The 57671-nt window shown below is 72.7% G+C and carries 52 protein-coding genes, 1 pseudogene and 1 riboswitch (2 of these 54 running past the window's edge); of the genes and pseudogenes, 17 read left to right on the top strand and 36 right to left on the bottom strand.

From position 1 onward, the window contains the following. A protein-coding gene (locus JHAT_RS09690; protein WP_077797662.1) for an alkaline phosphatase crosses the window boundary here: on the top strand, window positions 1-957 show its 3' portion. 729 nt of this gene lie to the left of the window's left edge; only the last 957 of its 1686 coding nucleotides appear in the window; the start codon falls outside the window, past its left edge; the stop codon is at window positions 955-957. On the opposite strand, the gene JHAT_RS09685 is transcribed toward JHAT_RS09690, so the two are convergent. Then, entirely contained in the window at window positions 942-1541 is a 600-nt protein-coding gene (locus JHAT_RS09685; protein ID WP_077797661.1) for a dienelactone hydrolase family protein, read from the bottom strand. The genes JHAT_RS09690 and JHAT_RS09685 overlap by 16 nt on opposite strands. A 104-nt stretch (window positions 1542-1645) precedes the next feature. Between JHAT_RS09685 and JHAT_RS09680 the strand changes: the two genes are divergently transcribed. Next, the gene (locus JHAT_RS09680; RefSeq protein ID WP_077797660.1) at window positions 1646-2770 is read left to right on the top strand and encodes a mechanosensitive ion channel family protein; all 1125 of its coding nucleotides are present in this window, start codon (window positions 1646-1648) and stop codon (window positions 2768-2770) included. Between the two features lie 27 nt (window positions 2771-2797). Here the strand turns inward: JHAT_RS09680 and JHAT_RS09675 are convergent, their stop codons facing one another. The 5 genes from JHAT_RS09675 to JHAT_RS09655 form a co-directional block, all read right to left on the bottom strand. Continuing rightward, a complete protein-coding gene (locus JHAT_RS09675; RefSeq protein ID WP_077797706.1) occupies window positions 2798-4384 on the bottom strand; it encodes a Na+/H+ antiporter in 1587 nt (528 codons plus the stop codon). 89 nt (window positions 4385-4473) lie between these two features. Beyond that, a complete protein-coding gene (locus JHAT_RS09670; RefSeq protein WP_077797659.1) occupies window positions 4474-4947 on the bottom strand; it encodes a GNAT family N-acetyltransferase in 474 nt (157 codons plus the stop codon). Then, entirely contained in the window at window positions 4944-5888 is a 945-nt protein-coding gene (locus tag JHAT_RS09665; protein WP_077797658.1) for an RluA family pseudouridine synthase, read from the bottom strand. Before JHAT_RS09665 ends, JHAT_RS09670 begins: the two co-directional genes overlap by 4 nt. 69 nt (window positions 5889-5957) lie before the next feature. Continuing rightward, complete coding sequence (gene lspA, locus JHAT_RS09660) at window positions 5958-6551, bottom strand: signal peptidase II (RefSeq protein ID WP_077797657.1); 594 nt, start codon at window positions 6549-6551, stop codon at window positions 5958-5960. 120 nt (window positions 6552-6671) lie between these two features. Continuing rightward, the gene (locus JHAT_RS09655; RefSeq protein ID WP_077797656.1) at window positions 6672-7457 is read right to left on the bottom strand and encodes a TraR/DksA family transcriptional regulator; all 786 of its coding nucleotides are present in this window, start codon (window positions 7455-7457) and stop codon (window positions 6672-6674) included. A 609-nt stretch (window positions 7458-8066) separates the two neighbouring features. Here JHAT_RS09655 and ileS point away from each other — a divergent pair. Beyond that, entirely contained in the window at window positions 8067-11213 is a 3147-nt protein-coding gene (gene ileS, locus JHAT_RS09650) for an isoleucine--tRNA ligase (protein ID WP_077797655.1), read from the top strand. A 196-nt stretch (window positions 11214-11409) separates the two neighbouring features. Here ileS and divIVA read toward each other — a convergent pair whose 3' ends face one another. The 16 genes from divIVA to rsmH form a co-directional block, all read right to left on the bottom strand. Further along, window positions 11410-12582, bottom strand: coding sequence for an apical growth/hyphal branching protein DivIVA (gene divIVA / locus JHAT_RS09645; RefSeq protein ID WP_077797654.1), 1173 nt, complete (start codon window positions 12580-12582; stop codon window positions 11410-11412). A gap of 55 nt (window positions 12583-12637) precedes the next feature. Further along, entirely contained in the window at window positions 12638-12922 is a 285-nt protein-coding gene (locus JHAT_RS09640) for a YggT family protein (RefSeq protein ID WP_007448661.1), read from the bottom strand. An 80-nt stretch (window positions 12923-13002) separates the two neighbouring features. Next, window positions 13003-13644: a cell division protein SepF gene (gene sepF / locus JHAT_RS09635; protein ID WP_077797653.1), complete on the bottom strand. Its 642-nt coding sequence runs from the start codon at window positions 13642-13644 to the stop codon at window positions 13003-13005. 129 nt (window positions 13645-13773) lie between these two features. Then, window positions 13774-14493 carry a YggS family pyridoxal phosphate-dependent enzyme gene (locus JHAT_RS09630; protein WP_077797652.1) on the bottom strand — a complete coding sequence of 240 codons (720 nt, stop codon included), beginning with the start codon at window positions 14491-14493 and terminating at the stop codon, window positions 13774-13776. A gap of 6 nt (window positions 14494-14499) precedes the next feature. Then, window positions 14500-15228 carry a peptidoglycan editing factor PgeF gene (gene pgeF / locus JHAT_RS09625; protein ID WP_077797651.1) on the bottom strand — a complete coding sequence of 243 codons (729 nt, stop codon included), beginning with the start codon at window positions 15226-15228 and terminating at the stop codon, window positions 14500-14502. After that, on the bottom strand, window positions 15225-16427 hold the full coding sequence (ftsZ, locus tag JHAT_RS09620; protein WP_077797650.1) for a cell division protein FtsZ: 1203 nt from the start codon (window positions 16425-16427) through the stop codon (window positions 15225-15227). Before ftsZ ends, pgeF begins: the two co-directional genes overlap by 4 nt. Window positions 16428-16714: 287 nt before the next feature. Next, window positions 16715-17509: a cell division protein FtsQ gene (gene ftsQ / locus JHAT_RS09610; protein WP_077797705.1), complete on the bottom strand. Its 795-nt coding sequence runs from the start codon at window positions 17507-17509 to the stop codon at window positions 16715-16717. A gap of 100 nt (window positions 17510-17609) precedes the next feature. Then, on the bottom strand, window positions 17610-18704 hold the full coding sequence (gene murG / locus JHAT_RS09605) for an undecaprenyldiphospho-muramoylpentapeptide beta-N-acetylglucosaminyltransferase (RefSeq protein WP_077797648.1): 1095 nt from the start codon (window positions 18702-18704) through the stop codon (window positions 17610-17612). Between the two features lie 6 nt (window positions 18705-18710). Then, entirely contained in the window at window positions 18711-20081 is a 1371-nt protein-coding gene (gene ftsW / locus JHAT_RS09600; RefSeq protein ID WP_077797647.1) for a putative lipid II flippase FtsW, read from the bottom strand. A 75-nt stretch (window positions 20082-20156) separates the two neighbouring features. Continuing rightward, on the bottom strand, window positions 20157-21563 hold the full coding sequence (murD, locus tag JHAT_RS09595) for a UDP-N-acetylmuramoyl-L-alanine--D-glutamate ligase (RefSeq protein ID WP_077797704.1): 1407 nt from the start codon (window positions 21561-21563) through the stop codon (window positions 20157-20159). Window positions 21564-21571: 8 nt separating this feature from the next. After that, window positions 21572-22663, bottom strand: coding sequence for a phospho-N-acetylmuramoyl-pentapeptide-transferase (mraY, locus tag JHAT_RS09590; RefSeq protein ID WP_077797703.1), 1092 nt, complete (start codon window positions 22661-22663; stop codon window positions 21572-21574). Next, on the bottom strand, window positions 22663-24078 hold the full coding sequence (gene murF / locus JHAT_RS09585) for a UDP-N-acetylmuramoyl-tripeptide--D-alanyl-D-alanine ligase (RefSeq protein WP_077797646.1): 1416 nt from the start codon (window positions 24076-24078) through the stop codon (window positions 22663-22665). Before murF ends, mraY begins: the two co-directional genes overlap by 1 nt. Before the next feature lie 28 nt (window positions 24079-24106). Continuing rightward, a complete protein-coding gene (locus JHAT_RS09580) occupies window positions 24107-25627 on the bottom strand; it encodes a UDP-N-acetylmuramoyl-L-alanyl-D-glutamate--2,6-diaminopimelate ligase (protein WP_077797645.1) in 1521 nt (506 codons plus the stop codon). A gap of 274 nt (window positions 25628-25901) precedes the next feature. Continuing rightward, window positions 25902-27869, bottom strand: a complete 1968-nt coding sequence (locus JHAT_RS09575) for a penicillin-binding protein 2 (protein WP_077797644.1) — start codon at window positions 27867-27869, stop codon at window positions 25902-25904. After that, window positions 27866-28321: a hypothetical protein gene (locus JHAT_RS09570; protein WP_077797643.1), complete on the bottom strand. Its 456-nt coding sequence runs from the start codon at window positions 28319-28321 to the stop codon at window positions 27866-27868. Before JHAT_RS09570 ends, JHAT_RS09575 begins: the two co-directional genes overlap by 4 nt. 58 nt (window positions 28322-28379) lie before the next feature. Then, window positions 28380-29336: a 16S rRNA (cytosine(1402)-N(4))-methyltransferase RsmH gene (gene rsmH, locus JHAT_RS09565; protein WP_077797642.1), complete on the bottom strand. Its 957-nt coding sequence runs from the start codon at window positions 29334-29336 to the stop codon at window positions 28380-28382. Between the two features lie 427 nt (window positions 29337-29763). Between rsmH and JHAT_RS09560 the strand changes: the two genes are divergently transcribed. From JHAT_RS09560 to JHAT_RS09545, 4 genes are all read left to right on the top strand, one after another. Continuing rightward, window positions 29764-30312 carry a carbonic anhydrase gene (locus tag JHAT_RS09560; RefSeq protein ID WP_077797641.1) on the top strand — a complete coding sequence of 183 codons (549 nt, stop codon included), beginning with the start codon at window positions 29764-29766 and terminating at the stop codon, window positions 30310-30312. 271 nt (window positions 30313-30583) lie between these two features. Beyond that, window positions 30584-31654 (top strand): AAA family ATPase, encoded by a 1071-nt coding sequence (locus JHAT_RS09555; RefSeq protein WP_375603557.1) that lies wholly within the window; start codon window positions 30584-30586, stop codon window positions 31652-31654. Next, entirely contained in the window at window positions 31654-33021 is a 1368-nt protein-coding gene (locus JHAT_RS09550) for a DUF58 domain-containing protein (protein WP_171990819.1), read from the top strand. The genes JHAT_RS09555 and JHAT_RS09550 overlap by 1 nt, the downstream gene beginning before the upstream one ends. An 82-nt stretch (window positions 33022-33103) precedes the next feature. Continuing rightward, the gene (locus tag JHAT_RS09545) at window positions 33104-35494 is read left to right on the top strand and encodes a DUF3488 and transglutaminase-like domain-containing protein (protein ID WP_077797638.1); all 2391 of its coding nucleotides are present in this window, start codon (window positions 33104-33106) and stop codon (window positions 35492-35494) included. 243 nt (window positions 35495-35737) lie between these two features. Here the strand turns inward: JHAT_RS09545 and JHAT_RS09540 are convergent, their stop codons facing one another. The 3 genes from JHAT_RS09540 to JHAT_RS09530 form a co-directional block, all read right to left on the bottom strand. Continuing rightward, entirely contained in the window at window positions 35738-36139 is a 402-nt protein-coding gene (locus tag JHAT_RS09540; RefSeq protein ID WP_077797637.1) for a spore wall synthesis complex protein, read from the bottom strand. Between the two features lie 279 nt (window positions 36140-36418). Continuing rightward, window positions 36419-37246, bottom strand: coding sequence for a methyltransferase (locus tag JHAT_RS09535; RefSeq protein WP_171990818.1), 828 nt, complete (start codon window positions 37244-37246; stop codon window positions 36419-36421). Between the two features lie 182 nt (window positions 37247-37428). Continuing rightward, a complete protein-coding gene (locus JHAT_RS09530) occupies window positions 37429-38022 on the bottom strand; it encodes an SAV_6107 family HEPN domain-containing protein (RefSeq protein WP_077797636.1) in 594 nt (197 codons plus the stop codon). A 186-nt stretch (window positions 38023-38208) separates the two neighbouring features. On the opposite strand from JHAT_RS09530, the gene JHAT_RS09525 reads away from it, so the two are divergent. Together JHAT_RS09525 and JHAT_RS09520 are read left to right on the top strand one after the other, a co-directional pair. Beyond that, window positions 38209-38838 (top strand): TetR/AcrR family transcriptional regulator, encoded by a 630-nt coding sequence (locus tag JHAT_RS09525; protein ID WP_077797635.1) that lies wholly within the window; start codon window positions 38209-38211, stop codon window positions 38836-38838. Between the two features lie 484 nt (window positions 38839-39322). After that, window positions 39323-40812 (top strand): annotated as a pseudogene (locus tag JHAT_RS09520) (phytoene desaturase family protein). A gap of 31 nt (window positions 40813-40843) precedes the next feature. On the opposite strand, the gene JHAT_RS09515 reads toward JHAT_RS09520, so the two are convergent. From JHAT_RS09515 to JHAT_RS09490, 6 genes are all read right to left on the bottom strand, one after another. Next, a complete protein-coding gene (locus tag JHAT_RS09515) occupies window positions 40844-41815 on the bottom strand; it encodes a hypothetical protein (RefSeq protein WP_077797634.1) in 972 nt (323 codons plus the stop codon). A 56-nt stretch (window positions 41816-41871) separates the two neighbouring features. Beyond that, a complete protein-coding gene (metF, locus tag JHAT_RS09510; RefSeq protein ID WP_077797633.1) occupies window positions 41872-42795 on the bottom strand; it encodes a methylenetetrahydrofolate reductase [NAD(P)H] in 924 nt (307 codons plus the stop codon). A gap of 124 nt (window positions 42796-42919) precedes the next feature. Then, window positions 42920-43576: a thiamine phosphate synthase gene (thiE, locus tag JHAT_RS09505; protein WP_077797632.1), complete on the bottom strand. Its 657-nt coding sequence runs from the start codon at window positions 43574-43576 to the stop codon at window positions 42920-42922. An 86-nt stretch (window positions 43577-43662) separates the two neighbouring features. Further along, the gene (locus JHAT_RS09500) at window positions 43663-44028 is read right to left on the bottom strand and encodes an Rv2175c family DNA-binding protein (RefSeq protein ID WP_077797631.1); all 366 of its coding nucleotides are present in this window, start codon (window positions 44026-44028) and stop codon (window positions 43663-43665) included. Window positions 44029-44094: 66 nt separating this feature from the next. Then, window positions 44095-45345: an NAD(P)/FAD-dependent oxidoreductase gene (locus JHAT_RS09495; protein WP_171990817.1), complete on the bottom strand. Its 1251-nt coding sequence runs from the start codon at window positions 45343-45345 to the stop codon at window positions 44095-44097. 32 nt (window positions 45346-45377) lie between these two features. Further along, window positions 45378-45728: a hypothetical protein gene (locus JHAT_RS09490; protein ID WP_077797629.1), complete on the bottom strand. Its 351-nt coding sequence runs from the start codon at window positions 45726-45728 to the stop codon at window positions 45378-45380. A 51-nt stretch (window positions 45729-45779) separates the two neighbouring features. Further along, window positions 45780-45891, top strand: a riboswitch (TPP riboswitch). On the opposite strand from JHAT_RS09490, the gene thiO reads away from it, so the two are divergent. From thiO to JHAT_RS09465, 5 genes are all read left to right on the top strand, one after another. Continuing rightward, the gene (gene thiO, locus JHAT_RS09485) at window positions 45889-47118 is read left to right on the top strand and encodes a glycine oxidase ThiO (RefSeq protein WP_077797701.1); all 1230 of its coding nucleotides are present in this window, start codon (window positions 45889-45891) and stop codon (window positions 47116-47118) included. Its footprint overlaps the riboswitch before it by 3 nt. Further along, window positions 47115-47315: a sulfur carrier protein ThiS gene (gene thiS, locus JHAT_RS09480; protein WP_077797628.1), complete on the top strand. Its 201-nt coding sequence runs from the start codon at window positions 47115-47117 to the stop codon at window positions 47313-47315. Before thiO ends, thiS begins: the two co-directional genes overlap by 4 nt. Window positions 47316-47318: 3 nt before the next feature. Further along, a complete protein-coding gene (locus JHAT_RS09475; RefSeq protein ID WP_077797627.1) occupies window positions 47319-48116 on the top strand; it encodes a thiazole synthase in 798 nt (265 codons plus the stop codon). Between the two features lie 231 nt (window positions 48117-48347). Next, entirely contained in the window at window positions 48348-50300 is a 1953-nt protein-coding gene (pknB, locus tag JHAT_RS09470) for a Stk1 family PASTA domain-containing Ser/Thr kinase (RefSeq protein ID WP_171990816.1), read from the top strand. Between the two features lie 47 nt (window positions 50301-50347). Continuing rightward, window positions 50348-51226: a deoxyribonuclease IV gene (locus tag JHAT_RS09465; protein WP_077797625.1), complete on the top strand. Its 879-nt coding sequence runs from the start codon at window positions 50348-50350 to the stop codon at window positions 51224-51226. A 23-nt stretch (window positions 51227-51249) separates the two neighbouring features. On the opposite strand, the gene JHAT_RS09460 is transcribed toward JHAT_RS09465, so the two are convergent. Continuing rightward, complete coding sequence (locus tag JHAT_RS09460) at window positions 51250-51897, bottom strand: sulfite oxidase-like oxidoreductase (protein ID WP_077797624.1); 648 nt, start codon at window positions 51895-51897, stop codon at window positions 51250-51252. Window positions 51898-52079: 182 nt separating this feature from the next. Here JHAT_RS09460 and bfr point away from each other — a divergent pair, with 182 nt between their 5' ends. Continuing rightward, window positions 52080-52589 (top strand): bacterioferritin, encoded by a 510-nt coding sequence (gene bfr / locus JHAT_RS09455; RefSeq protein ID WP_077797623.1) that lies wholly within the window; start codon window positions 52080-52082, stop codon window positions 52587-52589. On the opposite strand, the gene JHAT_RS09450 is transcribed toward bfr, so the two are convergent. Continuing rightward, complete coding sequence (locus JHAT_RS09450) at window positions 52586-52819, bottom strand: bacterioferritin-associated ferredoxin (protein ID WP_171990815.1); 234 nt, start codon at window positions 52817-52819, stop codon at window positions 52586-52588. The genes bfr and JHAT_RS09450 overlap by 4 nt on opposite strands. Window positions 52820-52992: 173 nt before the next feature. Continuing rightward, window positions 52993-54348 carry a class II 3-deoxy-7-phosphoheptulonate synthase gene (locus tag JHAT_RS09445; RefSeq protein ID WP_077797621.1) on the bottom strand — a complete coding sequence of 452 codons (1356 nt, stop codon included), beginning with the start codon at window positions 54346-54348 and terminating at the stop codon, window positions 52993-52995. Between the two features lie 179 nt (window positions 54349-54527). On the opposite strand from JHAT_RS09445, the gene JHAT_RS35920 reads away from it, so the two are divergent. Continuing rightward, on the top strand, window positions 54528-54584 hold the full coding sequence (locus JHAT_RS35920) for a trp operon leader peptide (RefSeq protein ID WP_361948863.1): 57 nt from the start codon (window positions 54528-54530) through the stop codon (window positions 54582-54584). Window positions 54585-54689: 105 nt separating this feature from the next. Next, a complete protein-coding gene (locus JHAT_RS09440) occupies window positions 54690-56579 on the top strand; it encodes an anthranilate synthase family protein (RefSeq protein WP_077797620.1) in 1890 nt (629 codons plus the stop codon). A gap of 94 nt (window positions 56580-56673) precedes the next feature. Here the strand turns inward: JHAT_RS09440 and JHAT_RS09435 are convergent, their stop codons facing one another. Both JHAT_RS09435 and macS read right to left on the bottom strand, forming a co-directional pair. Further along, entirely contained in the window at window positions 56674-57357 is a 684-nt protein-coding gene (locus JHAT_RS09435; protein WP_171990814.1) for a response regulator transcription factor, read from the bottom strand. Next, window positions 57354-57671, bottom strand: the 3' portion of a protein-coding gene (gene macS / locus JHAT_RS09430; protein ID WP_077797619.1) for a MacS family sensor histidine kinase. Its footprint extends 921 nt past the window's final position; 318 of the gene's 1239 nt are visible here — the last part of the coding sequence; the start codon falls outside the window, past its right edge — the gene reads right to left on this strand; its stop codon occupies window positions 57354-57356. Before macS ends, JHAT_RS09435 begins: the two co-directional genes overlap by 4 nt.

Genomic DNA, 57671 nt, shown 5'->3' with positions numbered 1-57671 from the left:
GACCCCGACCTGAGGGCGCTGCACGCGGTGGCGCCCGTCGTCGCCATCTGGGACGACCACGAGTTCGCCGACAACACCTGGTCGGGCGGCGCCGAGAACCACACCGAGGGCGCGGAGGGCGCCTGGACGGCGCGTCAGGCCGCCGCGAAGCAGGCCTACTTCGAGTGGATGCCGGTACGCCCGGCGATCGCCGGCACCACCTACCGCCGACTGCGCTTCGGCAAGCTCGTCGACCTGTCGCTCCTGGACCTGCGCTCGTTCCGCTCGCAGCAGGTGGCCCTCGGCGACGGCGACGTCGACGACCCGGACCGCACCGTCACCGGCCGCGCCCAGCTCGACTGGCTCAAGTCCAACCTGCGGTCCTCCGACGCCGTGTGGCGGCTGGTCGGCAACCCGGTGATGATGTCGCCGTTCGCGGTCGGTTCGCTCCCCGCCGAGCTGCTGAGGCCGCTCGCCGAACTCCTCGGCCTGCCGAAGGAGGGGCTCGCCCTCAACACCGACCAGTGGGACGGCTACACCGACGACCGCCGCGAACTGCTGGCCCACCTGCGCGCCCACGCCGTCCGCAACACCGTGTTCCTGACCGGCGACATCCACATGGCGTGGGCCAACGACGTGCCGTACAACGCCGCCACGTACCCGCTGTCCGGCTCGGCGGCCACGGAGTTCGTGGTCACCTCGGTGACCTCCGACAACCTGGACGACCTCGTGAAGGTCCCCGAGGGCGCGGTGTCCGCGGTCGCCGCGCCGGTCATCCGGGCGGCCAACCGGCACGTCCACTGGGTCGACACCGACCGGCACGGCTACGGCGTGCTGGACGTCACCGCCGAGCGGGCGCAGATGGACTACTACGTCGTCTCCGACCGCACCGACCCGGACGCCCGCTCCACGTGGGCGCGCTCCTACCGCACGCGCAGCGGCACGCAGCGCGTCGAGCGGGTCTACTCCCCCGTCTGAGGCGCGTCCCCGCCCCGCAGCGAGTCGAGGAAGCCGAGCGCCACCCGCCAGGTGGCCTCGGCCGCCTCCTCGTCGTAGTCCGGCAGCCCGGGATCGGTGTAGAGGTGACCCGCCCCGGCGTACCGGTACACCTCCACGTCGGCGCCGGCCCGGCCCATCTGGAGGTACCAGGCGCTGAGCCAGTCGTCCGTCTCGAACGGGTCGGGCTCGGCGACGTGCAGCTGCACCGGCAGGTCGTCCACCGAGGCGTTGGCGGCGATGTCCGAGGTGCCGTGCAGGAGCAGCAGCCCGCGCGCCCGGTGGTCACCGAGGGCGAGGGTCTGGGCGATGGAGGCGCCGAGCGAGAACCCGGCGTACACCAGCCCGCGCTCGGAATAGGGCGCGGCGGCCAGCACGGCCCGCTTCAGCAGTTCCTCCCTGCCGATCTCGTCCTGGTGGGCCATGCCCTCCTCGACCGTGTCGAACGTCCGCCCCTCGAAGAGGTCCGGGGTCCAGACCTGGTGCCCGGCGTCGCGCAGCCGGTCGGCGGCCTGCCGCACCGCGGGCCTCGGGCCATGGGTCGAGTGAAAGAGCACGATGTTCATGGGGCCATGGTGCCAGCCGGGTACGACAACGCGACGGGCGACGGCGTCCGGCGGGGGACACAGGTCACAGGTTCACGCCGGACCGGGCCGGTTACGTTCGAAGGATGGAGAACCCGGAGAACGTACTCCGCCCGCTGCTCGTGGTCGGCGGCTCCGTCCTGCTGACCCTGGTCATCGGGTGGGCCACCGACCTGCTGCTGCGCAAGGCCGACGGACGGCACCCCGAGACGCCCCTGTGGGGGCTGCTGCGCCGCGCCCGCATCCCCTACCAGCTCGTACTGTGCGCGGCGCTGCTGAGGGGGACCTACGTCGAGGCGCAGGTGTTCCCGGAGCACCGGACGGGGGTCGGCCGGACGCTGACGCTGGTGCTGATCGGCTCGGCGGCCTGGCTGGTGATCCGGATCGCCGCGGCCGTCGTCGAGACGTCGTACTCCCGCTACGCCCACGCCCACGCCCAGCGCGACCCGGCCCGGGTGCGGCGGGTGCGCACCCAGGTGTCGCTGATCATGCGGGTGGTCTCCGCGGTCGTCGGCGTCGTCGCCGTGTCGTCGATGCTGCTGACGTTCCCGGCGATGCGCACGGCGGGCACCTCCCTGCTGGCCTCGGCCGGTGTCCTCGGCATCGTGGCCGGCATCGCCGCGCAGTCCACGCTGGGCAACCTGTTCGCGGGGCTGCAGATCGCCTTCGGCGACATGGTGCGCATCGGTGACACGGTCGTGGTGAACGGCGAGTGGGGCACCGTCGAGGAGATCACGCTGACCTTCCTGACCGTGCGCACCTGGGACGAGCGCCGGATCACGATGCCGGTGTCGTACTTCACGTCCCAGCCGTTCGAGAACTGGTCGCGGGGCACCCCGCAGATGACCGGCGTCGTCTACTGGCACCTCGACCACACGGCCCCGCTGGACGCGATGCGCGAGCGGCTGCGGGACATCCTGCGCGGCTGCCCGGCCTGGGACGGGCGGGCCTACAACCTGACCGTCACGGACACCACCCCGAACACCATGCAGGTGCGGGCCCTGGTGACGGCGAAGGACGCGGACGACATCTGGACGGTACGGGTCGAGGTGCGCGAGCAGATGATCCGCTGGCTGGCCGACGAGCACCCGTACGCCCTGCCCCGCGTCAACACGGCGGACGCCGACCGGCGCCCCGGCGTCCCGCCCTCCCGGCGCTCGCCGGACGGGGAGGCCCGCCGTTTCCCGCACCGGTCGGGAAAGGTCCTGTGACCCGCGGCCGCCGGCCCGGCGGCGCGGTCAGCGCAGGCTGCGGACGTCCAGGTGGCGCAGCACCCGGTCGACGATCTCCGGGTCGGCTCCGGGTTCGCTGCGTGCCGCCAGCACCTCGTGGCGCGCGGCGCTGAGCAGCTCGCCCTGGATCCGGCGGATCCGCTTCAGTCGCCGGGCCCGCTGCAGCTGTGCCTCGCGCCGCTCCTCGTCGCCGATGTCCGGGCTGATCCGGATGCCGATGTCGAAGGCCCGCCGCAGCATCTGCTCGGACAGCTCCTCCGGCAGGTCCTCGACCGCCTCGATCTCCTTGAGCCGTTGCTTCGCCGCCTTCGCCGCGCGCACGGCGAGCTCCTTCTCGTACTCCTTCTCGCGTTCGGTGTCCGACCGCACCCCGAGCCGGTTCACCAGCCACGGCAGTGTCAGGCCCTGGAGCAGCAGCGTCACCATGATCACCCCGAAGGCGATGAAGACGATCTCCTCCCGGTTCGGGAAGGGGGACCCGTCGTCCGTCTTCAGCGGGATCGCGAGCGCCAGCGCCACCGAGGCGACGCCCCGCATCCCCGACCACCACATGACGACGGTCTCCCGCCAGCTCGTCGGGATGTCCTCGTCGTGGTCGCGCCGGGCGTGCAGCCGCTGGGTCAGCCAGGTGGCCGGCAGCAGCCACACCAGCCGGACGAGGATCACCACGCCGACGACCGCTCCGGCCCAGCCCAGCAGCTCGGCCCACCGCCCGGAGGCGGTGCGGACGGCGTTGTGCAGCTCCAGCCCGATCAGCCCGAAGGCGACGCCCGTGACGAGGGTGTCGACGACGTCCCAGACCGTGTGCCCGGTGAGCCGGGTCATCACGTCGTCGGCGCCGACCGCGTACTCGGCGAGGAACATGGCGGTGGTCAGCACGGCGAGCACCCCGGAGCCGTGGAGCTCCTCGGCCAGCACGTACGACACGTAGGGCACGAGCAGCGTCAGTCCGATCTGCAGGGTGGCGTCCCCCAGCAGGTCCAGCAGCTTGTTGGCGCCCCAGCCCAGGGCCAGGCCCACCGCGACGGCGACGACGGCGGACAGCACCAGGTCGAGCCCGGCGCCCCAGGGCGAGAAGGAACCGCTGACGACCGCGGCGATGGCCACGTGGTAGAGCACGATGGCCGTCACGTCGTTGAAGAGGCCCTCGCCCTCGAGGATGGACACCAGGCGGCGCGGCAGCCCCAGCTGGCCCGCGACGGCGGTCGCCGCGACCGGGTCGGGCGGCGCCACCAGGGCGCCGAGCGCGAAGGCGGCGGCGATCGGCAGGCCCGGCACGATCACATGGGCCACGGTGGCCACGCACGCCGTGGTGACGAACACCAGTGCGACCGCCAGCAGGAAGATGGGGCGTCTGTTGGCCGCGAACTGCCGCCAGGAGGTGCGCCGCACGGCCGCGTACAGCAGCGGCGGCAGCAGCGCGGGCAGGATGAGCTCGGGCGGGATGTCGACGTTGGGCACGAAGTCGAGCAGCGCCAGGACGATCCCGAGGACGGTCATCAGCACGGGCGCCGGCAACTTGAGCCGGTCCCCGATCGGGACGCTCAGCAGGGCCCCGAGCAGCAGCATGAACAACAGGGCCAACTGATCCACGGTCACCGCTCCGGTGGGTCTCGGCGTGTGCACGGCGGGGTGTACAGCCTGCCATGCCACCGGCCCCACCGGCCGGTCCGGCTCGGCTCCTACAGGGTGCGCCGCATCGCGCGGTGGGGTATCCCCGCGTCGGGGAACTCCGGTCCGTAGGCCTGGTACCCCAGTCGCTCGTAGAAACCCAGGGCGTGTGTCTGCGCGTGCAGGTCGAGCGCGGTGAGTCCGCGCGCGCGTGCCGCGTCCTCGACGGCGCGCACCAGTGCGGCCCCGACGCCCAGTCCGCGGGCGTCCCGGACGACGGCGAGCCGTCCGAGGGAGCCGACGGCCGGGTCCCCGTCGCCGTTCTTCGCCGCGGCGGCCGCACCGTGCAGCAGCCGTGAGGTGCCGAGCGGCACGCCGTCCTCCCGGACCGCGAGGACGTGCACGGCGCCGGCGTCGTACGCGTCGTACTCGATGTCCTCCGGGACGTTCTGCTCGGCGACGAAGACCTCCTTGCGCACCGCGAAGCACGCCTCCCGGTCGGCCGGGTCCTCGGCGACGCGCACCTCGTAGGCCGGGGCGCTCATGCGTAGGTCTCCTCGCGGACCCGGTCCAGGGCCTGCTGGAGGTCCTCGGGGTAGTCGCTGGCGTACTCGACCCACTGTCCGTCGCCGGGGTGCTCGAAACCGAGCCGTACGGCGTGCAGCCACTGGCGGGTCAGGCGCAGCCGCTTGGCCAGCGTCGGGTCGGCGCCGTAGGTGAGGTCGCCGACGCAGGGGTGGCGGTGGGCGGCCATGTGGACGCGGATCTGGTGGGTGCGGCCGGTCTCCAGCTTCACGTCGAGCAGGGAGGCCGCGCGGAACGCCTCGATGAGGTCGTAGTGCGTGACGGAGGGCTTGCCCTCGGCGGTGACGGCCCACTTGTAGTCGTGCTGGGGGTGGCGGCCGATGGGGGCGTCGATGGTGCCGCTGGTCGGATCGGGGTGGCCCTGCACGAGCGTGTGGTAGCGCTTGTCGACGGTGCGCTCCTTGAACTGGCGCTTGAGCGAGGTGTACGCCCGCTCCGACTTCGCCACCACCATCAGGCCGGAGGTGCCGACGTCGAGGCGGTGCACGATGCCCTGGCGCTCGGCGGCGCCGGAGGTGGAGATGCGGTACCCGGCGGCGGCCAGTCCGCCGATGACCGTGGGGCCGTTCCAGCCGGGCGACGGGTGGGCGGCGACGCCGACGGGCTTGACGATGACGACCACGTCCTCGTCGTCGTGCACGATCTCCATGCCCTCGACGGGCTCGGCGACCAGCTGCACCGGCGCGGGCGCCTGGGGCATCTCGACCTCGAGCCAGGCGCCGCCGCGGACCCGTTCGGACTTGCCGACCACCGATCCGTCGACCTGCACCTTGCCCGCCGCGGCGAGCTCCGCGGCCTTGGTACGGGAGAAGCCGAACATGCGGGAGATGGCGGCGTCGACGCGCTCGCCCTCCAGGCCGTCGGGCACGGGCAGGGTACGGATCTCGGGAAGCGTGCTCACCCGTCGAGTATGCCGGACGTGCCGGACGGTCCCGCACGCCCGTCCGGCGCGGGGACCCCGGCAGGGGCCTCAGTCCCGGTGGACGGTCCCGTCCGGGTCCAGGCCGCGGAAGGAGAGGATCACGATCAGGATGCCGCCGCAGACGATCGCCGAGTCGGCGAGGTTGAAGACGGCGAAGTGCTTGGGCGCGATGAAGTCGACGACCGCGCCCTCGAAGACGCCGGGCGAGCGGAAGATCCGGTCGGTGAGGTTGCCGAGCGCACCGCCGAGCAGCAGGCCGAGCGCGATCGCCCACGGCAGGCTGTACAGCTTGCGGGCGAGACGGGCGATCACCACGATCACGGCCGCGGCGATCACCGTGAAGATCACCGTGAAGGCCTCGCCGAAGCCGAAGGCCGCGCCCGCGTTGCGGATCGCCGCGAGCCGCAGCCAGTCACCGACGATCTCGATCGGCTCGTGGTGCTCCAGCTCGGCGACCACGATCATCTTGCTGACCAGGTCGAGGAGGTAGGCGAACACGGCGACCGCGAACAGCACGGCGATCCGCCGCCGGCCCCGGGGGCGCTCCGGGGCCTGTTCCTGCTCGGCTTCGGGCCGCTCCTGCCCGTCCCCCGCCGCGTCCGGGGTGTCCGGCGTACCGATGATGCGCTCCGCCTCTGCCACGTGAGTCCCTCAGCCTAGGTACCTGACTGAGGACGAGGGTACGGCACACCCTGCGTCCCGGACGTGCTCAGGACGTGCTCAGGACGTGTGCGGAGGCGGAGCGGCGCGGTCGGTGCCGGCTCAGGGGCGGCGTTCCTGCTTCTGCTTGCACTCGACGCAGAGGGTGGCCCGCGGGAAGGCCTGCATGCGCGCCTTGCCGATGGGGTTGCCGCAGTTCTCGCACAGGCCGTAGGTGCCCGCGTCGAGGCGTTCCAGGGCGCGCTCGGTCTGGGTGAGCATCTCGCGCGCGTTGGCGGCCAGTGCCAGTTCGTGCTCGCGCGTGATGTTCTTGGTTCCGGTGTCCGCCTCGTCGTCGCCGGCGCCGTCCCCGGAGTCCCGCATCAGGCCCTGCAGCGACCGCTCCGACTGGTCGATCTCGGTGCGCAGCCGGTCCGCCTCGGACTGGAGCTCCCCACGGGCCTCCTCGACCTCCGCCGGGGTCCAGGGGTCCTCGCCGGGGCGTACCGCGAGGTCACCGGGGACCGCGGCGACGCCACGTGCCTTCGGAACCGCGGACTTGGCCGCCGTGGCCGTGCCAGGAGTCTTCTTCGCAACCACCGTCGTGGCTCCCGTCTGCTCCGCGGCCTCGGCCGCGCCCGCCTTCTTCGCCGTGCTCTTCTTCGCCGCGGTCTTCGTGGCCGCGGTCTTCGTGGCCGCGGTCTTCGTGGCCGCGGTCTTCGTGGCCGCGGTCTTCGTGGCCGCGGTCTTCTTCGCCGGGCTCCGCCGCTTCGCCGTGGCCTTCTTCACCGCGGTCCCGTCCGCGACGACCGCCGCCGCGTCGGCCTTCCTCGCGGCCGTCGTCTTCCTGGCGGCGGACTTCTTCGCAGCCGCCTCCGACTGCTCTACGGCGGTCTTCTTCGCCACCATGGCCGCGGCCCCTTCACATATTGTGATCTTGCTCGCGAATCGTGCTGGGACGATAAATCGACTCGGGTCCCGCGGCAACGGGGCACGCCGCCCGATCCGCCGCCCACCGCGCGCCGCGCGGCGAACATGCATGCGTTGTGCCCAGCTCCCCGCCCGGTAATCCGCCGGTGCGGTTCCCGGCCGGACCCGTCGGGAACCGCACCGGCGGGCTCGGCATCCGGGTCACCCGGGGCGGCACGGCGCCCCGCTCCGCCCCGCGCCGAAACCGGTCGGCCGCCGGCCGCGCGGCGCCGTACACTGGGCGGAGCGAAAAGCGTGGATGGGGACGAGTAGCGGCGTACGCAGCCCAGAGCGACCCGGGGACGGTGTGAGCCCGGGGGTGAGCGCGACGTGAAGATCACCCCGGAGCCGCCGGAGGAAAGCCCGACCCGAGGGACGGGCGAGTAGAACCGGCTCGCGACCCCAATGAGGGGGCTCACCGGCGCACACGACGCACCGGGGGGCCAAGGAGGGTGGTACCGCGGGAGCGCGCCGCACACAGCGGCGTACGTAGCCTCTACGGCTCTCGTCCCTCCGACGGAAGGCAGTACGTCCGCCGGAGGAAGCTCGTTGAATACGCAGCCGCAGTACCGTCAGGTGCCCGCCCAGGTCGACCTGCCCGCGCTCGAACACGCGGTGCTCGACTTCTGGCGCGAGCAGAAGATCTTCGCCAAGAGCCTGGAGCAGTCCGAGGGTCGCCCCGAGTGGGTGTTCTACGAGGGCCCGCCCACCGCCAACGGCATGCCGGGCGCCCACCACATCGAGGCGCGCGTCTTCAAGGACGTCTTCCCCCGCTTCCGCACCATGCGGGGCTACCACGTGGCCCGCAAGGCCGGCTGGGACTGCCACGGCCTGCCGGTCGAGCTCGCGGTGGAGAAGGAGCTCGGCTTCTCCGGCAAGCAGGACATCGAGGCGTACGGCATCGCCGAGTTCAACGCCAAGTGCCGCGAGTCCGTGACCCGGCACACCGACGCCTTCGCCGAGCTGACGACCCGCATGGGCTACTGGGTCGACCTCGACGACGCCTACCGGACCATGGACCCGGAGTACGTCGAGTCGGTCTGGTGGTCGCTGAAGGAGATCTTCAACAAGGGCCTGCTGGTCCAGGACCACCGCGTCGCGCCCTGGTGCCCGCGCTGCGGCACCGGCCTGTCCGACCACGAGCTGGCCCAGGGCTACGAGACGGTCGTCGACCCTTCCGTCTACGTCCGCTTCCCGCTGACCTCCGGCCCGCTGGCCGGCGAGGCGGCGCTCCTGATCTGGACGACCACCCCCTGGACGCTGGTCTCCAACACCGCCGTCGCCGCGCACCCCGACGTGACGTACGTCGTCGCGACGAACGGCGAGGAGAAGCTGGTCGTCGCCGAGCAGCTGGTGGCCAAGGCCCTCGGCGAGGGCTGGGAGACCACCGGGCAGTCCTTCACCGGCGCCGAGATGGAGCGCTGGACCTACCGGCGCCCCTTCGAGCTCGTGGAGTTCCCGGAGCCCGCCCACTACGTGGTGAACGCCGAATACGTCACCACCGAGGACGGCACCGGTCTGGTCCACCAGTCCCCCGCCTTCGGTGAGGACGACCTCAAGGTCTGCCGCTCCTACGGCCTGCCGGTCGTCAACCCCGTCCGCCCCGACGGCACCTTCGAGGAGGGTCTCCCCCTGGTCGGCGGCGTCTTCTTCAAGAAGGCCGACGAGCAGCTCACGGAGGACCTGGATGCCCGGGGCCTGCTGTTCAGGCACGTCCCGTACGAGCACAGCTACCCGCACTGCTGGCGCTGCCACACCGCGCTGCTGTACTACGCGCAGCCGTCCTGGTATATCCGCACCACGGCGATCAAGGACCGTCTCCTCCAGGAGAACGAGAAGACCAACTGGTTCCCGGACTCGGTCAAGCACGGCCGGTACGGCGACTGGCTGAACAACAACATCGACTGGGCGCTCTCCCGCAACCGCTACTGGGGCACCCCGCTGCCGATCTGGCGCTGCGAGGACGACCACCTCACCGCCGTCGGCTCCCGCGCGGAGCTGTCCGAGCTGACCGGCACCGACCAGTCCGCGCTCGACCCGCACCGCCCGTACATCGACGAGGTCACCTTCGCCTGCCCGCAGGACGGCTGCGGGAAGACGGCCACGCGCGTGCCGGAGGTCATCGACGCCTGGTACGACTCGGGCTCGATGCCGTTCGCGCAGTGGGGCTACCCGTACAAGAACAAGGAACTGTTCGAGTCCCGCTACCCGGCGCAGTTCATCAGCGAGGCCATCGACCAGACCCGCGGCTGGTTCTACACGCTGATGGCCGTCGGCACCCTGGTCTTCGACAAGTCGTCGTACGAGAACGTCGTGTGTCTCGGCCACATCCTCGCCGAGGACGGCCGCAAGATGTCCAAGCACCTGGGCAACATCCTGCAGCCGATCCCGCTGATGGACCAGCACGGCGCCGACGCGGTGCGCTGGTTCATGGCGGCCGGCGGCTCCCCGTGGGCGGCCCGCCGCGTCGGCCACGGCACGATCCAGGAGGTCGTCCGCAAGACGCTCCTCACCTACTGGAACACGGTCGCCTTCCAGGCCCTGTACGCCCGCACCAGCGGCTGGGCGCCCAGCGGGGCCGACCCGGCCCCGGCCGAGCGTCCGGTGCTGGACCGCTGGCTGCTGTCCGAGCTGCACGCGCTCACCGACCAGGTGACGCAGGCACTGGAGAGCTACGACACCCAGCGCGCCGGCAAGCTGCTGTCCGCGTTCGTCGACGACCTGTCCAACTGGTACGTCCGCCGCTCGCGCCGCCGCTTCTGGCAGGGCGACAAGGCCGCGCTGCGCACGCTGCACGAGGTCGTCGAGACGGTCACCAAGCTCATGGCCCCGCTGACCCCGTTCATCACCGAGCGGGTCTGGCAGGACCTGATCGTCCCGGTCACCCCGGACGCCCCGGAGTCGGTCCACCTGGCCTCCTGGCCCGAGGCCGACCTGACGGCGATCGACCCGGAGCTGTCGCAGCAGATGGTGCTGGTGCGCCGCCTGGTCGAACTGGGCCGCGCCACGCGCGCGGAGTCGGGCGTCAAGACCCGGCAGCCGCTGCGCCGCGCGCTGATCGCCGCGACGGGCTTCGACGCGCTCTCCCCCGAGCTGCACACACAGATCACGGAGGAGCTGAACGTCGAGTCCCTCGCGTCGCTGAGCGAGGTCGGCGGCTCCCTGGTCGACACGACGGCGAAGGCCAACTTCCGCGCGCTGGGCAAGCGGTTCGGCAAGCGCGTCCAGGACGTCGCCAAGGCCGTCGCGGCCGCGGACGCCGCCGCCCTCTCCCTGGCGCTGCGCGAGGGCACGGCGTCGGTGGAGGTCGACGGTGAGACGATCACCCTCGCTCCCGACGAGGTGATCATCACCGAGACGCCGCGCGAGGGCTGGTCGGTCGCCTCGGACTCGGGCGCGACGGTCGCCCTCGACCTGGAGATCACGGAGGAGCTGCGCCGTGCGGGCCTCGCCCGCGACGCGATCCGCCTGATCCAGGAGGCCCGCAAGAACAGCGGTCTCGACGTCGCCGACCGCATCGCCCTGCGCTGGACGGCCACGGACCCGGCGACGATCGCCGCCCTGACCGGGCACGCCGCGCTGATCGCCGACGAGGTCCTGGCGACGGACTTCGCCCAGGGCGAGGCGGACGACGCGTACGGCGCCCCGTTCACGGACGAGGGCCTGACCCTGACGTTCCGGCTGCGCAAGCAGTAGCGGACGCGACGAGAGGCCCGGCCCCTGGAATTCACCGCGAGGGGGCCGGGCCTCTCGTCGTACCGTCGCCCGAACCGCGGGCAACCGCGCCTCCCCCGCCCGGCACTGGCACCCCGCACCACGCACGAGGGCGGGCCCCGGGTCACAAACCCGGGGCCCGCCCTGAACGCCGCCTGAGGCTACGCCGTACTACAGATCAGTTGTCGTCCTCGTCGATCAGGAAGCCCCGCATCGGCGAAGGCGCCTGCCCCATCGGCGACGGCCCCTGCGGCCGCACCGGTGCCATCGGCTGGGTCATCGCCGGCGACATCTGCTGCTGACCGCCGTAGGACGGACCGGACTGGCTCGGCCCGCTGCCCATCGACTGGTTGCCGCCGTAGGACGGGGCGCTCGCGCCGGCCGGAGCCATCGAGGGCGCCGGGGACGGCGGGAGCGAGGCCGTCGCGGGCGTACGCGGCGGGGCGAGCGAGTCGTCCGCCTGGGTCTCCAGCTGACGCAGCTGCGACTCCAGGTAGGACTTCAGCCGCGTCCGGTACTCGCGCTCGAAGCCGCGCAGGTCCTCGACCTTGCGCTCCAGCGTGGCGCGGGCGGACTCCAGGGAGCCCATCGCGACGCGGTGCTTCTCCTGCGCGTCCCGCTCCAGGGCGTCGGCCTTGGCACGGGCGTCCCGCTCCAGACCCTCGGCACGCGAACGCGCCTCGCCGACGATCTTGTTGGCCTCGGAACGTGCCTCGGCGATCGCCTGGTCGGCGGTCTGCTGGGCGAGCGAGAGGACACGGGCGGCGCTGTCGCCGCCGGGACCGCCCTGACCGGGCAGGCCGGGGCCACCGGGGCCCTGCGGGCCGCCCATGGGGCCGCCCATCGGACCGGGACCCATCTGGCCCTGCATCGGACCCGGGCCCTGGCCCATCGGCCCCGGACCCTGGCCCATCGGGCCGGGACCCTGCGGGCCGCCCTGACCGCCGGGACCGGCGGGCAGCTGCGGGGCACCGCTCGGCAGCTGGGGCGGACCACCCATGGGGCCACCCATCTGCTGCTGCGGCGGGCCCGATATGCCGGCGGGCACCGGAGCGCCGGGACCTCGCATGCCCTGCTGCGGCATGCCGCCCTGCTGCTGCGGGTGCTGCTGCTGATGCTGCTGCTGGTCCTGGGGCGGTTCCGGGGGCTTGCGCATGTTCTGCTGGTTCTGCGCAGCCGCGCGCGTCGCCGCGGCCAGCTTGGCGCGCAGGTCCTCGTTCTCGCGGAGCAGCCGGGTCAGTTCGGCTTCGACCTCGTCGAGGAAGGCATCGACCTCGTCCTCGTCATAGCCTTCTCGGAGGCGGACGGTCGTGAACTGCTTGTTCCGCACGTCCTCGGGGGTCAACGGCATCTCTTCACCTCAACGTTGTCGTCGGCATTCGGCAAGCCCGTATCTCTCTCATCGCTCACAGCCGGCTCACGATCGAGATCAGGATGTAGACGATGATCATCAGTACGAAGAAGGACAGGTCGAGCGCCACGCCCCCGAGACGCAGCGGCGGGATGAACCGCCGCAGAAGCTTCAACGGTGGATCGGTGACAGTGTAGGTGGCCTCCAGAACGACCACCATCGCCTTGCCGGGTTGCCACGAGCGGGCGAACTGGAAGACGTAGTCCATGACCAACCGGAAGATGAGCACGATGAGGAAGCACATCAGCGCGATGTAGACCACATCCAGGACCACGCTCATGACCTGTGCTTCCCTCTCCCCTGAACCATCTCTCGGACCCGTCCTCGGGTCCGTGGTCTTGCTCTAACCGGTCGTGCGTCTCAGCTCTGGTTGAAGAACCCGCCCTCTGCGATGCGGGCCTTGTCCTCCGCCGTGACATCGACGTTAGCAGGAGACAGCAGGAACACCTTCTGCGTCACCCGCTCGATACTGCCGTGAAGACCAAACACCAAACCGGCCGCAAAGTCGACAAGTCGCTTCGCATCTGTGTCGTCCATCTCAGTGAGATTCATGATCACCGGTGTGCCCTCACGGAAGTGTTCCCCGATGGTACGGGCCTCGTTGTAGGTCCGGGGGTGAAGTGTGGTGATCCGGTAGGGCTCTCGTTCGGACACGACCTTGGGCATGATGACCGGTGCGCTCTTTTCCAGGTTTGCGCGTTCTTGTGTGATGGATGCCACGGGCGCGATGCGCGCCGGGCGGCCCGATTCCGCCCCGAGCGAAGTGGAACGGGCCACCGGCTCGCGCTGCGCGGGCGGCTGGACGATTCGCACCTCTTCTTCCCTTTGGGGCTGATGTGAACCGTGCGACTGGTGTGCCGGTTCGTGCCTCCGGTGGTCCCGCTCGGGCTCCGGGTCCAGTTCGGGTTCGAAGTCGTCGTCGGGGTCGAACCCCCGGCCGTCGTACCCATCGTCCTCCACGAGGCCGAGGTAGACCGCCATCTTGCGCATCGCGCCGGCCATGCTCTGAGTCCTCCGCTCTGTGGTGGATCGGCTGACGACTGCCAAATGCCCGCGATCCACTAGGTCGTTGCCTCCGCCTTTCGGCGGTAATGACCATATTTTCTGCTGTGGTCCGACTTCTTGGCGACGTTACCCGAGCCTGGGTCGGACTCCGAGTACCGCGGTGCCGACGCGTACATGTGTCGCTCCGGCGGCCACGGCCTGTTCGAGGTCCGCACTCATCCCTGCGGAAACCATGTTCGCAGCAGGATGGTTCCGGCGCAGGCGGGTCGACAAATCCATGAGGTGCTCGAACGCCGCCTGTTGACGTCCGGCGTACTCGCCGGTGAGCGGTGCCACGGTCATCAGCCCGTCGAGCCGCAGTCCGTCCGCTCCGGCGACCAGATCGGCCAACTCTTCGATTCCCGCGGGCGCGACGCCTCCGCGCTCCCCGCGCGCGCTCTCCCCCGCGTCGAGCGCGACCTGGAGGAGCACGCCCACCTCGCGCCCGGCGCGCACCGCTTCCTTCGACAGCACGGTGACGAGCCTGGCGCGGTCGACGGACTGCACGACATCCGCGTAACCGACCACGGAGCGCACCTTGTTGGTCTGCAGCTGACCCACGAAGTGCCACGAGAGCGGCAGATCCGAGCAGGCGGCGGCCTTGGGCGCCGCGTCCTGGTCGCGGTTCTCGGCGACGTGGCGCACGCCGAGACCGGAGAGAACGCGCACGTCGTCGGCCGGGTAGGTCTTGGTGACCACGATCAGGGTCACCTCCTCGCGGCGGCGGCCCGCGGCCTCGCACGCGGCGGCGATGCGCTCTTCCACTGTCGCCAGGTTCCTGGCGATTTCGTCCTTACGGTCCGTCATGCCCCATCAGTCCAGCCAGACATAGCCCGCGAGCCGCCCGGTGGTGCGGTCTCGTCGGTACGAGAAGTGGTCCTTCGACTCCCGGGTGCACACCGGCGACTGCGCCAGGTCGCACACCCCGAGCCGCTCGAGCTGCGCGCGCACTCCGGCGCTCACGTCGAGGGACGGAGTGCCCCAGCTCGTCACGGCGTGCGCCGCCGGTTCGACGGCGCCGACCTCGGCGCGCATCTCCTCCGGCACCTCGTAGCACCGGCCGCACACGGCGGGTCCGGTGCGGGCGACGATGCGGGCGGGGTCGGCGCCGAGCCCGGTCATGGCCCGTACGGCGGCGGGGACGACCCCGGCGACCAGGCCGGGTCGGCCCGCGTGCGCCGCGGCGGCGACGCCGGCGACGGGATCGGCGAGGAGAACGGGCACGCAGTCGGCGGTGAGGACGGCGAGGGCGAGACCGCGTTCGGCGGTGACGACCGCGTCGACCCGCGGGACCGGACGGTCCCCCCAGGGCGCGTCGACCACGGCGACGTCGGCCCCGTGCACCTGGTTCATCCAGACCACCCGGGCCGGGTCGACGCCCAGCGACTTCGCGGCCAGTTGGCGGTTGGCCGTCACGGCGGCCGGGTCGTCGCCGACCGCGCCGCCGAGGTTGAGCTCCTCGTACGGAACGGCGCTCACCCCGCCCCACCGGTCGGTGAAGCCGAAGTGCGCGCCGTTCACGGTGTCGCGCTGTCCTATCACTTCAGGAAGTCCGGCACGTCCAGCTCCTCGGCCGCGCTGTCCGAGTAGGTCCGCGACGGCGGGACCGGCGGCGGAGCGACCGGCGGCAGGTCGCTGACCGGCTCCGGCGCCGGGGTCGGCTCCGGCTCCTCCTTCGGCTTGACGCTGCCGAGCGAACCGAAGGACGGGCGGCTCTCGGGCTGCCGGACCGGAGCGGGCTCCTCGCGCTTGGCCGAGGCCGAGCCGAGGACGTTGTCCCGCTTGGCCGGCGGCTGGCCCCCGTCGAAGCCGGCCGCGATCACGGTGACCCGCACCTCGTCGCCGAGGGCGTCGTCGATGACCGCGCCGAAGATGATGTTGGCCTCGGGGTGGGCGGCCTCGCTGACCAGCTGGGCCGCTTCGTTGATCTCGAACAGGCCGAGGTCGGAGCCGCCGGAGATGGAGAGCAGGACGCCGCGGGCGCCGTCGATGGACGCCTCGAGCAGCGGCGAGGAGATCGCCATCTCGGCCGCGGCCACCGCGCGGTCGTCGCCGCGGGCCGAGCCGATGCCCATGAGGGCCGAACCGGCCTCGGACATGACCGACTTGACGTCGGCGAAGTCGAGGTTGATCAGGCCGGGCGTGGTGATGAGGTCGGTGATGCCCTGCACACCGGACAGCAGCACCTGGTCGGCGGACTTGAAGGCGTCGAGCACGCTGACCTGACGGTCCGAGATGGACAGCAGCCGGTCGTTGGGGATGACGATGAGGGTGTCGACCTCTTCGCGCAGCTCCGCGATGCCGTCCTCGGCCTGGTTGGCGCGGCGCCGGCCCTCGAAGGTGAACGGGCGCGTGACCACACCGATGGTGAGGGCGCCCAAGGAGCGCGCGATGTTGGCCACGACGGGCGCGCCGCCGGTGCCGGTGCCGCCGCCTTCACCGGCCGTCACGAAGACCATGTCGGCCCCCTTGAGGACCTCCTCGATCTCCTCGCGGTGGTCCTCGGCGGCCTTGCGGCCGACGGCCGGGTTGGCTCCGGCGCCGAGTCCGCGGGTGAGTTCGCGGCCGACGTCCAGCTTGACGTCGGCGTCGCTCATCAACAGCGCCTGCGCGTCGGTGTTGATGGCGATGAACTCGACGCCCTTGAGACCGACCTCGATCATCCGGTTGATGGCATTGACACCACCGCCGCCGACACCGATGACTTTGATGACTGCGAGGTAGTTCTGCGGTGCTGCCACGTCGAAGGCCTCTCGCCTCGAGTTACGTGTCGTCGGATCACCGGAGCACTGATGCCCCGCGACCCGACGACTGATGCCGAATGGGACGGTCCGTAGCGCCGACCCGAACCCTAACGCTGAAGTTTAGGGTTACCAGTGTGTCTGTTCCTTGGAGTCTTCTGAACAGGACACTAAGTCGACACGTGGCGCGCGTTCAACGAACACGCCGAACCTCCCGTTTTTCTTTTCACCCTATGTGATCAGCCGTAGCGCTGCCCAACCAGGGTGCTGGCCTGCACGTATACCCGTCAACTCCCCGATGACGCCGGGGCGGTGGGGACACTCACGTCGAAGTGCCGTGCGTCGGGCGTCGCTTTCATCAGCGCGGTGAGCGCCCGGGCCTTCCGCTCGCCCTGTTCGCCGCTCCCCCAGGCCACGGTGCGGCCGTCGTCCAGCTGCAGCGAGATGTCGTCGTAGGAACGGACCGTGACCTGGTGGGTCCGCCGCGCCACCGCGTCCGGGACGCTCCCGGCGACGCGCACCGCCTCGCGCACCAGACGGTCCTCGCCGAAACGGCGCAGGCTCGCCGCGGCCGGACCCGAGCGGGCGAGTTCCCATTTCAACGCGGGCACGCCTTTCGGGGCCCGGGAAACCGTGGCGAACCGGACGCCTTCGTCGTCCACTTCGACGAAGTTCCGGCCTTCGCGCACCACCAGGACCGGAGTGCGCTCGGTCACTTTCAACGCGATTCCGTGCGGCCAGGAACGGACCACGTCGACCTCGTCCACACGGGGCAGTTTCCGGCTCAGCCGCGCCGCGATCGCCTCGGTGTCGACGGAGACCAGCGCGTCCCCGACGGGTACGTCGGCGGCCTCGCGGACCTGGGCCGGCGTCAGGACGCGGGTCCCGGAGACCGACACCCGTTCCACGCGGAGCCAGTTCGATCCGTACAGCACCCAGAGCGTCACGCCCGCGGCGAGCACGAGGACGGCGGCCAGGATGATGATCGCACGAAGGCGGGACGGTCCGAACCGCCCCGCACCGGGCGGGCCGGACGACTCCTGCCGGCGTTCACCGCGTTCGGCGGTGGTCGGTCCGGCCACGCGCACTCCCTTTCCTGGCTCGGTTCGCCTCCGGGGCGCCCCGGTCGGTGCCGACGGCCCGACCGCGCCCGCCCCTTCGGCTCACTCGCCGCTGCGTTCCCTAGCGGTGTGCGCGGCCGGCGATCGCCTCGTACACCATGCCGACGAGGAGGTCGTCGGCGTCCCGGCGGCCGAACTCGGCGGCGGCACGGGACATCTCGTACAGCCGGTGCGGATCGGCGAGCACGGGCAGCACGTTCTGCTGCACCCACTCCGGCGTCAGCTCCGCGTCGTCGACCAGCAGCCCGCCGCCGGCCTTCACCACCGGCTGGGCGTTGAGCCGCTGCTCGCCGTTGCCGATGGGCAGCGGGACGTAGGCGGCCGGGAGTCCGACGGCGGAGAGTTCGGCGACGGTCATCGCGCCCGCGCGGCAGAGCATCATGTCGGCCGCGGCGTACGCGAGGTCCATCCGGTCCAGATAACTTACCGGGATGTACGGGGGCATCCCCGGCATCTGGTGCACCTGCGGCAGTTCGTTCTTCGGACCGACCGCGTGCAGGATCTGGATACCGGCCTGCTGGAGCCGCGGCGCGACCTGCTGGACCACCTCGTTGAGCCGCCGGGCGCCCTGCGAGCCGCCGGTGACCAGCAGCGTCGGCAGGTTGGGGTCGAGTCCGAACGCCGCGCGGGCCTCGGGGCGCACGGCGGCGCGGTCGAGGGTGGCGATGGAACGGCGCAACGGGATACCGATGTAACGGGCGTTGCGCAGCTTGCTGTCGGGCGTGGAGACGGCGACCTGGGCGGCGTACCGCGAGCCGATCTTGTTGGCCAGGCCGGGGCGGGCGTTGGCCTCGTGGATGACGATCGGCACGCCGAGCCGCTTGGCCGCGAGGTAGCCGGGCAGCGCGACGTAGCCGCCGAAGCCCACCACGCAGTCCGCCTTGGTGCGCTCCAGGATCTGCTCGGTCGCCTTGATGGTGCCGCGCAGCCGGCCCGGGACGGTGATCAGCTCGGGGGTGGGCTTGCGCGGCAGCGGGACGGCAGGGATCAGCGCCAGCTCGTAACCGCGCTCGGGCACCAGCCGGGTCTCCAGACCACGCTCCGTGCCCAGGGCCGTGATGCCCACGGTCGGATCCTGCCTGCGCAGGGCGTCCGCGAGGGCGAGCGCGGGCTCGATGTGGCCCGCGGTTCCTCCGCCGGCGAGTACGACATGCACCGAAATTCACCGCTCTCCGGACGAGCGCGCCGCCGAGGCGCGCCGTCGCATCGTGTTCCGACTCCGGGAGGTCCGTTTGGCTCCGGAGCCCCCGGTTCCCCCCGTTCCCCGCTTTCTACCAAAGCGAGGTTGCCGCAGCGCAAGCGCCGCCCGCGCACCGGGCTCGTCGCGGGCGAAGGCGATGAGCAGGCCGATGGCGAACATGGTCGGCAGCAGGGCGGATCCCCCGTAGGAGAACAGCGGGAGGGGCACACCGGCGATCGGCAGCAGCCCGAGGACCGCACCGATGTTGATCACGGCCTGGGCCGTGATCCAGGTGGTCACGCCTCCCGCGGCATACCTGACGAAGGGGTCCTCCGTGCGTCCGGCCACGCGGATACCCGCATAGCCTAGAGCCGCGAACAGGGCGAGCACCGACAGCGTCCCCGCCAGGCCCAGTTCCTCACCGGTGACGGCGAAGATGAAGTCGGTGTGTGCTTCGGGTAGTTCGCCCCATTTCTCCACACTGGCACCGATCCCGGATCCGAACAGCCCGCCCGAGGCGAGGGCGTAGATGCCGTGCACCGCCTGCCAGCAGGCGTCGCCCGGGCCGGGGTCGGTGGCGCCGATGCAGTTCAGCCGGGCCATGCGGTTGGGGCTGGTCTTGATGAGGATCACACCGAGCAGCACGGCGACCGAGAGCACCCCGGCGAACAGCCGGGTGGGCGCGCCCGCGAGCCACAGCAGACCGAAGAGGATCGCCGTGAGGATGATCGCCGTCCCCATGTCGCCGCCGATCATGATCAGCCCGAGCAGCATGAACGCGGCCGGCACCAGGGGGACGAGCATGTGCTTCCACTGGGCCAGCAGCTTCTTGTCCTGCTTGCGTGCGAGCAGGTCGGCGCCCCACAGCACCAGGGCGAGCTTGCCGAACTCGCTGGGCTGGATCTGGAAGGAGCCGCCCAGGGAGATCCAGTTCTGGTTGCCGTTGACCGACATCCCTATCCCCGGCACCTGCACGAGGATCATCAGGAAGACGGCTCCGGCGAGGATGGGGTAGGCCAGCGCCCGGTGCAGTTTCACCGGCATCCGCATGGCGGCCACCAGCAGCCCGGAGCCGATCAGCGCGGCCAGGAACTGCTTGCGGAAGAAGTACGAGCCGGGCAGGGAGAGCTGGAGCGCGGTGATCTGGGAGGCCGAGTAGACCATCACCAGGCCGAGCACGGTGATCAGCAGACTGCCGCCGAAGATCAGGTAGTACGCGGTCAGCGGCCGGTCCCAGGCGCGGCGGAGACGGAGGTAGAGACCGAGGACCGGGTTCTCGTGCGACGGCCCCGGCGCGGCCGGCCGCTTGACGGTCCGCTGCGCGGGCGGACCTCCGGTACGGCTACCGGGCATCGCGGCCTCCGCTGTCGATCGGCCTGGACCGTGCCACGCGTCCTCCCGAGTTCACCCGGCGCGGGAGCGGCCGGGTCAGGCGCCGAGTTCGCGAACGGCCGCCGCGAACGCGTCACCACGCTTGTTGTAGTTGGTGAACATGTCCATGGAGGCACAGGCCGGGGCGAGCAGGACCGTGTCGCCGGGCCGCGCGAGCCGCCGCGCCTCCTGGACGGCCTGGGGCATCGCCCCAGTGTCGGTCCGGTCGAGGTCGACCACGGGTACTTCCGGGGCGTGTCGCGCCAGGGCTTCGCGGATCAGCGCGCGGTCGGCGCCGATGAGGACGACGCCCCGCAGCCGCTTCGCCGCCCCGGCGACCAGCTCGTCGAAGGTGGCGCCCTTCGCCAGTCCGCCCGCGATCCACACGATCGACTCGTACGCCGCCAACGAGGCCTGCGCGGCATGGGTGTTGGTGGCCTTGGAGTCGTCGACGTAGGCGACCCCGTCGACGTCGGCGACGTGCGCGATGCGGTGGGCGTCGGGCGTGAAGGCCCGCAGTCCGTCGCGGACGGCGGCCGCGGGGACGCCGAAGGCGCGGGCGAGGGCCGCCGCGGCGAGGGCGTTGGCGATGTTGTGCGGGGCCGGCGGGTCGACGTCCGCGACCTCGGCGAGCTCCTGGGCGTTCTTCTGCCGGTTCTCCACGAAGGCGCGGTCGACCAGGATGCCTTCCACGACCCCGAGTTGGGAGGGGCCGGGGGTGCCCAGGGTGAACCCGACGGCCCGGCAGCCCTCTTCGACGTCGGCCTCACGGACGAGGTCCTCGGTCGCCTTGTCGGCGACGTTGTAGACGCAGGCGACGCGATTGCCCTCGTAGACGCGGCCCTTGTCGGCGGCGTACGCCTCCATGGAACCGTGCCAGTCGAGGTGGTCGGGGGCGAGGTTGAGCACCGCGGCGGAGTGGGCGCGCAGGGAGGGCGCCCAGTGGAGCTGGTAGCTGGACAGCTCCACGGCGAGGACGTCGTACTCCTCCTCGCCGGTGACCGCGTCCAGCAGCGAGACGCCGATGTTGCCGACGGCGGCCGTGCGCAGGCCGGCCGCCGTCAGGATGGACGCCAGCATCTGGACGGTGGTCGTCTTGCCGTTGGTGCCGGTGACGGCCAGCCAGGGCGCGGCGTCGGGGCCGCGCAGGCGCCAGGCCAGCTCGACGTCGCCCCAGACCGGTACGCCCGCCCGGTCCGCCGCCGCGAACAGCGGCTTGGTGGGTTTCCAGCCGGGCGCGGTGACGATCAGCTCGGTGCCTTCGGGGAGGGTGTCCCCGTCGCCGAGGCGCACGGTGACGCCGAGCGCCTCGAGTTCGGCCGCCTGCGCCCGCGCGCGCTCGTCGTCGCCGTCGTTGACGACGGTGACGTGCGCGCCGAGGCCGTGCAGGACCTTGGCCGCCGGGACGCCGGAGACGCCCAGTCCGGCGACGGTGACGTGCTTGCCCGTGAATTCCGAAGGCACCGAGGAGGTCACTTGTCCGCTGCCCATCCCGCGTAGAAGAGGCCGAGTCCGACGATCACGCAGATGCCCTGGATGATCCAGAAGCGGACCACGACGAGGACCTCGGACCAGCCTTTGAGTTCGAAGTGGTGCTGAAGCGGCGCCATCCGGAAGACGCGCTTGCCGGTGAGGCGGAAGGAGCCGACCTGGATGACCACCGACATGGTGATCAGGACGAACAGGCCGCCGAGGATGGCCATCAGCAGTTCGGTGCGCGAGCAGATCGCGAGACCCGCGAGCACACCGCCGAGCGCGAGCGAACCGGTGTCGCCCATGAAGATCTTGGCCGGCGAGGTGTTCCACCACAGGAAGCCGAGGCAGGAACCCATCAGCGCGGAGGCGACCACCGCCAGGTCGAGCGGGTCGCGCACCTCGTAGCAGGCGCCCGGGTTGGTCAGGGTCAGCGCGTTGGCGCAGGACTCCTGGAACTGCCAGACGCCGATGAAGGTGTAGGCGCCGAAGACCAGGACGGAGGCGCCGGTGGCCAGGCCGTCGAGGCCGTCGGTGAGGTTCACGCCGTTCGACATGGCGAGGATCATGAACAGCGCCCAGACCACGAACAGCACCGGTCCGATGGCCCAGCCGAAGTCGGTGATGAACGACAGCTTGGTGGAGGCCGGGGTGTTGCCGCGGTTGTCCGCGAACTGCAGCGCGAGGACCGCGAAGGCGATGCCGACGATGAGCTGGCCGGCCATCTTCGCCTTGGCCCGCAGGCCCAGCGAACGCCGCTTGACGATCTTGATGTAGTCGTCGAGGAAGCCGACCAGGCCCATGCCGACCATGAGGCCCAGCACCAGCAGACCCGAGAAGGTCGGCCCCGCGTCGGCCTGCTCGTCCAGGTAGCCCGTGATCACCTTGGCCAGGAAGTAGGCGACGACCGTCGCCAGGATGAAGGCGATACCACCCATGGTCGGCGTACCGCGCTTGCTGGCGTGCTCGCGCGGTCCGTCGTCGCGGATGTACTGGCCGTACCCCTTGCGGGCCAGCAGCTTGATCAGCAGCGGGGTGCCGACCAAGGTCAGGAACAGGCCGATGACTCCCGCGAACAGGATCTGCTTCATCATCGGGCGGCGACCTCGCCCTCGGCGCCGGCCTCGAGCAGCGCCGCGACGACGCTCTCCAGACCCACCGAACGGGACGCCTTCACGAGCACGACGTCCCCCGGGCGCAACTCGCTGCGCAACAGGTCGATCGCCGCCTGTGCGTCGGACACGTGCACCGACTCCTCACCCCACGAACCCTCGTTGTATGCGCCCAGTTGCAGCCATCGGGCTTCTGTGCCCCCGACCGCGACGAGCTTGCTGACGTTGAGCCGGACGGCGAGCCGTCCGACCGCGTCGTGCTCGGCGAGCGCCTCGTCCCCGAGCTCGGCCATCTTGCCGAGCACCGCCCACGTACGGCGCCCTTTGCCCATGGCCACCAGCGCGCGCAGCGCGGCCTTCATGGACTCGGGGTTCGCGTTGTAGGCGTCGTTGACGAGCGTCACGCCGTCCGGGCGCTCGGTGACCTCCATCCGCCAGCGGGAGAGGGAGCCCGCCTCGGAGAGCGCGGTGGCGATCTCGTCTGCGGACATGCCCAACTCGTGGGCGACGGCGGCCGCGGCGAGCGCGTTCGACACGTGGTGCTCACCGTACAGGCGCATGGTCACATCACTTGCACCGGAGGGTGTGTGAAGCCTGAAGGAAGGCTGTCCGCTGTCCGTGAGTCGCACGTTCTCGGCACGAACGTCCGCTTCGTCGGACTCCCCGAAGAGGATCACCTTCGCCTTCGTCCGGGAGGACATGGCGCGCACGAGGGCGTCGTCCGCGTTGAGGACCGCGACGCCGCCCTCGTCGGCCGGCGGAAGCGCCTCGACGAGTTCGCCCTTGGCCTGGGCGATCTGCTCCCGGCCGCCGAACTCGCCGATGTGGGCGCTGCCGACGTTGAGGACGAGGCCGATCCGCGGCGGGGTGAGGCCGGTGAGGTACCGGATGTGGCCGATGCCGCGGGCGCCCATCTCCAGGACGAGGTACTTCGTCTCCTCGGTGGCGGTCAGGGCGGTCAGCGGCAGCCCGATCTCGTTGTTGTGCGAACCGGGCGTGAACACCGTCGGCGCCTGGCGCTGCAGGACCTGCGCGATGAGGTCCTTGGTGCTGGTCTTGCCGGCGGATCCGGTGAGGGCGACGAGGGTGGCGCCGAGGCGCCGTACGACGTGCCGGGCGAGGGCGCCGAGGGCGGTCTGGACGTCGTCCACGACGATCGCGGGCACGCCGACGGGGCGGGAGCCGAGCACGGCCACCGCTCCCGCCTCCACGACCGCCGGCGCGAAGTCGTGGCCGTCCACGCGCTCGCCGACGAAGGCGACGAAGAGACTGCCGGGTCCCGCCTCCCGGGAGTCCCGGACCACCGGTCCGGTGACCTCGACGGACGGGTCCGGTATGTCGTGCATCTGCCCGCCGACGACTTCTGCGATCTCGGCGAGGGAGAGGGCGATCACAAGTTCATCCCCTGGTTCTTCAGGATCTTCATCCCTGGGTCTTCCGGATGGCTTCGCGAAGCACCTGGCGGTCGTCGAAGGGACGGACCACTCCGGCGATGTCCTGGCCCTGCTCGTGGCCCTTGCCCGCCACCAGCACGGTGTCGCCGGGCTCGGCCCGGGCGACGGCGGCGGCGATCGCGGCGGCCCGGTCCTCGAAGACCTGGACCTCGCCGCGCTCGTGCGCGGGCACGGACGCCGCGCCCCGGAGCATGGTGGCGAGGATGGCCAGGGGGTCCTCGGAGCGGGGGTTGTCGGAGGTCAGTACGGCCGTGTCGGCGAACCGGGCCACGGCCGCGCCCATCGGCTCCCGCTTGGTGGTGTCCCGGTCGCCGCCGCAGCCGAGCACGGCGTGCAGCTTCCCCTCGGTCACCTTGCGCAGGGCCCGCAGGACGGACTCGACCGCGTCGGTCTTGTGGGCGTAGTCGACCACCGCGAGGTAGGGCTGCCCCTCGTCCACGCGCTCCAGCCGGCCCGGCACGCCCGGCACGACGGCGATGCCGTCGGCCGCGGTCTGCGGGTCGAGGCCGGCGGCGGCCAGGGCGGCGATCGCGGCGAGGGTGTTGGCCACGTTGAAGGGACCGGCCAGGGGCGACCTGGCGGTGATCCGCTCGTCCTTGGGGCCGACCGCGGTGAACGTCGAGTCCATCGGTCCGACCCGGACGTCCTCGGCGCGCCAGTCGGCGTCGGGGTGGCCCTCGGCGGAGTAGGTGACGACGGGGACCGTGGCCTCGTTCGCGAGCCGGCGGCCGTACTCGTCGTCGGTGTTGACGACCCCGAGCCTGCTGCGCTCCGGCGTGAACAGCTGCGCCTTGGCCCGGAAGTAGTCCTCCATGTCGGAGTGGAACTCCATGTGCTCCGGGCTCAGGTTGGTGAACACCGCCACGTCGAAGACGCAGGCGTCGACCCGGCCGAGCACCAGGGCGTGGCTGGAGACCTCCATGGCGACCGCCTCGGTGCCGCGCTCGCGCATGACCGCGAACAGGGCCTGGAGGTCGGTGGCCTCCGGCGTGGTGCGCTCGGACTTGATGCGTTCGTCGCCGATGCGCATCTCGACCGTGCCGATGAGACCGGTGCTCCGCGCGGTGCGCAGGCCGCCCTCGACGAGGTAGGCGGTGGTGGTCTTGCCGGAGGTGCCGGTGATGCCGATCTGGAGGAGATCGCGGCCGGGGTGGCCGTAGATCGTGGCCGCCAGTTCGCCCATCCGTGCGCGCGGATCGTCGACGACGAGCGCCGGCAGTCCGGCGGCGGCGACGCGCTCCGCGCCGGCCGGGTCGGTCAGCACGGCGGCGGCGCCGAGACCGGCGGCCTGGGTGACGAAGTCGGCGCCGTGGGCGCGGGCTCCGGGGAGGGCGGCGTACAGGTCACCGGGGCGGACGGCGCGGGAGTCATGGGTGATGCCCGTGACCCCGGCGGTGCTGTCCGGCGCGGTGACACCCAGCTGATCGGCGAGTTCCGCGAGGGGTGTGGCGGAGACCTGCACCGGCCGGGGCGGGCCCGGATACGTCACGGGGTGGCCCTTCTGGGTGGATTGGGACTGATCGGCGTGTGGCACGGCGGTGAGCGTACCGGGCGTAGCCGCTTCCGGGCCAAAGGAGGGCCCGCGCGGAGCACGGTCCGGCGAGGACGGCGGTGGGCGACGGATGGGCGAGGGGCCGGGGGTGCGCTGGTTCCCGGGATCCGGGGTGATCGTCGTCACGGATGGTTCCTGGTGGCTCGGTGCTGGCTCGGTGCTGGCTCGGTGCTGGCTCGGTGCGGGTTCGGTGCGGAGGTCTCTCGGCCGGTCAGGGCTTGAAGGCGACCGGAAGGTCGGCGGGGGCGGCCCCGGTCGGCGGGACCTGGAGGGTCTTCAGGGCGAACTCCATGACCTGCTTGTAGATGGGGCCGCAGATCTGGCCGCCGAAGTAGCTGCCCGCGGTGGCGTTCTGGATGGCGCAGTAGACGGTGACGCGGGGCTTGTCGGCGGGGGCGAACCCGGCGAACGACGAGGTGTAGCCGTGGTACTTGCCGGTGGCCGGATCCACCCGGTTGGCCGTGCCCGTCTTGCCCGCCACGCGGTAGCCGGGGATGCGCGCCTTGGTGCCGGTGCCCTCCTCGTCGTCGACGACGGACTCCAGCATCTGCGCGAGGGTCTTGGCGGTCTTCTCGCTGACCACGCGGGTCTTCTCGGGCTCGGGGGCCGGGGTGAAGCGCCCGTCCTCGCCCTTGGTGCCGCGGACGAGCGTGGGTTCGACGCGGACGCCGCCGTTGGCGATCGTCGAGTACACGGAGGCCGCCTGGAGCGCGGTCACGGAGACGCCCTGGCCGAAAGGGATCGTGTACTGCTGCGAGGTCGACCACTGGTCGGGCGGCGCGAGGATGCCCTTGGTCTCGCCGGGGAAGCCGAGCCCGCTGTACTCGCCGAGGCCGAACTTGCGCAGGTAGGAGTAGAGCACCTTGTTGGCCTCCTGCTGGGTCTTGCCCAGCTCGCCGGTGGCCATGATCGTGCCGATGTTGCTGGACTTGGCGAGCACGCCGTTGAGCGTGAGGTACCAGGTGGGGTGGTCGACGTCGTCCTTGAAGAGCCGGTCGCCGCGCTTGAGCCGGTTGGGGACGGTGATGCGGGTCGCCGGCGTGGCGACGTTCTCCTCCAGCACCGCCGCCATCGACAGCACCTTGGCGGTGGACCCGGGTTCGAAGGCGTCCTGGAGGGCCGCGTTGCCGAGCGCGTCGGGGTCGGCGTGGGCCAGGTCGCCCGGGTCGAAGCCGGGTGAGTTGGCCATGGCCAGGATCTCGCCGGTGCGGGTGTCCTGGACGATGACGTAGCCGCCGTCCGCCTGGGACTTCTTCACCTGTTCGCCGATGGCCTGCTGCGCGGCCCACTGGATGTCGCGGTCGATGGTGAGCTCGACGTCGCTGCCGGGCACGGCGCGCGTCTCCGAGGCGTCGGCGGTGGGCACCTGGTGCCCGCCGGACTGCACGTAGCGGATCTCGCCGTCCTTGCCGGCCAGCGTCTTGTCGAGCTGTCGTTCGAGGCCGCCGCCGCCCTTGCCGTCGGCGCTGACCCAGCCCAGGATGCCGGCGGCGAGGTCGCCGCCCGGGTACACGCGTTTGCTGCTCGGGTCGGCGAGGACGCCCGCGAGGACGTTGACGGCGGACTTGTCCGTCTCGGCCTTCTTGCCGAGCGCGGTCTTCAGGTCCTTGATCTGGTTCCAGACCTGCGGGGTCTGCCGCTGGGCGAGCCGGACGTACCGCAGCTTCCCGTTCGCCGGGCGGAGCCGGTCGACGAGTTCCTGCTGGTCCGTGCCGAGGATCGGCGCGAGGAGCGCCGCCGCCTGTTCGGGGCCGTCGTCGATCTTCAGCGCCTCGCGGGTGAACATCGTGGGGTCGGCCGTGATGTCGTAGGCGTCCACGGTGGTCGCGAGGGCCACGCCGTTGCGGTCGGTGATGCCACCGCGGTCGGCGGTCAGGGTGTGCACGACGTAGCGGTTCTGCTCGGCCTTGGCGGCGTAGGTGCCGGCGTCGACGGCCTGCACCTGGAGCAGCCGTACGACGAAGGCGGCCAGGACGAGGGTCAGCGCGAGGCCGATCATGCGCAGCCGGGGCCGGGGACTGCCCAGCCGGATGGTGCGGGGTGCGCCGGGCCGGGGCGGGCCGGGCCGGCGGGCCGGGCGGGCGCCGGGTCCGGGCTGCCGCCGGCCACCGGGGCCGACGGGCCTCGCGGGTCCGGGCACACGGCGGCGCGGCGGTTGCCTGTCGGACACTTCCGTCACCTGCCGGAGGTCGGGGTCGGGGTGGCTGTGGCGGACAGCTCGACCAGTGCTTCCGGGGCGAGGACGAGCGGAAGGGCGGTGGCCGCCGCCGGGCTGGGCGAACCCTTGACGGTGCCGTCGGGGGCGAGGAAGACCGGGTTTCCGCCGGGCACCATGCCGAGTTCGCGGGCACGGTACTGGAGTGCCCGGGGAGCGGAGTAGGTGTTGATGTCCCGCTGCAGCGCCTGTTCCTCGTCGGTGAGGCTCTTCGTCTCCTGCTCGAGGTCGTCCAGCTGGAACGAGCCCTCGCTCAGGGCGGAGTTCAGGACGAGCAGCCCGATGAGCCCGCCGCCCAGCAGGAGGACGACGAGGAGGACGAAGGGCGCCCGGGCGGCCCTGCCGCGTGCGCTGCCGGGCGGGAGGAGCCGGGCGAGCCGGGCAGCCCTCCCCTTCAGCCGGGGTTTCCCGCTCACTCGCCCTCCCCTCGGCCCGGGTGGCACACCCGCACCCGCCTGGCCTGCCTCACTCGCTTCACCCGATGGACTCCCTGATGCGTTCGGCTCCGCGCAGCCGTGCCGGTGCCGCCCGCCGGTTCTCGGCGATCTCCTCCTCGGTGGGAAGTTCGGCACCGCGCGTGAGCAGCTTGAGCCGCGGCTGGTAACGCTCGGGGACGACGGGCAGCCCGGGCGGCGCGGTGCTGGCGGCACCGGCCGCGAACACCTGCTTGACCAGCCGGTCCTCCAGGGAGTGGTACGACAGCACGGCGATCCGCCCGCCCACGGCGAGCGCCTCGACGGCGGCCGGGATCGCCCGTTCCAGCACGGACAGCTCTCCGTTGACCTCGATGCGCAGGGCCTGGAAGGTGCGCTTGGCCGGGTTGCCGCCGGTGCGCTTGGCCGCCTGCGGCAGCGCGGCGCGGATCAGTTCCACCAGCCGGGCGCTGTTGTCGAACGGCTCCTTCTCGCGCTCCCGCACGATCGCGGAGACGATCCGCTTCGCCTGCTTCTCCTCGCCGTAGGCCCGCAGGATGCGGACGAGTTCGCCCGGCGGGTAGGTGTTGAGGACCTCGGCGGCGCTCATGCCGGTCGTCTGGTCCATGCGCATGTCGAGCGGGGCGTCCTGGGCGTAGGCGAAGCCGCGGTCGGCCTCGTCGAGCTGCATGGAGGAGACGCCGAGGTCGAACAGCACGCCCTGGACGCGCGGGACGCCGAGCCGGTCGAGGACGTCGGGCAGCTCGTCGTAGACGGCGTGGACGAGGGTGGCGCGCCCCCCGTACGGGGCGAGCCGCTCGCCGGACAGGCGCAGGGCCTCCTTGTCCCGGTCGAGGGCGACGAGGCGGGCCTCGGGGAAACGGTCGAGCAGCGCCTGGCTGTGCCCGCCGAGTCCGAGCGTGCAGTCCACCACCACGGCTCCCGGCTCCTGGAGGGCGGGTGCCAGCAGGTCCAGGCACCGCTGGAGCATCACCGGGACGTGTCGACTCTGGCTCAACTGGGACGGCCTCTCGGGTCCGGCACGGCGTCACGCACCGCCGGGTCCCCTCCCGCCCACGTCCGAAGGGGAGGCCTGCCGGCGCCGAAAGCGTCGGCCGGCCGGGAGCGGGAGGAGGCCGAGCCGTACGTACGCGCCGCGCACGTGGGGAGATCTGGTGGGACATCGCCCAGGTCTCCGGGGTGTTCAGTCCAGCAGGGAGAGCTTGGCCTCCCGCTTCGCGTCACTTTAGTCCACCCTGTCGCCCGGTCAATCAACCGGCCTGCGCGTCGCGGACACCGGAGTCCGCAAACCGGTGCGCCGGGGCTTTTCACCCGTACGGGCGCACTCTCACGCGCTGTGGAGTGGCTCACAACAAGCCGTGATGGTGTTCTTTGTCCCCCTTCACAGCGGGCTCCGGGCGCCGGTGACCAGTAACGTCGCAGTCATGACGACTTCCGCATCGGTTCCCGCAGACTCAGAATCCGCCATAGTCGGCGACAGCAGCGTCACCGACCGGCTCGTCGAGGCGAACGCGCGCTATGCCGCGGCGTTCACCGATCCCGGGATGGACGCCCGCCCGGTCCAGCGCGTCGCGGTCGTGGCCTGCATGGACGCACGGCTCGACCTGCACGCCGCGCTCGGCCTCAACCTCGGTGACTGTCACACCATCCGCAACGCGGGCGGTGTCGTCACCGACGACGTGATCCGCTCCCTCACCATCAGCCAGCGGGCGCTGGGCACCCGCAGCGTGGTCCTCATCCACCACACCGGCTGCGGCATGGAGACCATCACCGAGGAGTTCCGGCACGACCTGGAGCTGGAGGTCGGTCAGCGCCCCGCGTGGGCGGTGGAGTCCTTCCGGGACGTCGAGCAGGACGTCCGCCAGTCGATCGAGCGGGTGCGCACCTCACCGTTCCTGCTGCACACCGAGGACGTGCGCGGTTTTGTCTTCGACGTGAGGACGGGCCGGCTGAACGAGGTCACGCCCGCCTGATCGTCACCGTCCCGGCCGCCCCGCACCGGCGGTCCCCGCCGCGCAAGACCCGCAAAGGCCGCAAGGCGCGACATATCGCGGTCAGTTGTCCACAGGCGAGTGACACGAATCGGTAACGGCGGCAAGAATGCGGGAAAGTGATGTCGCGCGGAACTGTTTCCGCGCGGCGTCCGTGATGCGGGGCGGGCCGGCCGGCCGTACGGGGCCGGTCCGGAATGCTGGGGTACCCCGGGCTTCCGAGGAAGCCCGGGGCAAGGCCGAGGAGGGCCGGGTGACGACCTATGACGATCGTGCGAGCCATGGGGGTCCCCCCACCGGAGTAGGTCCGAGGGTGGGGGACGATCTGACCGCCGTGGTCGAGCGGGTGCGCGCTTCGGTGGAAGGCGTGATCGAGGGCAAGCCCGAGGTCGTACGGCTCTCGCTGACCGTGCTGCTCGCCGAGGGCCATCTGCTGATCGAGGACGTCCCGGGAGTCGGCAAGACCATGCTGGCCAAGGCACTGGCGCGGTCGATCGACTGCTCCGTGCGACGGATCCAGTTCACGCCGGACCTGCTGCCCTCGGACATCACCGGGGTGTCCATCTGGGACCAGCAGCGCCGGGACTTCGAGTTCAAGCCGGGCGCGATCTTCGCCCAGGTGGTGATCGGCGACGAGATCAACCGCGCCTCGCCGAAGACGCAGTCCGCGCTGCTGGAGTCGATGGAGGAGCGCCAGGTCACCATCGACGGCCAGACCTACGAGCTGCCCAGCCCCTTCATGGTGGTGGCGACGCAGAACCCGGTCGAGATGGAGGGCACCTACCCGCTGCCCGAGGCCCAGCGGGACCGCTTCATGGCCCGCGTCTCCATCGGTTACCCCAGCCCGGACGCCGAGCTGCAGATGCTGGACGTGCACGGCGGGGTGAACCCGCTGGACGACCTCCAGCCGGTGGCGCACGCGCACGAGATCCTGAAGCTGATCGAGGCGGTCCGCGGCGTCCACGTCGCGGACCCGGTCCGGCGGTACGCGGTGGACCTGGTCGCCGCCACGCGGACCCACCCGGAGCTGAGACTCGGCGCCTCGCCGCGCGCGACGCTGCACCTGCTGCGCGCGGCGAAGGCGTCCGCAGCCCTGAGCGGCCGGGAGTACGCGCTGCCGGACGACGTGCAGGCCCTCGCCGTCGCCGTGCTGGCACACCGTCTGCTGCCCACCGCCCAGGCCCAGCTCAACCGCCGTACCGCCGAGCAGGTCGTCCAGGAGATCCTGCAGCGCACCCCGGTGCCCGCGGCGTCCCCGCAGCAGACCGGCTACGGCACGGGCCGGGGCGAGCCGGCGTACGGCCGGCAGCCGCGGAGGCTGTGATGGACGCCGGGGGGACGGGGCGGGCGGGGGGCGGCCGCGGCGGGGAGGCCGGTGGTGTCCGCACCGCCCTGGCGGGCCTGACCACCCGCGGACGTTCCTTCCTGGCCGCCGGCATCGCCGCCGCGATCTGCGCCTTCGTTCTCGGGCAGAGCGACCTGCTGCGGGTCGGGCTGCTGCTGGGCGTGCTGCCGCTGGTGTGCGCGACGGTGCTGTACCGCACGCGCTACCGGGTCGCGGGCAGCCGCCGTCTCTCCCCCGCACGGGTGCCCGCGGGCACCGAGGCGCGGGTCCACCTGCGCCTCGACAACGTCTCGCGGCTGCCCACCGGTCTGCTGATGCTCCAGGACCGGGTGCCCTACGTGCTCGGGCCGCGCCCCCGCTTCGTGCTCGACCGGGTGGAGCCGGGCGGCCGCCGGGAGGTGTCCTACCGGGTCCGCTCCGACCTGCGCGGCCGCTATCCGCTGGGCCCGCTCCAGCTGCGGCTGACCGACCCGTTCGGCATGTGCGAGCTGACCCGGTCCTTCTCCACGTACGACGACCTGACCGTGACCCCGCGCGTGGAGCCGCTGCCGCCGGTACGGCTGGGCGGCGAGGCGAAGGGGTACGGCGACGGACGGCAGCGCTCGCTGGCACTGGCGGGCGAGGACGACGTGATTCCCCGCGGGTACCGCCACGGCGACGACCTGCGCCGCGTGCACTGGCGCTCCACCGCGCGCCACGGGGAGCTGATGGTGCGCCGCGAGGAGCAGCCGCAGCGGGCCCGGTGCACGGTGTTCCTGGACACCCGGGGTGCGGCCTTCGAGGGCGCGGGCCCCGACTCGGCCTTCGAGTGGGCCGTGTCGGGCGCGGCGTCGGTGCTGGTGCACATGCTGGAGCGGGGGTACTCCGTCCGGCTGCTCACCGACACCGGGCACTCGGTGCCCGGTGAGGGCGCCGACGGGTTCGCGGGCGTGAGCCAGGGGACGGCCGAGGCGGCCGGACTGATGATGGACACCCTCGCCGTGATCGACCACTCCGACGGCACGGACCTGTCCCGGGGCTACGACGTGCTGCGCGGCGGGAACGAGGGGCTGCTGGTGGCGTTCTTCGGTGATCTGGACGAGGAGCAGGCCGCCGTGGCCGCCCGGATGCGGCAGCGCAGCGGCGGCGCGATCGCCTTCGTGCTGGACGGCGGGACGTGGCGGCGGGGGGCGTCCGGCGTGCCCGGCCCGTCGGACGGGAGCGGGGAACGGCTGCGGATGCTGCGCGAGGCGGGCTGGAGCGCCGTGGGCGTGCCGCGGGGCGCCGGCCTGGAGGAACTGTGGCGGCTGGCGGACCGGGAGCGCACGGGGCTCGCGGCGGCGGGCGGCGGGGAGGGCCCACGATGAGCGGACGGACACGGCCGACGCCGTGCGCCCCGGACCACCGGCCCGGCGGTCCCGCGGCGGCGCGTCGGGAAGAGGGGGCGCAGTGAGCGGGCGGGCGCGGCTGGCGCTGTGGGCCTGGGCGGCCACGCTGCTGGCGGCGTGCGCGCTGCTGCCCCTGGTCGACCCGTTCTTCTGGATCGTCGAGGCGGCGGTCCTGCTGGCGGTCCAGTCGGGGGTGGGCGCGGCGGCCCGCCGGGTGCCGCTGGCCCGGCCGCTGACGATCGCCGCACAGGCCGTGGTCGGGCTGATGCTGCTGACCCTGGACTTCGCCCGTCACCAGGCCCTCGCCGGGTTGATACCCGGCCCGGAGGCCTTCCGGTACTTCGCCGAGCTGCTGCGGCAGGGCGGCGACGACATCGCGCGGTACGCGGTCCCCGCGCCGCTCGAGTCCGACGGCATCCGTCTGATGCTGGTCGGCGGCGTACTGGTGATCGGCCTGCTGGTGGACGCCCTCGCCGTGACCTTCCGCAGCGCGGCCCCGGCCGGTCTGCCGTTGCTGGCCCTGTACTCGGTGGCCGCGGGGCTGTCCGACGGCGGCGCCGACTGGTTGTGGTTCCTGGCAGCGGCGACCGGTTACCTGATGCTGCTGCTGGCCGAGGGCCGCGAGCGGCTCTCGCAGTGGGGCCGGGTCTTCGGCGGCGCACCGCGCCTTCCGGGCGGCGGCCGCGGCGGGCAGGCGGCCCCGGTCCGTACCGGGCGCCGCATCGGCGCGCTGGCGCTGGGCGTGGCCCTCGCGGTGCCGCTCGCGCTGCCCGCGATGGACGGCGGGCTGCTCGACGGCACCGGTACGGGCGTCGGCTCCGGGACCGGGGGCGGCGGCACGATCTCCGCGGTGAACCCGCTGGTCTCCCTGCGCGACAGCCTCAACGTCGACGAGGACCGCCAGGTCCTGTCCGTCAGGACCGACTCGGACGCCCTGTCCGACCTGTACCTGCGGATCGTGTCCCTGGACGACTTCGACGGCAGCACCTGGAAGCCGTCCAAGCGGCGCGTCACGGCCGTTCCGGAGGGCCTGTTCCCCACCCCGGCCGGCCTCGGCCCCGACGTCGAGCGGGTGCAGACCGAGACCACGGTCTCGGCCGCCGACTGGTACGCCCAGGACTGGCTGCCGATGCCGTACCCGCCGAGCGGCGTCCGGATCGACGGCAACTGGCGCTACGAGCCCGTCGGCATGACGCTGGTCGGCGACCACGGCCAGAACACGCGCGGGCTGACGTACGAGGTGCGGAGCCTGGACGTGCGGCCGACGGCGGAACAGCTCGCCGCGGCACCGCGGCCGCCGGCGGGCCTGAGGCAGGAGTACACCGAGCTGCCGGACTCGCTGCCGCCGGTGGTGGCCCAGACCGCCCGGGAGGTGACCGAGGGGACGTCGAACGCCTATGAACAGGCGGTCGCGCTCCAGGAGTACTTCGCGGTCACCGGCGGTTTCGAGTACGACACCGAGGTGCAGGTCGGCAGCGGTTCGCAGGCGATCGCCCGCTTCCTGGAGGATCGGCAGGGCTTCTGCGTCCACTTCTCCTTCGCCATGGCGGCGATGGCCCGTTCCCTGGGCATACCGGCGCGGGTCGCGGTCGGGTTCGCGCCGGGTTCCCCGCAGGCGGACGGTTCGGTGTCGGTGACGCTGCGGGACGCGCACGCCTGGCCCGAGCTGTACTTCGAGGGCGTGGGCTGGACCCGGTTCGAGCCCACGCCGACCCGGGGCTCGGTCCCCTCCTACACGGTGGAGAACACGCCGGGCAACACGGTGCCCGACCCCGCGCTGCCCTCCCGGAACACGGCGTCGGAGCCGCCGGTGGCGCCCTCGGCGAGCGAGAGCTGCTCGGCCCGGCTGAAGAAGCTGGAGGCCTGCCCGAGCGAGTCGGCGGCGGCGGTGGCGGTCACGGGCGGCGGCGGACCGGCGTGGTACGCGGTCCTGGGCTGGTCGCTGGGCGGCCTCGCGGTCCTGGTGCTCCCGCTGGCGCCGATGCTCTGGCGGCTGCGGATCCGGGCGCTCCGGCTGGGGGCGCACGGGCGTGGCGAGGCGGACGCGGCGCCGCACGTCCTGGCGGTCTGGGAGGAGCTGTCCGACACGGCGTGGGACTTCGGCATCCCGCCCGAGGAGTCGCGGACGCCGCGCAGGGCGGCGGACCGGATCGTCCGGCTCGGGCAGCTCGACGCGGCCGCGGCGGCCTCGGTGCACCGGGTGGCGGACGCCGTGGAACAGGTTCTCTACGCCCCTCGGCCTCGCCCGGCCGCGGGTCTCGCGGAGGACGTGCGCCGCGCGCGTACGGGGCTGCGTGCCGCGGTCGGCCGTGGCACGGCACTGCGCGCGCGGTTCGCCCCGCGTTCCACCGTCCGGGTGGTGTGGGCGGCGTCGGACCGGTGGGCGGCGCTCCGGCGGCGGGTCGCGGCGGCCCGGCCGGCTCTGCGGAAGGCGTCGGGGCAGCAGGGCTGACGCCCATCGGCACCGGGGGCACCGGGCCCGGCCGTTCACGCGGCGGGCCCGGTGCCGATGACGGGTTCGCCGGGGATCCGGCGGCCGATGACCGGTGGTCGGTGGCCGATAGCCGATGGCCGATGGCGGGTCTCGCGAAGGGGTGCGCCGGGGTGCGTGGGAGATGCACGGACACGTGTGAGGGGGTGACCACCGATCGGTGGTCACCCCCTCACACGGACTGTCGCGGTGGGCGGCGGGCGGCTACTGGCCGCCCTGCTGTTCGTCCCGGCGTCGCTGCCAGCGCTCCTCGATGCGGTCCATCATGGAGCGCCTTTGCCGCACCTGGCGGCGTGCCTGTGGTCCGGCCCCCGCGGCGGGCTGTTCGCCGGGCTTGGGAGCCTTGCGCCAGCCGGTCACGGCGAGGACCGCGCAGCCCAGCATGACGAGGAAACCCACCACGCTGAGCCAGACCTGCTTGGCGACCATACCGGCCATGAGGAGCGCAATTCCCACGAGGAAGCCCGCGACCGCCTGGTAGACCCGCCGCCGGGTGTACGTACGCAGCCCGCTTCCCTCGAGCGCCGACGCGAACTTGGGATCTTCGGCGTACAGCGCTCGCTCCATCTGCTCGAGCATGCGCTGCTCGTGCTCCGAGAGCGGCACGGAGTCCTCCTCATCGTGCAGTCGCCGGGGCGACCCGGGGGGTCCCTTCAGGATAGGCAGGGAATCGCCCCCGTGAAACCCGCCCCTCTACGCCAATTGGCCAACCGGATTCCGTCATGGCCGCGCCGGCTCGCTGAAGTTCCCTTTCCCCAGCGGCCGGCCCGTCATGCCGGGCGGTCTCCCCCGATCATACGGCGCCGAGCCCCCGTTCGGGGGGCCTGTGGCGTACTCCATCTGCCGCCGCGGCCCTGATCAGGGGGCTGTCTCAGGAGTCGGCACTCAGGCCTCTCCGGTCCCCCGGGTCTCACCGAGCACATGGAGTTGCGTGGCCACGGAGTGGAAGGCGGCGAGCTCGGCCGCTGCGGCCTCCAGCTTGAGCAGCGCGTCCAGGGCGCCGGGCTCGGTGTCCACGAGCGCGCCGGGGACGAGATCGGCGAAGACCCGCACGCCGTGCACGGCGCCGACCCGGAGTCCCGCGTCCTCGACCAGACCGGTGAGCTGCTCCGCGGTGAACCGGCGGGGCATCGGGTCCCCCGTGCCCCAGCGGCCGTCCGGGTCGTCGAGCGCCTGCCGGGCCTCCGTGAAGTGACCGGCGAGGGCCCGCGCGAGCACGGCGCCGCCGAGGCCGGCGGCGAGCAGGCTGAGGACGCCCTCGGCGCGCAGGGCGGCCACCGCGTTGCGGACGCCCTCCGCGGGGTCGTCCACGTATTCCAGGACGCCGTGGCACAGCACCACGTCGTGGCCGCCGCGCTCGACGACGTCGAAGAGGCCGTGGACGTCGCCCTGGACGCCCCGGACCCGGTCGGCGACGTCGGCCTCGGCGGCCCGGCGCTCCAGGGCGAAGAGCGCGTTGGGGCTGGGGTCGACGACGGTGACGCGGTGCCCGAGCCGGGCCAGGGGCACCGCGAAGTTGCCGCTGCCGCCCCCGGTGTCCAGGACGTCCAGCGTCTGGCGGCCCGTGGCCTTGACCCGGCGGTCGAGGGCGTCCTGGAGAACCTCCCACACCACGGCGGTGCGCAGGGCGGCGCGGGACCGGGAGGGGTCGGAGCGCAGCGACTCCGCCTGGTGGCGGTGGGGGGAGGCGGGCGGGCGCATCGGGTCCGACACGGCAGTTGACTCCTCGGCGCGGCACCGCCTCTGGCAGGGGCGGAGCGAACGGGCTGCCTCCCCGGCCCGGGTGCGGGAAGGGGCAGGCTTCAGGCGTCTCCCACCCTATTGCCTCCGGTGCGCCGGCCGGTCACTCCGGGTGCCGCCGCCCGCCGTCGGCGGACCCGGGGTGACCGGCGCGTTCATCCCGCGTCGGACAGTTCGCGCCCCGCTCCGTCCGGCTCCGGGTCCGGACGCTCCGGGCCCGGCCGGCCCGGGTCCTGCGCGTCGGGGCGGGGCCGGGGCAGGACCGGCTGCAGGGCGAGCATGCGTTCCACGATGCGCAGGAACATCGCCACGTCGCGTATCAGGTCGTCGGCGTCCCGGTTGCCGGCCGCTCCCCGGATGCCGGCCTCGGCGCGGGCGCGGCGCCGGGCTCCCGAGGCGAACAGCGCGCTCCAGTCGGTGAGCTCGGGCGCGATCTCGGGCAGGACGTCCCAGGCGCTGCGGATGCGGGCCCGGGCCCGCGGGGTGGTCTCGGGCCGGCCGCGCGCGGCGAGCACGGCGGCGGCGGTGCGCAGGGCGGCGAGGTGGGCCGTCGCGTACCTCTCGTTCGGCGTTTCGAGGGCGGTGGCCTCCTCCAGTCCGGCGCGGGCCTGGGCGAGGAGGTCGAGGGCGGCGGGCGGGGCGGAGGCCCGGCGGAGCACGGGGTGCACGTCGCTCGCGGGGCCGTTCAGTGAGGGGGCAGGGCCGGTTGCGCGGGGCCGCCGGGCGGCGGCTGCGGACGAGTGGGCCATGACGATCCTCCTGTCGTCTCCGTGACGGCACGCACTGTGACGAGGTGCCGTATGTGCCCATCGTGCGGTATGCCACTGACAATCCGTTCTGACCTGGTCTTTCGATGCGCTCGCGTGTTCGGGTTCCGGCGCATCGCCGAGCCCCGCGGTGACGGCCCCGGGCGGGGTGCTGTGAGAATCGGGACCATGGAAAGCAGCAGCACCACCTCGCGGGGCGGCAGCCGGCGCGAGGCCACCCGGCAGAAGCTCTACGAGGCGGCCGTCACCCTCATCGCCGAACAGGGTTTCTCCGCCACCACCGTGGAAGAGATCGCCGAGCGCGCCGGTGTCGCGAAGGGCACGGTCTACTACAACTTCGCCAGCAAGTCCGTCCTCTTCGAGGAGCTGCTGCGGCACGGTGTCGGGCTTCTGACGGCTTCGCTGCGGGAGGCGGCGGAGCGGACGGAGCGGGAGGGCCGGGGCCGGGTGGACGCCCTGGACGCGATGATCCGCGCGGGGCTGGTCTTCATCGACCGCTACCCCGCCTTCACCCAGCTGTACGTGGCCGAGCTGTGGCGGACCAACCGGGCCTGGCAGTCCACGCTGCTGGTGGTCCGGCAGCAGGCCGTGGCGGTGGTGGAGGGCGTGCTGCGCGACGGGGTGGAGAGCGGTGAGTTCAGCGAGGAGATCGACGTGCCGCTGACCGCCGCCGCGCTGGTCGGCATGGTCCTGGTGGCCGCGCTGGACTGGAAGTCGTTCCAGCCGGAGCGGTCCCTGGACGACGTGCACGCGGCCCTGTCCCGGCTGCTCCAGGGGCGGGTGAGCGGCCGCCCCTGAGGCGCGTCCCGGACACGAAGGACGCCGGTCCGACGGTGGCCGCGTCCCCCGCGGGCCGCCGTCGGGCCGGCGCCTTCTCCTGCTCCCCCGTGCGTCCCCCGTGGACCCCCGTTCTCGGTCGCCCCCGGATTCCCCCGTGCCTCGCTCCCGCCGGCCGCGGCCGGCGGAAGGAGCGGATCGCGGGCCCGGCTCCGTTCCGGCGCCCCGTGCCGCCGGTGCCGGAGCCGTGCCCGTCTCCGTGCCCCCACTCTCTCGTCACCACCGGTCGGGCCCCATCCGCGTGCGTACTCATCTCCTCGGCTAGGTACGGGTACTCAGTCCTGCGCACCGGGGCCCACCGGGGCGCGGCACCGACCGGTCACCGCCACGCCCGTCGGAGTGCTCGGCGGGCCCGCCGCGGCACGGCCGGCGTGCGCCGCGGCCGCCCGGGTCCCCCGCGGCCCCTCGGACCGGGCTGTCACAGGCGGCGGATAAAGTCCCTGGCATGGCACGGATTGCGGTGATCGGCGCCGGGATGGGCGCGATGGCGGCCGCCGCCCGGCTGGCCGTCGCGGGCCACCGGGTGGCGGTGTACGAGCGGACGGGGACGTACGGCGGGGCGGTGCGCCGCTTCGAGCGGGACGGCTTCTCCTTCGACACCGGCCCCGGGCTGCTGCCCCTGCCCGCGGTCTGGCGCGATCTGTTCGTCAAGACCGGCAAGGAGCCGCTGGAGTCCTGCGTCGAGCTGGTCCAGGTCGATCCCTCGTCCCGGCACCTGTTCGCGGACGGCACGGAGGTCTCCCTGCCGAACGCCTCGCGGGCGGGCGTGGTCGACGCCCTGGACGAGGCGCTCGGCCCGCCCGCCGGGCAGCGCTGGGGTGATCTGCTGGTGCGGGCCCGGGAGGCCTGGGACCGCACCCGCCGGCCGCTGCTCGAGGAACCCCTGTGGCCCGACTGGCGGGTGCTGGCCGAGCGCGAGCCCTACCCCGCGGTCCCCCACAAGCGGCTGCTGCGCACCCGCCGGGCCGGCACGCTCGCCGAGGTCGCCGCCTGGGAGCTGCGGGACGCCCGGCTCACCGCCCTGCTGGAGGGTTGCGCGCTCGCGTACGGCCTCGATCCACGGAGCGTCCCGGCGAACGCGGCCGTGCTGCCGTACATGGAGCACGCCTTCGGCATGTGGTACGTGCGCGGTGGCCTGCGGGAGCTGGCGCGGGCGGTGTACGAGCGGTGCCGGGAGCGCCGGGTCGAGTTCCGCTTCGACACCGAGGTCACGGGGATCGTCGAGAAGGACGGCCGGGTGGCGGGCGTGAGCTGGCCGGTGGTGAGGTGGCCGAGGCCGAGTACGTGGTCGCCGGTGTGGCGCCCGGCGTGCTGGACCGCCTCGCCGGGGACACGGTGGTGCGCGGTGCGGACGGGGTTCCGCCGCAGCGCGGGGCGGCGAGCCGGCTCACGGTGCTGCTGGCGCTGCGGGGCGGCCGTCCCGGGGGCACGGCGCACCGGACGGTGGTGCACGCCCGGGACCGCGCGGGCGAGCTGGACCACCTGTTCGGTGCCGCGCCCGGCGCGCCCGCGGATCCGACCGTGACGATCCTGCGGCCCGACGACCCGGGGCTGGTCCCCGACTCGGACCACGAGGCGGTCACCCTCACCTCGGTGGTGCCCGCGGGCGCCGACGCGAAGGACCGGGCCGAGCGTCTCGTCGCCGTCGCCGAGCGGGCCGTGCCGGGGCTGCGCGACCGTCTCCTGTGGCAGGAGGTGCGCACCCCGGCCGACATCGCGGCGGAGACCGGGGCGGCGGGCGGCGCGGTTCCGGCTCCGGCGCTGGCGGCGGCGGGCGGACGGCTGCTGCACGCGTCCAACAGCACGCGCCTCACGGGGCTGTTCACGGCGGGCGGCTGGTCGCACCCCGGCGGCGGGCTGCCGCACGCGGGCATGTCGGGCGCGCTGGTCGCCGGACTCGTCGTGGAGGGACCGGGCTTCCGGGGCTCGCAGTGACCGGCGGGCCCGTCACCGGGCCCGGGTGCCGTCAGTAGCGGTACTGCTCGTCGTACCCCTGGCCCGGGCCCGGTGCCTGGCCGTCGCCCTGGTACGGGTACGCCTGCTCCGGCGGGAGTTCGCCGCCGTACGGATCGCCGGCGGTGCGCTGCTGCGGCACCCACACCCCGCCGGGCGGGGTCTCGCCGGCGTAGCCGCCGGGCGTCCCGGCGGGGAACTGGCCCTGCCCGTAACCCTGCTGGTCGTACTGCACCCCGCCGGTGGTGCCGTAGCCGCCGGTGTCGTACGCCCCGTCGCCGTAGGTGTGGGTGCCGATGTACGGGTCGGAGTAGGCGGCGTACTGCTGCGGGCCGGTGTCGTAGCCGTAGTCCTGCCCGCCGTAGCCGTAGCCGGAGTGACCGTGGGCGTAGGTCTGGTCGGGGCTCTGCGCGACCGGCGTCTGCTGGTCCTGGCCGTAGCCGGGGTCGGCGCCGTACACGCCGTACGAGCCGGTGTCGTCCGGCACGGGCTGCGGCGCGTAGACCGCGGTGGTCTCGACGGGGCGGACCGGGGTGAAGACGTCGTCCCGGTCGTAGTCGTCATGGCCGTGGGAGGAGCCGTCATGGCCGCGGGAGGAGCCGTCGTGGCCCGGCGCGCCTTCCTCCTGGCCGACGGGGACGGCGTCGTCCGCCTCCAGGCCGGAGACCTCCAACGTCGGCTTCCGGCGGCTCCGTTCGGGGCGGCGGCGCTTGCTGCCCACCAGGCTCTCCGGGGCGTTGACCGCCCATCCGGACTCGAAGCCGCGACGGAACGACAGGGTCACGTAGGTCTGGCCGACCGCGAAGGCGGCGGCGCCCACTCCGATGACGAGCACGTTCGACATCAGCACGCCGGCCACCACGCCGGTGAACCCGCCGAAGGCGAGCAGCCGCCAGCGCAGCCGCGCCTTGTACTGCAGCAGCACCTCACCGAGCAGCCACAGCGCGACGATGCCGAACGCGGTGTAGAGGACCGTCCAGCCCATGTACGCCCCTCTCCCAGTGGCCGCTACGCAGTGTGTCGCAAATACGTGCGGCCGGTCTAGGCCCGCGGGGGGTGGTGCAGGCCCAGGTTCTCGTAGATTTCCAGCGTCGCCGTGGAGTTGTTGAGCGTGATGAAGTGCAGTCCGGGCACACCCTCGGCCAGCAGCCGCGCGCAGAACTCCGTGGCGAACTCGATGCCAATGGAGCGTACAGCCGCCGGATCGTCCTGTGCCGAGAGGATGCGCTCTTTCAGCTCGGGCGGGAACGAGGCGTTGCTGAGTTTCGGCAGCCTCTCCAGCATCTTCACACTGGTCACCGGCATCACCTCGGGGATGACCGGGGTCTCGCAGCCGGCCGCGGCGACCCGGTCGCGCAGGCGCAGGTACGACTCGGGCTGGAAGAACATCTGCGTGATCGCGTAGTCGGCGCCGGCCCGGCACTTGTCGACGAAGTGCGCGACGTCCGTGTCCCAGTCGGCGGAGCGCGGGTGCATCTCCGGGAAGGCCGCGACGCCGACGCAGAAGTCGCCCGATTCCTTGATGAGGCGCACCAGCTCGGCGGCGTAGGTGAGGCCCCGGGGGTGCGGGACCCAGTCGGCCGTCGGGTCGCCGGGCGGGTCACCGCGCACGGCCAGCATGTTGCGGATCCCCGCGTCGGCGTACTGGCCGATGATGTTGCGCAGTTCCGCGACGGAGTGGTCGACCGCGGTGAGGTGGGCGACCGGGGTCAGGGTCGTGTCGGCGACGATCTGCTCGGTCTCCTTGACCGTGCCCGCGCGGGTGGAACCGCCCGCGCCGTAGGTCACGGAGACGAAGTCGGGGGCGACCGCCTCCACCCTCCGGAGCGCACTCCACAGGTTCCTCTCGCCCTTGGGCGTCTTCGGCGCGGAGAACTCGAACGAGTACGTCGTCTTGCCGGCGGCGAGGATGTCCCGCACGGTGCGTGCGCGATCCGTCCTGGTGGATGCGGTTCCGAGGGCCATACGGGCAGGTTAGCCAGGGAGCGGCGGCCCCCCAACCGGATGCGGGACATTTGTCCGCATTGTCGGTTTGTTGTCCATCCCTTGGACACATGTCCCCGGCAACCGCGCCGGACGCGCTCCCGCCCTACGCCTGCCGCAGGCGCTTCGCGAACTCGGCCGCCGCCGCACCGGGGTCGTCCGCCGCGGTGATGGCGCGGACGACGACGACCCGGCGGGCACCGGCGTCCAGCACCTCGTCGAGGTTGCCGAGGTCGATGCCGCCGATGGCGAACCAGGGGCGGTCGGTGCCCAGGGACGCGGTGTACCGGACCAGGCCGAGGCCGGGCGCGTGGCGGCCGGGCTTGGTGGGGGTCGGCCAGCAGGGGCCGGTGCAGAAGTAGTCCACGCCCTCCTGGACGGCGGCCGCGGCGGCCTCGGACTCGGCGTGCGTGGAGCGTCCCACGAGGACGTCGTCGCCGAGGATCGCCCGGGCGGCCGGCACCGGGAGGTCGCCCTGTCCGAGGTGCAGCACGTCGGCGCCGGCGGCGTGGGCGACGTCCGCCCGGTCGTTGACCGCGAGGAGCTTGCCGTGGCGGGCGCAGGCGTCGGCGAAGACCTCGAGGTGCTCCAGTTCCTCGGCGGCCTCCATGCCCTTGTCGCGCAGCTGCACGATGTCGACGCCGCCGGCCAGCACCGCGTCCAGGAACGCGGGCAGGTCGCCCTGGCTCCTGCGGGCGTCCGTGCACAGGTAGAGCCGGGCGTCGGCGAGCCGGGCGCGTGCGGTGGCGGCGGTCTCGGGCATGGGTGTGTCCCCCCGGGTCGGTGACGTGCGGACCGTGCCGTACGGGCCGCGAGGGTCGCGGCCCGTACGGCGGGCGGTGTGTCGGGTCAGACGGCGAGCGCCTGGGCGCGGCGCTTCACCTCCGTGCCGCGATTCTCGCTCAGCGCCTGCGCGGGGGTGCCGGGCAGGGTCGGGTCGGGCGTGAAGAGCCACTCCAGCATCTCCTCGACCGTGAAGCCGTCGTCCCGCAGCAGGGTCAGGGTCCCGACCAGGCCCTTGACGACCTTGTCCCCGTCGATGAAGGCCGCCGGGACGTGCAGTGCGCGGTTCTCGCCGCGGCGTACGGCGATGAGCTGGCCTTCCTTGATCAGCTGTCGCACGCGGGTCACCTCGACACCGAGCATCTCGGCGATGTCGGGGACGGTGAGCCAGGCGGGTACGAGAGCATCGATCTTTGCGTCAATCTCGGTCACGCCTCCAGCCTGCCATCTGGCACCGACAGTCGGAAACCGGACCCGGTCCGACCCGCCGACGGCGTGCTACGCCGTCGCCGCCTTCAGGGGCCTCGCGGGGTCGGCGAGCAGCCGCGGGTCCATCCTGGCGCCGGCCTCGATCAGACGCCTGCCCTGGGCCAGGTCCCGGGGGCGGCCCACCGCCAGCAGGGCGATCAGCCGCTCCTCGCGCAGCCAGCAGACCGTCCAGGCGGGACCGGACGGGTCGCCGCGCCACAGGGTGGTGTCGGCGGCCGTGTGGTGCCCCGCGTACTGGACGAACCGGCCGAACTGCTCGGACCAGAAGTACGGCACCGGGTCGTAGGGCGCCGGGGCCTCGCCGCCGGCGGCGGCGACGATGCCGGCGGCGACCGTGCGCGGGCCCTGGAGGGCGTTGTCCCAGTGGTGGACGAGCAGCCGTTCCCCGTAGCGGCCGGAGGGGAAGGAGGCGCAGTCGCCGACCGCGTGGACGTCCGGCACGGAGGTGCGCAGGTGGTCGTCGGCCAGGATCTCGCCGTGCGGGCCGAGCTCGACGCCGGAGCCGGCGAGCCAGGCGGTGGCGGGCCGGGCTCCGATGCCGACGACGACGGCGCCGGCGGACAGCCGCGAGCCGTCGTCGAGGACGACGTGGCCCGGCTCGCCGGGTTCGACGCGCTCCACGCGCGCGTGGGTGCGCAGCACGGCGCCCGCGTCGGCGTACCAGGCGGTCATGGGGGCGGCGACCTCGGCGGGCAGCGCGCCGGCGAGGGGCCGGTCGGCGGCCTCCACGACGGTCACCGCGCAGCCCGCCTCGCGCGCGGCGGTGGCGAACTCGGCGCCGATCCAGCCCGCGCCGACGACCACGACGTCGTGCTGCCGGGCGAGCACCGGGCGCAGCCGCTCGGCGTCGTCGAGGGTGCGCAGCAGGTGCACGCCGGGGACGCCTTCGGCACCGGGCAGCCGGACCGGTTCGGCGCCGGTCGCGACGACGAGGGCGTCGTACGGCACGGGCCCGGCGGAGGTGTCCAGGACGTGCGCGCCGGGGCGCAGGCCCAGCGCCTCGCAGCCGAGCCGCAGCTCGATGCCGAGCGCCTCGAAGTCGACGTCGAAGGCGGACCCCTCGGCCGTGCCGAGCAGGACGGCCTTGGACAGCGGGGGGCGGTCGTACGGCTGGTGGGGTTCGGCACCGATCAGCGTGACGGTGCCGGTGAAGCCCTGTTCGCGCAGGGCGACCGCGGTCTGCACGCCCGCCATGCCCGCGCCGACGACGACCACGCGACGCCCCGTGTCCGCTCCCCGCTCCTGCGTCTGCTCGCTCACCCGATCACCTTAGACACCCGGCGGATCACCGGTCAGTCCTCGTGCGCGGTGATCTCCTCCACAACACTCGTCCCGCTGCCCTGCCGCGACTCCCACTCCCAGGTCTCCTCCAGGCGCACCCGCCCGTCGGGCAGGTCGACGACCGTCGACGCGCAGTGGCCCGACGACGTGCTGCCGTCGGTCCTGAGCTGCACGTACCGGAAGTCGAGCCGGTCGCCGACACGGGTGCCCACCAGCCGGCCGCGGACGACGTCGCCGCCCGCGTACTCGGCCCAGACCTCGCCGTCCTCCTCGTGGTAGGTGAACCGGGTGCGGGTGCCCACCTGGCCGGGGGCCTGGTCGGCGACCGGGGCGAGGACGAGACCGTCGAGCGAACGGGCCATGCTGGAGGCTCCCTTACGAGTGCGGTGCGCTGCGGGCTAGGGTGGCCAACGTAAGGCACTCGCGGGAGCCCGGACGCACCGGGCTGAGAGGGAGGCTGGCGGCCTCCGACCGTACGAACCTGATCCGGGTCATGCCGGCGAAGGGAGGGGCTGGACGCCCATGTCGTCCTCACCGATCGCACCGTCCGTACCACCCCGCGCGTTCGACGTCCTCGTCGTGGGCGGCGGGATCATCGGCCTGGTCACGGCCTGGCGGTCCGCGCAGCGCGGGCTCGCCACGGCGCTCGTGGACCCCGAGCCGGGCGGCGGTGCCGCCCAGGTGGCGGCCGGGATGCTGGCCGCCGTCACGGAACTGCACTACGGCGAGCAGACGCTGCTCGCACTGAACCTCGCCTCGGCCCGCCGCTATCCGGAGTTCGCCGCCGAGCTGACCGACCTCACGGGCCACGACCTCGGATACCGCCGCTGCGGCACCCTGGCCGTCGCGCTGGACGCCGACGACCGCGCCCACCTGCGGGAGCTGCACGCGCTGCAGGAGCGTTCGGGCCTGGAGTCGGAGTGGCTGCCGGGGCGCGAGTGCCGGCGCCTGGAGCCGATGCTCGCGCCGGGCGTGCGCGGGGGCCTGCGGGTGGACGGCGACCACCAGATCGACCCCCGGCGACTGGCCGCCGCCCTGGTGGCCGCCTGCGAACGCGCGGGTGTGGTCCTCCACCGGGTGTGGGCCGAACGGCTCACGGTCGCCGGCGACCGGGCGACCGGCGTCGTCACCGCCGACGGTACGGCGCTGGCGGCCGGGCAGGTGGTGCTGGCCGGGGGCAGCCTGAGCGGGCGCCTCGCGGGCGTGCCGGACGCCGTGCTGCCACCGGTGCGGCCGGTGAAGGGGCAGGTGCTGCGCCTGTCCATGCCGCGGGCGCACGGTCCGCTGCTGAGCCGGACGGTGCGTGCCGTGGTGCGCGGCAACCCCCTCTACCTGGTGCCCCGGGAGAGCGGCGAGCTGGTCGTCGGCGCCACCAGCGAGGAGCAGGGCTGGGACACGACGGTGACCGCGGGCGGCGTCTACGAGCTGCTGCGCGACGCCCACGAGCTGGTCCCCGGCATCACCGAGCTCCCCCTCGTGGAGACCCGCGCGGGCCTGCGCCCCGGCTCCCCCGACAACGCCCCGCTGCTCGGCCCGGCCGGGCTGGAGGGGCTGCTGCTGGCCACCGGACACCACCGCAACGGCGTGCTGCTGACCCCGGTCACCGGCGACGTCATGGCGCACGTCCTGACCACCGGGGAGCTCCCCGAGGAGGCCCGCCCCTTCACTCCCCGGCGCTTCGGCGCCGCCCCCGCGCTCCCGGAGCGGACCGCGCTCCCGGAGCAGACCGTACTCACGGAGCAGACCGTATGAACATCTCCGTCAACGGGGAGCCGCGCGAGGTGGCTCCCGGCACGGCCCTGGACGTCCTGGTGGGCACGCTCACCGCGGCGCCGTCCGGAGTGGCCGCCGCCCTGAACGAGACCGTCGTCCCGCGCGCGCAGTGGTCCGCCACCGCCCTGACCGACGGCGACCGCGTCGAGGTCCTCACCGCCGTCCAGGGAGGCTGACCCATGGCCGACGATCCCTTCCTCCTCGGCGGCACGGCCTACACGTCCCGCCTGATCATGGGCACCGGCGGCGCCCCCAGCCTGGACGTGCTGGAGCACGCGCTGGTGGCGTCCGGGACGGAGCTGACGACCGTCGCGATGCGCCGGGTGAATCCGTCCGTGCACGGTTCCGTGCTGTCGGTCCTGGAGAAGCTCGGCATCCGGGTGCTGCCGAACACGGCCGGCTGTTTCACCGCCGGGGAGGCCGTCCTCACCGCCCGCCTCGCGCGCGAGGCCCTCGGCACGGACCTGGTCAAGCTGGAGGTCATCGCCGACGAGCGCACCCTGCTGCCGGACCCGGTCGAGCTGCTGGACGCGGCGGAGACGCTGGTGGACGACGGCTTCACGGTGCTGCCGTACACGAACGACGACCCGGTCCTCGCCCGGAAGCTGGAGGACGTCGGGTGCGCGGCGATCATGCCGCTCGGGTCGCCGATCGGATCCGGGCTCGGCATCCGCAACCCGCACAACTTCCAGCTGATCGTGGAGCACGCGCGCGTGCCGGTGATCCTGGACGCGGGGGCCGGTACGGCCTCGGACGTGGCGCTGGCGATGGAGCTGGGGTGCGCGGGTGTGATGCTCGCCTCGGCGGTGACGCGGGCGCAGGAGCCGGTGCTGATGGCCGCGGCGATGCGCTCCGCGGTGGAGGCGGGGCGGCTGGCCCGGCGGGCGGGGCGGATCCCGCGGCGGCACTTCGCGGAGGCGTCGTCCCCGGCGGAGGGGCTGGCCGCCCTGGATCCGGAGCGGCCCGCCTTCCGGTGAGCCCGCGCCGACCTGCCCTTCCGTCCTCCCGCCCGGGCACCGCCCGGTTCCGGCCTGCCGGGAGGCGGACCCCGCCCGTGGGGCCGGGTGCCGTCGGCGGCCGGCCGTCCGCGGGCGGTGGCCGCTGTCGGTGGCCGGTCCCGCGCGGGAAGCGTCACAGGTCCGCTGCAGTAGTGCCGCGATCGCGGACGTGGCGGCGGGGTGTCCGCGGCGGCTCGTACACTCGCCTGCGTGGACACGACCCTTCAGGACCCTCTGGTCGGGCAGGTGCTCGACGGCCGGTACCGCGTCGAGGCGCGGATCGCGGTCGGCGGGATGGCCACGGTCTACCGGGCCGTGGACACCCGCCTGGACCGCGTGCTCGCGCTGAAGGTGATGCACCCGACGCTCGCCACCGACGCCACCTTCGTCGAGCGGTTCATCCGCGAGGCCAAGTCGGTGGCCCGGCTCGACCACCCCAACGTCGTCCAGGTCTTCGACCAGGGGGCCCAGGGGGCGTACGTCTACCTGGCCATGGAGTACGTCGCCGGCTGCACCCTGCGCGACGTGCTGCGCGAGCGCGGGGCGCTCCGGCCGCGGGCCGCGCTGGACATCCTGGAGCCGGTGCTGGCCGCGCTGGGCGCCGCGCACCGGGCCGGGTTCGTGCACCGGGACATGAAGCCGGAGAACGTGCTGATCGGGGACGACGGCCGGGTCAAGGTCGCCGACTTCGGGCTGGTGCGGGCCGTGGACACGGTCACCAGCACCACCGGGGCGGTCCTGGGCACGGTCTCCTACCTGGCGCCCGAGCAGATCGAGCACGGCGCCGCCGACCCGAGGGTCGACGTCTACGCGTGCGGTGTCGTGCTGTACGAGATGCTGACCGGCGGCAAGCCGCACGACGGGGACTCCCCCGCCCAGATCCTCTACAAGCACCTCCACGAGGACGTGCCGCCGCCGTCGGCCGCCGTCCCGGGAATGGCGTCCGCGCTGGACGACCTGGTCGCGTCGGCGACCGCGCGCACCCCGCAGGTCCGCCCGCACGACGCCGTGGCACTGCTGGCCGAGGCCCGCCGGGCGCGTGCGGCGCTGAGCGCCGAGCAGCTGGACGCCGTGCCGCCGCAGGCCCTCGCCGCGGACCACGACAACGCCGAGGACCGCACGAGCGTGATCCCGCGCGCGCTCACCGTGCCCCGGCCGCTGCCGGTGAACGAGGACGAGGACGCGGTCCCGGCCGGCGAGGCCCCGGCGGACGGGGTCCACCGCACCAGTCGGTTCACGGCTCCCCCGCCGCTGCCGCCCCGGCGCCGCCGCCCGCAGCTGAGACGGGGCCCGCTGACGGTCGTCGTCGCCGTGCTGCTGGTCCTCGGCGTCGGCACGGGCGTCTGGTACATCAACTCCGGCCAGTTCACCAAGGTGCCGCCGCTGCTGTCGAAGACCGAGGCGCAGGCCGAGGACCGGCTGGAGGAGGCCGGGCTGGACGTCGGCACGGTCCGGCACGCCTACAGCGACACGGTCGAGCGCGGCACCGTCATCAGCACCGACCCGGAAGCCGGTACCCGGATCCGTAAGAACGACTCGGTGTCGTTCACGATCTCCGACGGCCCCGACACGGTGAAGCTGCCGGACGTGCAGGGCTACAAGCTGGACCGGGCCCGGTCCCTCCTCGAGGACGAGGGGCTGGAGCCGGGCATGGTGACCCGGGCGTTCAGCCAGGACGTCCCCAAGGGGTTCGTGATCTCCACGGACCCGACGACGGGCACCGAGGTGCGCGCGGGTTCGGCGGTCGCGCTCGTCGTCAGCAAGGGCAGCCCGATCGACGTGCCGGACGTCACCGGCAGCGACCTGGCGGACGCGCGGGCGGAGCTGACGGACGCCGGCCTGAAGGTGAGGGTCGCCGCCGAGCAGGTCACCTCCGAGTACGACAAGGGCCAGGTCGCCCGGCAGACGCCGGACGCCGGCAGCCGGGCCGCCGAGGGCGACACGGTGACGCTGACGGTCTCCAAGGGCCCCGAGATGATCGAGGTCCCGGACGTGACCGGCGACAGCGTGGACGACGCGAAGCGGAAGCTGGAGGACGCCGGGTTCGAGGTGAAGGAGGACCGTGGTCTGCTCGGACTGTTCGGTGACACCGTGAAGGACCAGTCCGTCGACGGCGGGGACACGGCGCCCAAGGGCTCCACCATCGAGATCACCATCAGGTGACGGCTCCCACGCTCCGGACGCACGACCCGGCGTGACACCCTGAACGGGTGAACAGTGAACAGTCCGCCCTCCCGCGCAACCCCGTCGGCGGTCACGTGCCCGTCGCCGGCGGCCTGCACTCCGTGGGTCTGTCCTACGCCCGTGACCTGCGGGCGGAGGCCGTGCAGGTCTTCGTCGCCAACCCGCGCGGCTGGGCCACCCCGGCCGGCGACCCGAAGCAGGACGAGGCGTTCCGGGAGGCCTGCGCCGGCGAGTCGATCCCGGCGTACGTGCACGCCCCGTACCTGATCAACTTCGGTTCGCACACCGAGGCGACGGTGGAGCGGTCGGTCGAGTCGCTGCGGCACTCCCTGCGGCGGGGACGTGAGATCGGGGCGCTCGGCGTGGTCGTGCACACCGGCAGCGCGACCGGCGGCCGGGACCGTGCGGTGGCGCTGAGGCAGGTGCGGGAGTTCCTGCTGCCGCTGCTGGACGAGCTGACCCACGACGACGACCCGTACCTGTTGCTGGAGTCGACCGCCGGCCAGGGCGCCTCCCTGTGCTCGCGGACGTGGGACTTCGGGCCGTACTTCGAGGCGCTGGACGCCCATCCGAAGCTGGGCGTGTGCCTGGACACCTGTCACATCTTCGCGGCCGGGCACGACCTGACCGGGCCGTCCGGCATGCACCAGACCCTGGACCTGCTGGTGGACACGGTCGGCGAGGGCCGGCTGAAGCTGATCCACGCCAACGACTCCAAGGACGTGGCGGGCGCGCACAAGGACCGGCACGAGAACATCGGCGCCGGCCACATCGGCGAGGACCCCTTCCGGGCGCTGATGACGCACCCCGCGACCGAGGGCGTGCCGCTGGTCATCGAGACGCCGGGCGGCAAGGAGGGGCACGCCGCGGACGTGGAGCGGCTGAAGAAGCTGCGCGACGGCTGACCGCGCGGGGCCGGCCGGCGGGGTCAGAGCTCGGGGCCGTCCCCGGGCTCCTCCTGGTAGGAGTAGCGCTGCTCCCGCCACGGGTCGCCGATGTTGTGGTAGCCGCGCTCCTCCCAGAAGCCGCGGCGGTCGGCGGTCATGTACTCGATGCCGCGGACCCACTTCGGGCCCTTCCAGGCGTACAGGTGGGGGACGACCAGGCGGAGCGGGAAGCCGTGCTCCGCGGTCAGCAGCTCGCCGTCCTTGTGGGTGGCGAAGAGGGTGCGTTCGGCGGCGAAGTCGGACAGGCGGAGGTTGGAGCTGAATCCGTACTCCGCCCACACCATCACGTGGGTGACGGCGGGCCCGGGCGGGGCGATCTCGAGGATGGTGCGGGCCGGGACGCCGCCCCACTCGGAACCGAGCATGCTGAACTTCGTCACGCAGTGCAGGTCGGCCACGACCGTGGTGTACGGCAGGGCGGTGAACTCGTCGTGGGTCCAGCAGTGCTTGTCGCCGTCGGCGGTGGCACCGAAGACCCGGAACTCCCACCGTTCGGGCCGGAACTTCGGGACCGGTCCGTAGTGCGTGACCGGCCAGCCCCGCTGGAGCCGCTGTCCCGGCGGAAGCTCGAACCGCGGCGCCTCTCCCGAACCGCCCTCTCCCGACCCGTTTTCCACCGGCTGACCCATGCCTCCATCCTGACAGACCCGGACCGATGCCCCCGACACGGCCCCCTTAGACCAGAGCAAAAGGGGGCAAACATGGACGAAGGCGTGCGTACTCACTAAGTCAAGACTTACTGGACGATCTTCGGTGCCGGTGCAATCATGCGGCGCAACCCGCCAGTCCCGTGTGGAAGGAGCCTTACGCGATGCAGGGCGATCCCGAGGTCATCGAGTTCCTCAACGAACAGCTGACCGCCGAGCTCACGGCGATCAACCAGTACTTCCTGCACTCGAAGCTGCAGGACCACAAGGGCTGGACCAGGCTCGCGAAGTACACGCGGGCCGAGTCCTTCGACGAGATGCGCCACGCCGAGCTGCTCACCGACCGCATCCTGCTCCTCGACGGCCTGCCGAACTACCAGCGCCTCTTCCACGTGCGGGTCGGCCAGAGCGTGACGGAGATGTTCCAGGCCGACCGGGAGATCGAGATCGAGGCCATCGACCGGCTGCGCCGGGGCGTCGAGGTGATGCGGGCCAAGAACGACATCACGTCGGCCAACGTCTTCGAGGCGATCCTCGCCGACGAGGAGCACCACATCGACTACCTGGACACCCAGCTGGAGCTGATCGACAAGCTGGGCGAGTCGCTCTACCTGTCGACGGTCATCGAGCAGTCCCAGCCCGACTCCTCGGGACCGAAGCCGATCGAGTACTAGGCGGCTTCCGGAAGCTCCGAGAGGACCGGTTCGCCCTGGTCGGCCAGTTGCCGGCGGGGGCAGGCGCCGCGACCGAGCAGGGCCTGGATGCGCCGTACGCAGCCGCCGCAGTCGGTGCCGGCCTTGCAGGCGGAGGCGATCTGCCGGGGCGTGCAGGCACCGGCTTCCGCGTGGCTCCTCACCTGTTCCTCGGTGACACCGAAGCAGCTGCAGACGAACACGCGGTTCACCTCCCGGACGGGGTACAAGGTCGTGCCGTACCGACGACCGGAGGACCCGACTGATCGGTGAGGCAAACCTAACCTTACCTATCACGCGGGGACGGCAAAAGCGGAGAGGGCGCGGATCGTGTGTGACCCGCGCCCCATTCCGTGTGCCCGCCGCCCGGTCCGGGGGCGGACCGTCACTGGTCCCGGTACATCTCCGCCACCAGGAACGCCAGGTCGAGCGACTGGCTGCGGTTCAGGCGCGGGTCGCAGGCCGTCTCGTAGCGCTGGTGCAGGTCGTCGACGAAGATCTCGTCGCCGCCGCCCACGCACTCGGTGACGTCGTCACCGGTGAGCTCCACGTGGATGCCGCCGGGGTGGGTGCCGAGCGACTTGTGGACCTCGAAGAAGCCCTTGACCTCGTCGAGCACGTCGTCGAAGCGGCGGGTCTTGTGGCCGGAGGCCGCCTCGTAGGTGTTGCCGTGCATCGGGTCGGTGATCCAGGCGACGGTGGTACCGGACGCGGTGACCTTCTCGACCAGCTCGGGGAGCTTGTCGCGGATCTTGTCCGCGCCCATGCGGACGATGAAGGTCAGCCGGCCGGGCTCGCGCTCGGGGTCCAGGCGCTCGATGTACTGCAGCGCCTCCTCGGCCGTCGTCGTCGGGCCGAGCTTGATGCCGATCGGATTGCGGATCTTCGAGGCGAACTCGATGTGCGCGTGGTCCATCTGGCGCGTGCGCTCACCGATCCACACCATGTGTCCGGAGACGTCGTACAGCTGCCCGGTGCGGGAGTCGACGCGGGTGAGGGCCGACTCGTAGTCGAGCAGCAGCGCCTCGTGCGACGAGTAGAACTCGACGGTCTTGAACTCCTCCGGGTCCGTGCCGCAGGCCCGCATGAAGTTCAGCGCGCTGTCGATCTCGCGGGCGAGCTGCTCGTAGCGCTGGCCGGACGGGGACGACTTCACGAAGTCCTGGTTCCAGGCGTGCACCTGGCGCAGGTCGGCGTAGCCGCCGGTGGTGAAGGCGCGGACCAGGTTCAGCGTGGACGCCGACGCGTGGTACATGCGCTTGAGCCGCTGGGGGTCCGGAACCCGGGCCTCTTCGGTGAAGTCGAAGCCGTTGACGGAGTCGCCGCGGTAGGTCGGCAGGGTGACGCCGTCACGGGTCTCGGTCGGCTTGGAGCGCGGCTTGGAGTACTGGCCGGCGATCCTGCCGACCTTCACGACCGGCACGGAGGCGGCGTACGTGAGCACGGCGCCCATCTGGAGCAGGGTCTTGAGCTTCGCCCTGATGTGCTCGGCGGACACGGCGTCGAACGACTCGGCGCAGTCCCCGCCCTGGAGCAGGAAGGCCTCACCCCGGGCGACCGCTGCCATGCGGGCGCGCAGTTGGTCGCACTCTCCGGCGAACACGAGCGGCGGATACGACTCGAGCTCGGCGATCACATCGCGCAGAGCCTCGGCATCCGGGTACTCGGGCTGCTGCGCCGCGGGCAGGCTTCGCCACGTCGCCTGGGCGGCGACACTTCGGGAATCAGCGTTCACGGTCACGCGCTCAACACTACGCGGTCGGACAGGGCGTCCAGCACGACGCCCAGTCCGTGAGACGGGCGTCCCCCGTGACGGGACGCGCCCGACACCCCCCGCGGGCGGGGGCACGTCAGGGGCGACGACGCGACGGAGCTCCGGGACACGGCCCCGCACGGTGTGCATGGTGTACCGTCCGTGGCATGTTCGCGCACTCGATCCAGAACTGGTGGTGGACCGCTCCTCCGGCGGCCCACTGACTGCGCGTACGCAAGACTTCGCGAAGGCCGCCCCGAGAGGCGGCCTTCGGTGTTTTCCGGATCGGGGCCGTTCCTCTCGCCAGACAACGAGAAGGACACGGACCCATGCCACAGTTCGACCTGCGCGCCCTGACCGCCGGCGACCGCCCGTTCGCCCTGCTCCGCCGCCGCACCCCGGGCCACGACCACGACACCGTGGAACTGCTGCTCGGCCCGGTGACGGAACACGACCGGCTCGCCGGCCTGCCCGACGAGGGGCTGGCGCTGGTGCCCTTCCGGCAGATCCGCGAACGCGGCTTCGACGTGCGCGACGACGGCACACCGCTGCTGGTGCTGACCCCCGAGGAGCGGTACGACGTCCCGCTCGCCCGGGCCCTGGAGCAGCTGCCCGCCCACGACGTCCGCGTCGAGGGCGGCGGCTTCGACGTGGACGACGAGGAGTACGCGCGGATCGTCGGGCGGGTGCTGGACGAGGAGATCGGACGGGGCGAGGGCGCCAACTTCGTGATCCGGCGGACGTACGAGGGGCACGTCCCCGGGTTCGGGCGCGCCGACGCGCTCGCCCTGTTCCGGCGGCTGCTGGTGGGCGAGCGGGGCGCGTACTGGACCTTCGTGGTGCACACCGGGGACCGGACGCTGGTGGGCGCGAGCCCCGAGGTGCACGTGCGGATGTCCGGCGGCACCGTCGTCATGAACCCGATCAGCGGCACGTACCGCTATCCCGCCGAAGGGCCGACCCCCGAGCACCTGCTGGACTTCCTCGCCGACGGCAAGGAGATCGAGGAGCTGTCGATGGTGGTCGACGAGGAGCTCAAGATGATGTGCACCGTCGGCGACATGGGCGGCGTCGTCGTCGGCCCCCGGCTGAGGGAGATGGCGCACCTCGCGCACACCGAGTACGAGCTGCGCGGCCGTTCCTCGCTGGACGTGCGGGAGGTGCTGCGGGAGACGATGTTCGCGGCGACGGTGACCGGCTCGCCGGTGCAGAACGCCTGCCGGGTCATCGAGCGGCACGAGGCCGGCGGACGCGGCTACTACGCGGGTGCGCTGGCGCTGCTCGGCCGGGACGCGGGCGGTGCGCAGACCCTGGACTCCCCCATCCTCATCCGTACCGCCGACATCGACGCCGACGGGCGGCTGCGGGTGCCGGTCGGCGCCACGCTGGTGCGGGGCTCGGACCCGGCGGGCGAGGTCGCGGAGACGCACGCCAAGGCGGCCGGGGTGCTGGCGGCGCTGGGGGTGCGTCCCGGCCGGCCGCGTGCGGAGGCGGGGCGGCCGGGGCTGGCCGACGATCCCCGGGTGCGGGCGACGCTGGACGGGCGCCGGGCCTCGCTGGCGCCGTTCTGGCTGCGGATGCAGGAGCCGGTGGACACGCTCACCGGGCACGCCCTGGTCGTCGACGCGGAGGACACCTTCACCGCGATGCTCGCCCATGTGCTGCGCTCGGCCGGGCTCGGCGTCACCGTGCGGCGCTACGACGGACCGGGACTGCGCGAGGCGGTGCTCGGGCACGACGGCCCGGTGGTGCTGGGTCCCGGCCCCGGTGACCCGTCCGACGCCGCCGACCCGAAGATGCGCTTCCTGCGCGCGCTGACCGCCGACGTGCTCCGGGACCACCGGCACGGCGTCCTCGGGGTCTGCCTCGGGCACGAGCTGATCGCGGCCGAGCTGGGACTGGACATCGTCCGCAAGGAGGTGCCGTACCAGGGGGCGCAGACGGAGATCGACCTGTTCGGGCGGCGGGAGACGGTCGGCTTCTACAACAGCTTCACCGCCCGCTGCGACGACGGGGCGGCCGCCGAGCTGGCGGCGCACGGCGTCGAGGTGAGCCGGAGCGCCGCGCACGAGGTGCACGCGCTGCGGGGTCCGGGCTTCGCCGGCGTGCAGTTCCACCCGGAGTCGGTGCTGACGCTGAACGGTGCGGCGATCGTGCGGGGGCTGGTCGGTCAACTGCGCGGCACGGGCACGTTCTCCGAGCGGCGGCCGGCCCGGTAGTCGAGGACGCTCCCCACCGTGGCGTCGGCGACCTGCCGGACGGCGTCCTCGGTGAGGAGGACGTCCGGTCGGCGGGGAAGGGCCCCGGCCCGGGTCAGGCGTCGTCCAGACCCCGTTCTATCGCGTACCGCACGAGCTCCACCCGGTTGTGCAGCTGGAGCTTGCCCAGGGTGTTCTGGACGTGGTTCTGCACGGTGCGGTGGGAGATGACGAGGCGTTCGGCGATCTGCTTGTAGCTCAGGCCCTTGGCGACCAGGCGCAGCACCTCGGTCTCGCGGTCGGTGAGCCGGGGCGCCCCCGGTTCGCCGGCCCCGGCCCCGGCCGCGGGGGCCGGTTCGGAGGCGAGGCGGCGGTACTCGCCGAGGACCAGTCCGGCCAGTCCCGGGGTGAAGACGGCGTCGCCGACGGCCGTGCGGCGCACCGCGTCCCGCAGCTCCTCGGTGGAGGCCGACTTGAGCAGGTATCCGGTGGCGCCGGACTTCACCGCCTCCAGCACGTCGGCGTGCTCCCCGCTCGCGGACAGCACGAGGACGCGCAGCGTCGGGTCGGCGCCCACGGCCTCCTTGCAGACCTGGACGCCGGGCTTGCCGGGCAGGTTCAGGTCGAGCACGAGGACGTCGGGGGCGGCGGCCCGGGCGCGGCGCACCGCCTGGTCGCCGTCGCCGGCGGTGGCGACCACCTCGAAGCCGGACTCGGCGAGGTCCCGGGCCACGGCGTCGCGCCACATCGGGTGGTCGTCGACCACCATGACCCTGATCGGATCCTGTCGCTCGGTCATCGGTCCGCCTTCCCCCGTGCGGTGCTGCTGGTGTCCATGGAAGTGTCCGGCGCCTTCGGCGCCCTGAGTTCGACCTCGGTGCCCTGTCCGGGCACCGAGATCAGTTCGGCCGTGCCGCCGAGGTCGCGCAGCCGGCCCCGGATGGACAGGGCGACGCCGAGCCGCCCCTCGCCCTCGGCCTCGGCCAGCCGTCCCTCGGGGATGCCGGGTCCCTCGTCGCGGACGGTGACGATCACCTCGTCCGGTTCGTCCTCGACGAGGATCCACGCGCGCGCGTCCTCGCCGACGTGCTTGCGGACGTTGTCCAGGGCGGC

The sequence above is a fragment of the Streptomyces sp. JHA26 genome (assembly GCF_002005565.1).
Lineage (GTDB): Bacteria > Actinomycetota > Actinomycetes > Streptomycetales > Streptomycetaceae > Streptomyces.
The sequence above is the reverse complement of the archived record's forward strand: the minus strand, read 5'-3'. Positions and strand labels throughout refer to the sequence as shown.

Bases quoted from the DNA above. Each gene is read 5' to 3' on its own strand.
- ftsW (WP_077797647.1), bottom strand. From the start codon at position 20,081: ATGCCCGGTAGCCGTACCGGAGGTCCGCCCGCGCAGCGGACCGTCAAG.
- JHAT_RS09490 (WP_077797629.1), bottom strand. From the start codon at position 45,728: ATGGCCCGTTCGCTCGACGGTCTCGTCCTCGCCCCGGTCGCCGACCAG.
- JHAT_RS09630 (WP_077797652.1), bottom strand. From the start codon at position 14,493: ATGACGGACCGTAAGGACGAAATCGCCAGGAACCTGGCGACAGTGGAA.
- JHAT_RS09670 (WP_077797659.1), bottom strand. From the start codon at position 4,947: ATGAGCGCCCCGGCCTACGAGGTGCGCGTCGCCGAGGACCCGGCCGAC.
- JHAT_RS09680 (WP_077797660.1), top strand. From the start codon at position 1,646: ATGGAGAACCCGGAGAACGTACTCCGCCCGCTGCTCGTGGTCGGCGGC.
- JHAT_RS09460 (WP_077797624.1), bottom strand. From the start codon at position 51,897: ATGGGTCAGCCGGTGGAAAACGGGTCGGGAGAGGGCGGTTCGGGAGAG.
- thiO (WP_077797701.1), top strand. From the start codon at position 45,889: ATGTCGTCCTCACCGATCGCACCGTCCGTACCACCCCGCGCGTTCGAC.
- JHAT_RS09640 (WP_007448661.1), bottom strand. From the start codon at position 12,922: ATGAGCGTGGTCCTGGATGTGGTCTACATCGCGCTGATGTGCTTCCTC.
- divIVA (WP_077797654.1), bottom strand. From the start codon at position 12,582: ATGCCGTTGACCCCCGAGGACGTGCGGAACAAGCAGTTCACGACCGTC.
- JHAT_RS09655 (WP_077797656.1), bottom strand. From the start codon at position 7,457: ATGGTGGCGAAGAAGACCGCCGTAGAGCAGTCGGAGGCGGCTGCGAAG.
- bfr (WP_077797623.1), top strand. From the start codon at position 52,080: ATGCAGGGCGATCCCGAGGTCATCGAGTTCCTCAACGAACAGCTGACC.
- JHAT_RS09515 (WP_077797634.1), bottom strand. From the start codon at position 41,815: ATGGGCTGGACGGTCCTCTACACCGCGTTCGGCATCGTCGCGCTGTGG.
- metF (WP_077797633.1), bottom strand. From the start codon at position 42,795: ATGGCCCTCGGAACCGCATCCACCAGGACGGATCGCGCACGCACCGTG.
- JHAT_RS09440 (WP_077797620.1), top strand. From the start codon at position 54,690: ATGCCACAGTTCGACCTGCGCGCCCTGACCGCCGGCGACCGCCCGTTC.
- JHAT_RS09530 (WP_077797636.1), bottom strand. From the start codon at position 38,022: ATGGCCCACTCGTCCGCAGCCGCCGCCCGGCGGCCCCGCGCAACCGGC.
- JHAT_RS09685 (WP_077797661.1), bottom strand. From the start codon at position 1,541: ATGAACATCGTGCTCTTTCACTCGACCCATGGCCCGAGGCCCGCGGTG.
- mraY (WP_077797703.1), bottom strand. From the start codon at position 22,663: ATGAAGCAGATCCTGTTCGCGGGAGTCATCGGCCTGTTCCTGACCTTG.
- sepF (WP_077797653.1), bottom strand. From the start codon at position 13,644: ATGGCCGGCGCGATGCGCAAGATGGCGGTCTACCTCGGCCTCGTGGAG.
- JHAT_RS09560 (WP_077797641.1), top strand. From the start codon at position 29,764: ATGACGACTTCCGCATCGGTTCCCGCAGACTCAGAATCCGCCATAGTC.
- JHAT_RS09550 (WP_171990819.1), top strand. From the start codon at position 31,654: ATGGACGCCGGGGGGACGGGGCGGGCGGGGGGCGGCCGCGGCGGGGAG.
- JHAT_RS09475 (WP_077797627.1), top strand. From the start codon at position 47,319: ATGGCCGACGATCCCTTCCTCCTCGGCGGCACGGCCTACACGTCCCGC.
- thiS (WP_077797628.1), top strand. From the start codon at position 47,115: ATGAACATCTCCGTCAACGGGGAGCCGCGCGAGGTGGCTCCCGGCACG.
- JHAT_RS09435 (WP_171990814.1), bottom strand. From the start codon at position 57,357: ATGACCGAGCGACAGGATCCGATCAGGGTCATGGTGGTCGACGACCAC.
- JHAT_RS09525 (WP_077797635.1), top strand. From the start codon at position 38,209: ATGGAAAGCAGCAGCACCACCTCGCGGGGCGGCAGCCGGCGCGAGGCC.
- thiE (WP_077797632.1), bottom strand. From the start codon at position 43,576: ATGCCCGAGACCGCCGCCACCGCACGCGCCCGGCTCGCCGACGCCCGG.